Source organism: Glycomyces xiaoerkulensis (assembly GCF_002798405.1).
GTDB lineage: Bacteria > Actinomycetota > Actinomycetes > Mycobacteriales > Micromonosporaceae > Glycomyces > Glycomyces xiaoerkulensis.
In genome coordinates, this window is the sequence record NZ_PGGV01000027.1 from 1 (window position 1) to 56,661 (window position 56,661).

The 56,661-nt window shown below is 70.1% G+C and carries 50 protein-coding genes and 1 pseudogene (1 of these 51 only partly in view); 20 read left to right on the top strand and 31 right to left on the bottom strand.

What is annotated here, in order from left to right:
- Positions 1-987: pseudogene (locus CUT39_RS08710) on the top strand (carbohydrate-binding domain-containing protein); the annotation flags it as partial.
- Positions 988-1,043: 56 nt separating this feature from the next.
- On the opposite strand, the gene CUT39_RS08715 reads toward CUT39_RS08710, so the two are convergent.
- Entirely contained in the window at positions 1,044-1,994 is a 951-nt protein-coding gene (locus CUT39_RS08715) for an ROK family glucokinase (RefSeq protein WP_100445621.1), read from the bottom strand.
- 278 nt (positions 1,995-2,272) lie between these two features.
- On the opposite strand from CUT39_RS08715, the gene CUT39_RS08720 reads away from it, so the two are divergent.
- From CUT39_RS08720 to CUT39_RS08730, 3 genes are read left to right on the top strand one after another with little or no spacing between them, the layout of a single operon-like run.
- On the top strand, positions 2,273-4,099 hold the full coding sequence (locus CUT39_RS08720) for an AMP-dependent synthetase/ligase (protein ID WP_100445623.1): 1,827 nt from the start codon (positions 2,273-2,275) through the stop codon (positions 4,097-4,099).
- Positions 4,100-4,108: 9 nt separating this feature from the next.
- Positions 4,109-5,887 (top strand): sensor histidine kinase, encoded by a 1,779-nt coding sequence (locus CUT39_RS08725; protein WP_100445625.1) that lies wholly within the window; start codon positions 4,109-4,111, stop codon positions 5,885-5,887.
- Complete coding sequence (locus CUT39_RS08730) at positions 5,884-6,558, top strand: response regulator transcription factor (RefSeq protein WP_100445627.1); 675 nt, start codon at positions 5,884-5,886, stop codon at positions 6,556-6,558. The genes CUT39_RS08725 and CUT39_RS08730 overlap by 4 nt, the downstream gene beginning before the upstream one ends.
- Here CUT39_RS08730 and CUT39_RS08735 read toward each other — a convergent pair.
- On the bottom strand, positions 6,555-7,691 hold the full coding sequence (locus tag CUT39_RS08735; RefSeq protein WP_100446101.1) for a glycosyltransferase family 4 protein: 1,137 nt from the start codon (positions 7,689-7,691) through the stop codon (positions 6,555-6,557). The genes CUT39_RS08730 and CUT39_RS08735 overlap by 4 nt on opposite strands.
- 148 nt (positions 7,692-7,839) lie before the next feature.
- Between CUT39_RS08735 and CUT39_RS08740 the strand changes: the two genes are divergently transcribed.
- Entirely contained in the window at positions 7,840-9,177 is a 1,338-nt protein-coding gene (locus CUT39_RS08740) for an NYN domain-containing protein (RefSeq protein WP_100445629.1), read from the top strand.
- On the opposite strand, the gene CUT39_RS08745 is transcribed toward CUT39_RS08740, so the two are convergent.
- On the bottom strand, positions 9,165-9,587 hold the full coding sequence (locus CUT39_RS08745) for an RDD family protein (RefSeq protein ID WP_100445631.1): 423 nt from the start codon (positions 9,585-9,587) through the stop codon (positions 9,165-9,167). The two genes, CUT39_RS08740 and CUT39_RS08745, sit on opposite strands and share 13 nt — an antisense overlap.
- Positions 9,588-9,835: 248 nt before the next feature.
- On the opposite strand from CUT39_RS08745, the gene glnA reads away from it, so the two are divergent.
- From glnA to CUT39_RS08760, 3 genes are all read left to right on the top strand, one after another.
- Positions 9,836-11,260 (top strand): type I glutamate--ammonia ligase, encoded by a 1,425-nt coding sequence (gene glnA / locus CUT39_RS08750; RefSeq protein WP_100445633.1) that lies wholly within the window; start codon positions 9,836-9,838, stop codon positions 11,258-11,260.
- A gap of 83 nt (positions 11,261-11,343) precedes the next feature.
- Positions 11,344-12,033: an AzlC family ABC transporter permease gene (locus CUT39_RS08755; protein ID WP_198586994.1), complete on the top strand. Its 690-nt coding sequence runs from the start codon at positions 11,344-11,346 to the stop codon at positions 12,031-12,033.
- Complete coding sequence (locus CUT39_RS08760; protein WP_100445635.1) at positions 12,030-12,341, top strand: AzlD domain-containing protein; 312 nt, start codon at positions 12,030-12,032, stop codon at positions 12,339-12,341. Before CUT39_RS08755 ends, CUT39_RS08760 begins: the two co-directional genes overlap by 4 nt.
- Before the next feature lie 90 nt (positions 12,342-12,431).
- Here the strand turns inward: CUT39_RS08760 and CUT39_RS08765 are convergent, their stop codons facing one another.
- The 4 genes from CUT39_RS08765 to CUT39_RS08780 all read right to left on the bottom strand — a co-directional run bounded on the left by CUT39_RS08765 (position 12,432) and on the right by CUT39_RS08780 (position 16,599).
- Positions 12,432-13,541, bottom strand: coding sequence for an LPXTG cell wall anchor domain-containing protein (locus tag CUT39_RS08765; protein ID WP_157930565.1), 1,110 nt, complete (start codon positions 13,539-13,541; stop codon positions 12,432-12,434).
- A 174-nt stretch (positions 13,542-13,715) separates the two neighbouring features.
- Complete coding sequence (locus CUT39_RS08770; RefSeq protein ID WP_100445639.1) at positions 13,716-14,990, bottom strand: RNA polymerase sigma factor; 1,275 nt, start codon at positions 14,988-14,990, stop codon at positions 13,716-13,718.
- 31 nt (positions 14,991-15,021) lie between these two features.
- A complete protein-coding gene (locus CUT39_RS08775; protein WP_100445641.1) occupies positions 15,022-15,384 on the bottom strand; it encodes a YciI family protein in 363 nt (120 codons plus the stop codon).
- Between the two features lie 105 nt (positions 15,385-15,489).
- A complete protein-coding gene (locus tag CUT39_RS08780) occupies positions 15,490-16,599 on the bottom strand; it encodes a substrate-binding domain-containing protein (RefSeq protein WP_100445643.1) in 1,110 nt (369 codons plus the stop codon).
- Between the two features lie 219 nt (positions 16,600-16,818).
- On the opposite strand from CUT39_RS08780, the gene CUT39_RS08785 reads away from it, so the two are divergent.
- The 3 genes from CUT39_RS08785 to CUT39_RS08795 all read left to right on the top strand — a co-directional run bounded on the left by CUT39_RS08785 (position 16,819) and on the right by CUT39_RS08795 (position 21,093).
- Positions 16,819-17,619: an MBL fold metallo-hydrolase gene (locus CUT39_RS08785; protein WP_100445645.1), complete on the top strand. Its 801-nt coding sequence runs from the start codon at positions 16,819-16,821 to the stop codon at positions 17,617-17,619.
- Positions 17,620-17,729: 110 nt separating this feature from the next.
- A complete protein-coding gene (locus CUT39_RS08790; protein ID WP_100445647.1) occupies positions 17,730-19,712 on the top strand; it encodes a vWA domain-containing protein in 1,983 nt (660 codons plus the stop codon).
- Complete coding sequence (locus CUT39_RS08795) at positions 19,705-21,093, top strand: extracellular solute-binding protein (protein WP_100445649.1); 1,389 nt, start codon at positions 19,705-19,707, stop codon at positions 21,091-21,093. Before CUT39_RS08790 ends, CUT39_RS08795 begins: the two co-directional genes overlap by 8 nt.
- Here the strand turns inward: CUT39_RS08795 and CUT39_RS08800 are convergent, their stop codons facing one another.
- Complete coding sequence (locus CUT39_RS08800) at positions 21,094-21,600, bottom strand: MarR family winged helix-turn-helix transcriptional regulator (RefSeq protein ID WP_100445651.1); 507 nt, start codon at positions 21,598-21,600, stop codon at positions 21,094-21,096. It abuts the gene before it with no gap.
- A gap of 105 nt (positions 21,601-21,705) precedes the next feature.
- Between CUT39_RS08800 and CUT39_RS08805 the strand changes: the two genes are divergently transcribed.
- Both CUT39_RS08805 and CUT39_RS08810 read left to right on the top strand, forming a co-directional pair.
- On the top strand, positions 21,706-22,629 hold the full coding sequence (locus CUT39_RS08805) for an EamA family transporter (RefSeq protein WP_232805674.1): 924 nt from the start codon (positions 21,706-21,708) through the stop codon (positions 22,627-22,629).
- Between the two features lie 14 nt (positions 22,630-22,643).
- Entirely contained in the window at positions 22,644-23,279 is a 636-nt protein-coding gene (locus CUT39_RS08810) for an NAD(P)-dependent oxidoreductase (RefSeq protein ID WP_100445655.1), read from the top strand.
- Between the two features lie 28 nt (positions 23,280-23,307).
- Here CUT39_RS08810 and CUT39_RS08815 read toward each other — a convergent pair whose 3' ends face one another.
- The 9 genes from CUT39_RS08815 to CUT39_RS08855 form a co-directional block, all read right to left on the bottom strand.
- Complete coding sequence (locus CUT39_RS08815) at positions 23,308-23,607, bottom strand: HigA family addiction module antitoxin (protein WP_100446105.1); 300 nt, start codon at positions 23,605-23,607, stop codon at positions 23,308-23,310.
- Positions 23,608-23,634: 27 nt separating this feature from the next.
- Entirely contained in the window at positions 23,635-24,447 is an 813-nt protein-coding gene (locus CUT39_RS08820) for an ABC transporter permease (RefSeq protein WP_100445657.1), read from the bottom strand.
- On the bottom strand, positions 24,444-25,427 hold the full coding sequence (locus tag CUT39_RS08825; protein ID WP_100445659.1) for an ATP-binding cassette domain-containing protein: 984 nt from the start codon (positions 25,425-25,427) through the stop codon (positions 24,444-24,446). The genes CUT39_RS08820 and CUT39_RS08825 overlap by 4 nt, the downstream gene beginning before the upstream one ends.
- Positions 25,428-25,547: 120 nt before the next feature.
- On the bottom strand, positions 25,548-29,438 hold the full coding sequence (gene hrpA, locus CUT39_RS08830; RefSeq protein ID WP_100446107.1) for an ATP-dependent RNA helicase HrpA: 3,891 nt from the start codon (positions 29,436-29,438) through the stop codon (positions 25,548-25,550).
- Positions 29,439-29,502: 64 nt separating this feature from the next.
- Positions 29,503-29,997 carry a hypothetical protein gene (locus tag CUT39_RS08835; protein ID WP_100445661.1) on the bottom strand — a complete coding sequence of 165 codons (495 nt, stop codon included), beginning with the start codon at positions 29,995-29,997 and terminating at the stop codon, positions 29,503-29,505.
- Between the two features lie 67 nt (positions 29,998-30,064).
- Positions 30,065-31,648 carry an ABC-F family ATP-binding cassette domain-containing protein gene (locus CUT39_RS08840; protein ID WP_100445663.1) on the bottom strand — a complete coding sequence of 528 codons (1,584 nt, stop codon included), beginning with the start codon at positions 31,646-31,648 and terminating at the stop codon, positions 30,065-30,067.
- Between the two features lie 261 nt (positions 31,649-31,909).
- Entirely contained in the window at positions 31,910-32,713 is an 804-nt protein-coding gene (locus CUT39_RS08845) for a lytic polysaccharide monooxygenase (RefSeq protein ID WP_100445665.1), read from the bottom strand.
- Between the two features lie 275 nt (positions 32,714-32,988).
- The gene (locus CUT39_RS08850) at positions 32,989-33,105 is read right to left on the bottom strand and encodes a methionine/alanine import family NSS transporter small subunit (RefSeq protein ID WP_100445667.1); all 117 of its coding nucleotides are present in this window, start codon (positions 33,103-33,105) and stop codon (positions 32,989-32,991) included.
- Positions 33,102-34,670: a sodium-dependent transporter gene (locus tag CUT39_RS08855; protein ID WP_100445669.1), complete on the bottom strand. Its 1,569-nt coding sequence runs from the start codon at positions 34,668-34,670 to the stop codon at positions 33,102-33,104. Before CUT39_RS08855 ends, CUT39_RS08850 begins: the two co-directional genes overlap by 4 nt.
- A gap of 335 nt (positions 34,671-35,005) precedes the next feature.
- Between CUT39_RS08855 and CUT39_RS08860 the strand changes: the two genes are divergently transcribed.
- Together CUT39_RS08860 and CUT39_RS21460 are read left to right on the top strand one after the other, a co-directional pair.
- The gene (locus tag CUT39_RS08860; protein ID WP_198586995.1) at positions 35,006-37,219 is read left to right on the top strand and encodes a HelD family protein; all 2,214 of its coding nucleotides are present in this window, start codon (positions 35,006-35,008) and stop codon (positions 37,217-37,219) included.
- A gap of 46 nt (positions 37,220-37,265) precedes the next feature.
- A complete protein-coding gene (locus CUT39_RS21460) occupies positions 37,266-39,065 on the top strand; it encodes a Stk1 family PASTA domain-containing Ser/Thr kinase (RefSeq protein ID WP_100445671.1) in 1,800 nt (599 codons plus the stop codon).
- A gap of 47 nt (positions 39,066-39,112) precedes the next feature.
- Here the strand turns inward: CUT39_RS21460 and pyrE are convergent, their stop codons facing one another.
- The 6 genes from pyrE to CUT39_RS08895 form a co-directional block, all read right to left on the bottom strand.
- On the bottom strand, positions 39,113-39,649 hold the full coding sequence (gene pyrE, locus CUT39_RS08870; RefSeq protein WP_100445673.1) for an orotate phosphoribosyltransferase: 537 nt from the start codon (positions 39,647-39,649) through the stop codon (positions 39,113-39,115).
- Positions 39,650-39,674: 25 nt separating this feature from the next.
- The gene (locus CUT39_RS08875) at positions 39,675-40,553 is read right to left on the bottom strand and encodes a phytanoyl-CoA dioxygenase family protein (protein WP_100445675.1); all 879 of its coding nucleotides are present in this window, start codon (positions 40,551-40,553) and stop codon (positions 39,675-39,677) included.
- Positions 40,554-40,717: 164 nt separating this feature from the next.
- Positions 40,718-42,367, bottom strand: a complete 1,650-nt coding sequence (locus CUT39_RS08880) for a serine/threonine protein kinase (protein WP_100445677.1) — start codon at positions 42,365-42,367, stop codon at positions 40,718-40,720.
- Positions 42,368-42,573: 206 nt separating this feature from the next.
- On the bottom strand, positions 42,574-43,050 hold the full coding sequence (locus tag CUT39_RS08885) for a hypothetical protein (RefSeq protein WP_157930566.1): 477 nt from the start codon (positions 43,048-43,050) through the stop codon (positions 42,574-42,576).
- A 74-nt stretch (positions 43,051-43,124) separates the two neighbouring features.
- Positions 43,125-43,592: a ribose-5-phosphate isomerase gene (locus CUT39_RS08890; protein WP_100446111.1), complete on the bottom strand. Its 468-nt coding sequence runs from the start codon at positions 43,590-43,592 to the stop codon at positions 43,125-43,127.
- Between the two features lie 10 nt (positions 43,593-43,602).
- Entirely contained in the window at positions 43,603-44,808 is a 1,206-nt protein-coding gene (locus CUT39_RS08895; RefSeq protein ID WP_100445681.1) for a DUF1015 family protein, read from the bottom strand.
- Between the two features lie 103 nt (positions 44,809-44,911).
- On the opposite strand from CUT39_RS08895, the gene pepN reads away from it, so the two are divergent.
- Positions 44,912-47,455, top strand: coding sequence for an aminopeptidase N (gene pepN, locus CUT39_RS08900; RefSeq protein WP_100445683.1), 2,544 nt, complete (start codon positions 44,912-44,914; stop codon positions 47,453-47,455).
- A gap of 143 nt (positions 47,456-47,598) precedes the next feature.
- Positions 47,599-48,525, top strand: a complete 927-nt coding sequence (locus tag CUT39_RS08905) for a hypothetical protein (RefSeq protein ID WP_157930567.1) — start codon at positions 47,599-47,601, stop codon at positions 48,523-48,525.
- 57 nt (positions 48,526-48,582) lie between these two features.
- On the opposite strand, the gene CUT39_RS08910 is transcribed toward CUT39_RS08905, so the two are convergent.
- The 3 genes from CUT39_RS08910 to CUT39_RS08920 all read right to left on the bottom strand — a co-directional run bounded on the left by CUT39_RS08910 (position 48,583) and on the right by CUT39_RS08920 (position 50,005).
- Entirely contained in the window at positions 48,583-49,017 is a 435-nt protein-coding gene (locus tag CUT39_RS08910) for a DUF5130 family protein (protein WP_100445687.1), read from the bottom strand.
- On the bottom strand, positions 49,004-49,291 hold the full coding sequence (ctaJ, locus tag CUT39_RS08915; protein ID WP_100445689.1) for an aa3-type cytochrome oxidase subunit CtaJ: 288 nt from the start codon (positions 49,289-49,291) through the stop codon (positions 49,004-49,006). The genes CUT39_RS08910 and ctaJ overlap by 14 nt, the downstream gene beginning before the upstream one ends.
- Positions 49,292-49,483: 192 nt before the next feature.
- Entirely contained in the window at positions 49,484-50,005 is a 522-nt protein-coding gene (locus CUT39_RS08920; RefSeq protein WP_100445691.1) for an HNH endonuclease, read from the bottom strand.
- Positions 50,006-50,296: 291 nt separating this feature from the next.
- On the opposite strand from CUT39_RS08920, the gene CUT39_RS08925 reads away from it, so the two are divergent.
- On the top strand, positions 50,297-51,307 hold the full coding sequence (locus CUT39_RS08925) for a mechanosensitive ion channel family protein (RefSeq protein WP_100445693.1): 1,011 nt from the start codon (positions 50,297-50,299) through the stop codon (positions 51,305-51,307).
- Between the two features lie 98 nt (positions 51,308-51,405).
- Entirely contained in the window at positions 51,406-51,837 is a 432-nt protein-coding gene (locus CUT39_RS08930; protein ID WP_100445695.1) for a globin, read from the top strand.
- Between the two features lie 129 nt (positions 51,838-51,966).
- Here the strand turns inward: CUT39_RS08930 and CUT39_RS08935 are convergent, their stop codons facing one another.
- From CUT39_RS08935 to ettA, 5 genes are all read right to left on the bottom strand, one after another.
- A complete protein-coding gene (locus CUT39_RS08935; RefSeq protein WP_157930568.1) occupies positions 51,967-52,623 on the bottom strand; it encodes a hypothetical protein in 657 nt (218 codons plus the stop codon).
- A gap of 142 nt (positions 52,624-52,765) precedes the next feature.
- Positions 52,766-53,521: a type III secretion system chaperone family protein gene (locus CUT39_RS08940; RefSeq protein WP_198586996.1), complete on the bottom strand. Its 756-nt coding sequence runs from the start codon at positions 53,519-53,521 to the stop codon at positions 52,766-52,768.
- A 316-nt stretch (positions 53,522-53,837) separates the two neighbouring features.
- Entirely contained in the window at positions 53,838-54,392 is a 555-nt protein-coding gene (locus CUT39_RS08945) for a hypothetical protein (RefSeq protein WP_100445699.1), read from the bottom strand.
- Positions 54,380-54,781, bottom strand: coding sequence for an acyl-CoA thioesterase (locus CUT39_RS08950; protein ID WP_100445701.1), 402 nt, complete (start codon positions 54,779-54,781; stop codon positions 54,380-54,382). Before CUT39_RS08950 ends, CUT39_RS08945 begins: the two co-directional genes overlap by 13 nt.
- 1 nt (position 54,782) lies before the next feature.
- Complete coding sequence (ettA, locus tag CUT39_RS08955; protein WP_100445703.1) at positions 54,783-56,459, bottom strand: energy-dependent translational throttle protein EttA; 1,677 nt, start codon at positions 56,457-56,459, stop codon at positions 54,783-54,785.
- A 37-nt stretch (positions 56,460-56,496) separates the two neighbouring features.
- Between ettA and CUT39_RS08960 the strand changes: the two genes are divergently transcribed.
- Positions 56,497-56,661 carry the 5' portion of an alpha,alpha-trehalose-phosphate synthase (UDP-forming) gene (locus tag CUT39_RS08960; RefSeq protein ID WP_408611127.1) on the top strand. Its footprint extends 1,485 nt past the window's final position, so 165 of the gene's 1,650 nt are visible here — the first part of the coding sequence; its start codon is at positions 56,497-56,499; the stop codon falls past the right edge of the window.

Consider the following 56,661-nt stretch of genomic DNA (forward strand, 5'->3'; position numbering starts at 1 on the left):
GATGCGACCGTGACCGGCTCGAGTGGGAACTACACCGCCCAGCACGGGGGCAGCACCGTCTACACCGGCGGGGACTACCGGGCCGCGATCCAGACCGCCGTCGACGCCCTCGGCAACGGCCAACGCGTCTCAGTCATGGCCTCCGGCTCCATCGGCGGCAGCACCATCTGGATCCCCAGCAACCGCACCTTCGAAGGCTGCGGCACCATCAACGCCGGCAACAACGGCGGCCGCGGCGCCATCGAGTCGACCAACACCTCGAACGTGTCCATCCCCCACCTCGACCTCACCGGCGACCCGTACTTCGGGATGCGGTTCTTCGGCAACAACGGCCTCCACCTCGGCCAGATCAACCTCAACCTCGACGGCGGCATCGGCATCCGCTTCGAACGCGACGAACCGGCCAGCTCCAACGTGACCATGGACTACGTCTACGTCAACGGCGCCGGCAACCACGGGGTCGAGACCTGGAACGTCGACGGGTTGGAGATCGGCACCGTCGTCGCCCGCAACACCGCCTACGCCGGCCTGCTGCTCAACAACACCCGCAACGCCAACATCGGGCTGGTCGACGGCGACAACGTCGCCTCCGGCACCGGCTACGCCACCTTCCGCACCGCCAACCGCGCCGGCAGGCTCGCCGACGGCTCCTACGCCACCAACATCTACGTCGACCGGGTCGTCTCCCGCGGCGGCGGCCGCGGCATCTTCTGCGTCTCCGAATCCGGCGGCGTCCGCATCGGCCAGGTCGACCTGGCCGGCAACGGCAACAACGCCATCCTGATCGAGAACTGCTACAACTACACCATCGCCGGCGGCACCGTCGACGGCGGCGGCGAAGTCCGCATCGCCGCCCGCAGCGAATTCGCCAACACCCGCGACACCGACATCACCCTGACGGTCAACAACACCTCGGTCCGCGAATCACCCTGCGCCGACAACTCCACCTGGAACCTCTCCGGCAACGCCAGCATCGACATCTGCTAACCACCGGACGACAACGGGGCCGCGGACACAACCCGCGGCCCCGTTTCGCGTTCGCCTCAGCCGCGGCTGCGGGCCAGGTCGGCCGCACCGATGACCCCGGCCTTGGAACCGAGCACGGCGGCCTTGATCTCGGCCACCGGCAGCGTCGCGCGCTTGGACAGGGCCGCGGTGAAGTGCCGCCGGACCGGTTCGAGCAGCAGATCGCCGGCGTCGACCACGCCGCCGCCGATGATGATCACCCCGGGGTCGATCAACTGCACCATGTCCGCGGCGGAATTGCCGAGGTAGTACCCGACGGAGTCGAAGGCGGCCAGCGCGACCTCGTCGCCGTCGCGGGCGGCCTCGGAGATCTGGCGCCCGGTGATGGAGTCGGCCTCGCCGCCGGCGAGCTTGAGCATCAGCGCGGCCTTGTCGGGCTCCCGGTCGGCGCCTTCGCGGGCGGCCTGGGTCAGGGCCCGCCCGGAGGCGTACTGCTCCAGGCAGCCCAGGCGGCCGCAGCCGCACTCGCGGCCGTCGGGGACCATGAGGGTGTGGCCGATCTCGGCGGCGACGCCGTGGGTGCCGCGCAGCAGGTAGTCCTTTACGACGATGCCGCCGCCGACGCCGGTGCCGATGGTGTAGAGGACCGAGGAGCGGAAGCCCGCGGCGGCGCCGAACCGGTGCTCGCCCCAGATGGCGACGTTGGCGTCGTTCTCGACGATGACCGGCAGGCCGGTCGCCTCGGCGACCTTCTCGCGCAGGGGCTCGTCCTGCCAGGAGAGGTTGGGGGCGAGCATGACCGTGGACCGGTCGGCGGAGATCCAGCCGGCGGCGCCGATGCCGACCGCTTCGATGCCGTCGCGGTCGGCGCGCAGCTCGTCGACGACGTCCTTGACCGCGCTGATGACGCCGGGGGTGTCGTCCGCCGGGGTGGGGCGGCGGGCCGTGGCGAGGACGTTGCCGGCTTCGTCGACGAGGCCGCCGCCGACTTTGGTCCCCCCGATGTCGACCCCGATAGTCAGACTCACTGCTGTCCCTCCAGCGGACTAGCGAACAGGATGCTTAAGATTCTCCGCGACGCTGCGGGCCAACGCCAGACTTTACGGCATGGTTACCGGTGGTGGCTATCGGCCGGTCTATCAGCGTTCCCTCCGGGTCGGGCGTCCGACGTCGCATTTCCCACCGGGTCGGACTATCATCATGGTTCAGCTCACAGTCCGGCCGCAAGGACGGAGTGACTCACCGGTAACATACTGGTAAGCCGAATTTCAGTGCCGAGAACCGGCAAGTCGAACGGAGCCTGCCCATGCGCGAGTTCGCCGTCCCCCCCGTGGTGACTGTGCCCGATGAAGACAACACCGTGACCTCCCTGTGGGACTCCGCCGAGAACCACCCCGGCAGCGTCCTGTACCTGCGCACATACGACGACGGGGCGACCTGGGAGGAGGTCACCGCCGCCGAGTTCCGCGACCAGGTGGTCGGCGTCGCCCGCGGCCTGAGCGCGGCCGGCATCCAGCCGGGCGACCGGGTCGCGCTGATGTCCCGCACCAGATACGAGTGGACGCTGTTCGACTACGCGATCTGGACGGCCGGGGCGGTGACGGTGCCGATCTACGAGACCTCCTCGGCCGACCAGGCCGCATGGGTCATCTCCGATTCCGGAGCCGTGGCCGCCGTCGTCGAGACCGGCGAGAACCGCGAGCTCGTCGAGGGCTGCGGCGCCGAGGTCGAGAACCTCTGGACGATCGACCAGGGCGCGGTGGAGACGCTGACCGAGTCCGGGGCCGAGGCCGAGGTCGACATCGAGGGCCGCCGCACCTCCCGGAAGGCCGACGACCTGGCGACGATCATCTACACCTCGGGCACCACCGGCCGCTCCAAGGGCTGCATGCTCACCCACCGGAACCTGCTGGCCGACATCCGCAACGTCCTGCCCGAGGTCCCCAACATCCTGCACGAGAACGCACGGATGCTCATGTTCCTGCCGCTGGCGCACGTCCTGGCCCGCATCCTGCAGGTCGGCGCCATCGAGTCCCGCATCGCCCTGGCGCATTTCTCGGACCGGTCGAAGCTGGCCCAGATCATGCCGGTGGTCAGGCCGACCACGCTGCTGGCGATCCCGCGGGTGTTCGAGAAGGTGTACAACAACGCCTACCAGAAGGCCGTCGACGGCGGGAAGGGCCACCTGTTCGAAAAGGCCGCCGTCTGCGCGAAGGAGTACAGCCGCGCCCTCGACACGCCCGCCGGTCCCGGACTGCGGCTGAAACTGCGGCACAAGCTGTGGGACGTACTGGTGTACTCCAAGCTGCGCGCCGCGCTCGGCGGCGAGTGCTTCGGCGCGGTCTCGGGCGGCGCGGCCCTGGGCCAGGAGCTGGGGCACTTCTTCCGCGGCGTCGGGGTGACGATCTACGAGGGATACGGCCTGACCGAGACCGCGCCGGTGCTCACGCTCAACCTCGAGAACGCCATCAAGATCGGCTCGGTGGGGCGGCCGACCCCGGGAACGGCGCTTCGCGTCGCCGACGACGGCGAGCTACAGTCCAAGGGGCCGCAGGTCTTCCAGGGCTACTGGAACAACGACGCCGAGACTGCGGAGGTGCTCGACGCCGACGGCTGGTTCTCCACCGGCGACCTGGCCGAGATCGACGACGACGGCTACTGCACCATCACCGGCCGCAAGAAGGACATCATCGTCACCTCCGGGGGCAAGAACGTCGCCCCCGCACCACTGGAGAAGGTGATGGACTCGCATCCGCTCATCGCCTATGCGATGGTCGTCGGCGAGGGGCGGCCCTACATCGGCACGCTCCTCGCGCTGGACGGGGAGATGCTGCCGGACTGGCTCGAACGCCACGGCAAGGACCCCCGGACGCCGATCGCAGACGCGCGAGAGGACGATGACCTGCTAGAAGAGCTGCAAAAGGCCGTCGACCGGGCCAACGAGACGGTCTCACGGGCCGAGCAAATCAAGCGTTTCCGAGTGATTCCCGCCGAACTCAGCGAAGATACCGGAGAAATCACTCCCTCGACCAAGGTCAAACGCCACGTGGTCATGAAAAAATACTCAGACGAGATCAATGCGCTCTACGAAGAGGCGCGGCGAAGCGAGAAGAGTTCTTCCGAGAAGAGTTAGCGAGGCTCCATGAGCGAGGAGGCGGTGCTGGAACGGCAGTGGCGTCTACCCGCCGTGGCACTGCGGGCGGTGCTGTTCGTCCTCGTCGCCGTCTTCGGATGGGCGTCGGTCGGCATCGTTCCGGCCGCCACCTGGTGCGGCGTCCTCGCGCTCGCGGCGCTGCCCGGCGTCGCCCTCCCCCGGCACCGCATCCTGGCCCCGGCCGGCAGGCTCGCCGAGGTCGTCGTGGTCGTCCTCGGCACCCTCGCCACCGGCGGCCTTCCGGCGTGGATGCTGCCGTACCTGATCGCGCCGTTCGCCACCGCCGCCTTCGAGGCCTCCGCGCCCGGGGAGCCGGCCGGGTACGCCAGGTTCCGGATCTGGGGGCCGCCGGCGCTGGTGGCGGTCGCGGCGGTGGGGCTGCTCATCCAGACCCCGCGCGTGTCGGCCTTCGACCGCGGCACCTACGTCACCACGGTGGCCGTCGCGCTCGCCTTCGGGCTGGCGGCGGCGGTGGGCGCCTGGTGGCTGCGGCGGTTCCGCCGCTCGGACCAGACGCACTCGAAACTGCCGTATGCCGAGGCCGCGGCGCTGCTGACGCAGTTGCGCGTGGTCGCCAGGCAGCTTCCCGGATCGACGCTCGACCCGGGCGGGATCGCCACCGAGATCGTCGACACCGTCGGGCGCATCCCGGGGGCCGACCGGGTCGCGGTGCTGGCCGCCTCCTCCGGCAGGCGCCTGGTGGTGCTGTCCCAGCACGCCGACGAGCGGGTCGACTGGGAGACCTCCCCGCAGTTGAACACGCTCCTGGCCGACGCCTGGGCCGGGCAGAAGCCGCAGGCCGGCCAACTGCCGCTGTCGCGCTCCACGCAGGGTCCGGTGGCGTCGCTGGTGATCCCGCTGATCGCCGAGGGCCGCACGGTGGGCCTGGTCGCGATCGAGTCGGACGACCCGGCCGCGTTCGGCGCCGAGGCGATCACGCTCGCCGCCGACCAGACCAAGGGCGCGGCACTCCGCCTGGAGACGGCGCTGCTGTTCGAGGACGTGCGGTCGATGGCGACCACCGAGGAGCGGCAGCGGCTGGCCCGCGAAATCCACGACGGCATCGCCCAGGAGCTGGCGATGCTCGGCTACGGCATCGACAACGCGATGGCGGTCCTCCCGCCCGACGCCGGCGAGGCCACCGTCGAGCTGGAGGACCTGCGCAGCGAGGTGACCCGGCTCGTCACCGAGCTGCGGTTCTCGCTGTTCGAGCTGCGGTCGAACGTCGACCGCCAAGGGGGGCTGGCATCGGCGATCGCGGACTATGCTCGGACGGTGGGGGCTTCGGCCGGGCTGCGGGTGCACCTGTCGCTCGACGAGGGCGGCGCGCGGCTGCCGGCGAGCACCGAGGCCGAGCTGCTGCGGATCGCTCAGGAGGCGATCACGAACGCGCGCAAGCACGCTCGCGCCGAGAACCTCTGGGTCACCTGCGAGGTCGACCCTCCGTACACCCGGATCGAGGTCACCGACGACGGTCAGGGACTGGCCGGCGAGGCCGCCGAGGGCCGCTACGGCCTGGCGATCATGAGCGAGCGCGCCGAGCGCATCCGCGGTTCGCTGGAGATCCGGCCCCGCCAGCCCCACGGCACCACCGTGGCGGTCGTGCTCAACGCCTCCGCCCGGCCGACCCCGCAGACGACGCCGGCCCACCCGGGAACGGAGACGTGGGCCGCCACCGACCGCATGGCCGCAACCGAACAGACCACTACCGCGCCCGTCGGGTCCGCCGCGCGGCCCGAGGTAGCCGATGAGGAGAGAGACGAATGACTGCTGCTGCGCCTGAACCGACCGGTCAGACCACGACGGTCCTGATCGTCGACGACCACGACCTGATCCGCAAGGGCCTCCGGCACGCCTTCGACCGCGACCCGCAGTTCGAGGTCGTCGGCGAGGCCGACACCGCCGCCGAGGCGCTGCGGCAGGCCACCTCGCTGATGCCCAGCGTGGTCATCATGGATCTGCGCCTCCCCGACGGCTCGGGCCTGGAAGCGACCCGGAAGCTGCGCAAGACCCACCCGAGCATGGGCATCGTGGTGCTGACGATGTACGCCGGCGACGACCAGTTGTTCGGGGCCCTGGACGCGGGCGCGAGCGCCTTCGTCCCCAAGAGCGCCCCCTCCAGCGACGTGGTCTCGGCCGCCCGGCACGCCTCGTCGAATCCGACCGCGTTCAGCGCCGCGGACCTGGCCGAGGCGATGCAGCGGCGGCTGACCCCGTCCGGCCCGCAACTGTCGCCGCGCGAATCGCAGGTGCTCAAGCTCCTCGCCGACGGCCTGTCGGTGGCCGGCATCGCCAAGCAGCTCTACGTCTCGGAGTCGACCGCCAAGACCCACATCTCGAAGCTCTACGAGAAGCTCGGTGCCGGCAACCGCGCCCAGGCGCTGATGACGGCGCTGAAGCTGGGACTGCTGGAGGCCCCGGACCAGCCGAAGTTCTAGACTGTTTCGCCGTTGAGCATGGCTTCGAGCCGCCCGGCCTGGCGGGCCCAGGTCCATTCGCGGCAGGCCCACTCGCGGCTGGCGGCGGCGAACTTCCGCGCCAGGGCGTCGTCGGTGAGCACCTGCGTCAGCCGGTAGGCGATCTCGCCGACGTCGCGGCCGTCGACGACCCAGCCGGACTGGTCGTGCAGGACCGTGTCGGGCGCGCCGCCGGAGTCCCCGGCGATGACCGGCAGGCCGCTCGCGGCGGCCTCCAGGAAGACCGCGCCCAGGCCCTCGACGTCGAGGCCGCGGCGGCGGGTGCGGCACGGCATCGCGAACACGTCCCCGGCGGCGAAGTGCCTGGCGAGCTCCCCTTCGGGGACCGCGCCGGTGAAGGTCACCGCGTCTTCGACGCCGTGGGCCCGGGTCAGGCGACGCAGCCGCTTCTCGTAGGGGCCGCGGCCGATGACGAGCAGCCGCACGTCCTCGCCGGCCCGCTCGCGCACGTGCGGCAGGGCGGCGATGAGCTTGTCCTGGCCCTTGCGGGGCACCAGCCGGGAGACGCAGACGATCACCGGCCGCCGGCCGAGGTCGTACCGGCGGCGGATCTCGGCGCCGTCGACGTCGGGGTTGAACATCTCGGTGTCGATCCCGAACGTGAGCTGCTCCAGCCTCGTCAGATGCCCGGCGACCGGGGCGAGGCGCCGGTAGGTGTAGCCGCCGAGGTAGGTCATGACGTCCAGGGAACCGGCGATGCGCTGGAGCGCGGCCCGGGTGCCGGGCATCATCGCCCAGCCGACCTCGTGGCCGTGGGTCAGGGCGATGGCCCGCTCGATGCCGGTGTCGCGCCGCAGGCGCGCGGCGAGCAGGCCGAGCGGGGCGGCCGCGCCGAACCAGACCCGGTCGCAGCGGTGCTCGCGGGCGACGGCGGTGACCGCGCGCGCCACGCGCGGGGTCGGCAGCAGCATCGAGGCGCGGTCTCTGACCACATCGAACGGCTGGGCGGCGTCGAACTCCCTCCAGCCGGGGGCCGATGAGGTGTAGACGACCAGATCCTCGGACGGCAGGCGGAGGGCCATGCCGTGCACGAAGGTCTGGATGCCGCCCTTGCGAGGCGGAAAGTCGTTCGTGACCAGCAGTGTTCGACTCATCATGACCCCCTCCATGATCGTCCCAGTTTGACACGGCACGGTGGATTCGGAGGGAATCGGAGGTGACCTGTCGGCGGCCGGTCCCGCATGGCGGTGAATCGCCCCTGCGACCGGCGTCGCGAGCGGCTCCGGTGGCACACTGGGGTCCATGACGAGCGGCGACGACGGGTCCGAGTCCGGCGACGAATCCGAACCGGCGGTGGTCTTCCTCACCGAACCGGTGCGCCGCCGAACCGTCGAGATCGCCGCAGCCGCGATGCCGGGCCTGCCGCAGGGACGGGTGCCGGCCAAACTGCGGCGCTATCTCAAGTTCAATCCGGCCAAGCGGGCCAAGCTCGCCCGCACCGCCATCGCCAACGAACTGGCCGACGACGACCGGTTCCGCGCCGGGCTCGCCGAGGTGCTCGCCTCCACCGACGCACCGCTGGTCAAGGCACTCCGTGAAGGCGAGGAGATCTCGGCGATGAGCGACCCGGCCGAGGTCGCCGCGCTGGCCTACCTGCTGCGGACCGACGGCTGGGAGCGGGTGGTGGCCGCCTCGGCCGAGGCGATCCAGGAGGAGGCCGGGGCCGCGCCCGGCGCCGAGCGCGCCGACCCGCGGCTGGAGCAGCGGCTGGCCGCCGCCGAGAAGGAGAACCGGAAGCTGCGCGGGGCGCTGAACGAACAGCGTTCGGCCGCGTCCCGGCTGCAGGAGGACCTGCGCCGGGCCCGGCGGGAGCTGCGGGAGGCCGAGGAGCGGGCCGAGAAGGCGGCGGGCGACCTGGCCGCCGAGCGGGGCCGACTGCGGAAGTCCGACTCCGAGCGCCGCGCCGAGCGCCGGCGGCTGGAGGCCGAGGCGGGGGCGCTGCGGGACCAGTTGGAGGGCCTGCGGCGGGCCGACCGGGAATCGGACCGGCTGGCGTCCTCGCGGCTGTGGCTGCTGATGGAGACGCTCACCGGCACCGCCTCCGGTCTGCGGCGCGAACTGGGCCTGGACCCGGTGGACGAGCGCCCCGCGGAGTACGTGGCCGAGGAGCGCTGCGCCGAACCCGACACGCGGGAGGACGAGGGCTCCCGCGGCCTGGAACCGACAGACCCGCAGCGGCTCGACCACCTGCTGTCGCTGCCGAATCCGCACCTGATCGTCGACGGCTACAACGTCACCATGAGCGCCTGGGGCGACACGCTCACGCTGGAGCAGCAGCGCAACCGGCTGGTGCAAGCCCTGGGCGCGATCGCGGCGCAGACGAACGCGGAGATCACGGTGGTCTTCGACGGGTCCGACCCGATCTTCGGGGCCAAGCCGAGCGCCCGCGGGGTGCGGGTGCTGTTCAGCGCCAAGGGCGAGATCGCCGACGACGTGGTGGTGGACCTGGCGCGGGTGGAGCCGAAGGGCCGACCGGTGGTGGTGGTCTCCTCCGACCGGGAGGTCGCCGAGCGGGCCCGCCGACACGACGCGTACGCGGCGCCCTCGGAGATGCTCGTCAAGCGGATTCAGCGACTCTGAGCTCGGGGCGCCTTCAGCATCACCGACCGGGCGGCGCGGTCGTGGAGGCCGCGGTGGAAGGGGTCGACAAGCGCCGTGAGCGCGGGCAGGACCACCGACAGCAGCATGGCGCGGAGCAGGGCCCGGAGGAACCCGAGCCGGTCGCCGCCCTCGGCCGGCACGCAGGCGATCCGCATGATCGCCATGCCGAGGGTCTGGGATCCGACACCGAGGCTGAAGCCGTAGTAGGCGACGAACAGCAGCGGCGTGGTGAGGTTGACGCCCCAGAAGCGGATCTCGGCCAGGCCGAGCCAGGCCGCCAGATAGGTGATCACCAGGCACGCGATCCAGTCGATGAACAGCGCCGTCAGTCGCTCGCCGAGGCCGGCCAGGTCGTGCCCGGCGGGTTCGCCGCCGCGTCCGCTCGTCATGGGGCGAGTCTACGGCCAGGCCTCGCGCAGGCCCCGGCCGGTGCGCTGAGCTGTGCCTACATCGGAATTTTTACACCGGCGGGCGCGTCAAGTAACACACGCGAAACAATCGATTTACGCTGAGGCAACTGATCGCGGATAGCGTCTTGCCCAATACTCGCGATGTCGACAGCGGCGTCGGTGCGCGCAGTCATGGCGAAGCATGCGAGCCATGAGTTAGCTCAATACCTACCGAGAGGAACACCTCCGTGTTTTCAAGCCCTGATGAGCTCCTCGGATATGTCCGTGACCACGACGTGAAGTTCATCGACGTCCGCTTCTGCGACCTGCCGGGCGTCATGCAGCACTTCAACGTTCCGGCCTCGTCGTTCGACGCCGACACCCTGGAAGAGGGCCTGGCGTTCGACGGCTCCTCGATCCGCGGTTTCCAGGAGATCCACGAATCGGACATGCTCCTGCTGCCCGACGTCGCCACCGCCTTCGTCGACCCGTTCCGGGAGCAGAAGACGCTGGCCCTGAACTTCTTCATCCACGACCCCTTCACCCGCGAGGCCTACAGCCGCGACCCGCGCAACATCGCCAAGAAGGCCGAGCAGTACCTCACCGGCTCCGGCATCGCCGACATCGCCTACTTCGGGCCCGAGGCCGAGTTCTACATCTTCGACTCGATCCGCTTCGAAACCGCCGCCCAGCACGGCTTCTACCACATCGACTCGATCGAGGGCGCCTGGAACACCGGCCGCGACGAAGAGGGCGGCAACCTCGGCTACAAGCCGCGCCACAAGGGCGGGTACTTCCCGGTCGGCCCCGTCGACCACTTCGCGGACCTCCGCGACCGCATGGTCACCAACCTCGAGGACGCCGCCATCACCGTCGAGCGCGCCCACCACGAGGTCGGCACCGCCGGCCAGGCCGAGATCAACTACCGCTTCTCGACCCTGCTGCACGCCGGCGACCAGCTCCAGAAGTTCAAGTACATCATCAAGAACACCGCCCACAGCGCGGGCAAGACGGTGACGTTCATGCCCAAGCCGCTGTTCGGCGACAACGGCTCCGGCATGCACACCCACCAGAGCCTCTGGTCGGGCCGCGACCCGCTGTTCTACGACGAGACCGGCTACGCCGGCCTGTCGGACACCGCGCGCTACTACATCGGCGGCCTGCTCAAGCACGCCCCGAGCCTGCTGGCGTTCACCAACCCGTCGGTGAACTCCTACCGGCGCCTGGTGCCGGGCTTCGAGGCCCCGGTCAACCTGGTCTACTCGCAGCGGAACCGGTCAGCGTGCACCCGCATTCCGGTCACCGGCTCCAACGCCAAGGCCAAGCGCGTCGAGTTCCGCGTGCCCGACCCGTCGAGCAACCCGTACCTGGCGTTCTCGGCCATGCTCATGGCCGGCATCGACGGCATCAAGAACAAGATCGAGCCGCCGACGCCGGTCGACAAGGACCTCTACGAGCTCGGCCCCGAAGAGTACGGCGACATCGAGCAGGTCCCCGGTTCGCTGGACGAGGTGCTGAACAGCCTCGAGTCCGACCACGACTTCCTCACCGAGGGCGGCGTGTTCACCGAGGACCTGGTCGAGACCTGGATCGAGTACAAGCGCGAGAACGAGATCGACCCGATCCGCCTCCGCCCGACTCCGCACGAGTTCGACCTGTACTACGAGGTGTAGGAACCGACCTGTGTGAGGGCGCGGCCGCCAGGCCGCGCCCTTTTCCGTTTGTGCGGCCACCGCCCGCGAGGCATACTCGGTCGGTGCTCACCAGTCTTCTCCGCGGCGCCGACCGCGCCCTGCTGCGGGACGTCGCCGCTCTGGCCGCGGGGATCTTCGTGGCCGCGATCTCGTTCGGCGCGATCGCCTCCGCCCAAGGGGTCCCCTGGTGGCAGTCGAGCGCCATGTCGGCCCTGGTCTTCGCCGGGGCCTCCCAGTTCGCGACGATGGGGATCATGACCACCGGGGGCGGCCTGCTCGCCGGGGTCGCCGCGGGCCTGATCCTCAACCTGCGCCACGTGCCCTATGGGATGGCCGTCGGCGGAATCTACTGGACCAGTCTCCGGTCCAAGCTCGTGGGCACACACCTGCTGCTCGACCAGACCACCGCGTTCGCGCTGGCCGCCGGCGACGACCGGAGGCGGGCACGCACCGCGTTCTGGACGGTGGGGCTGACCCTGTTCGTCACCTGGAACATCGGGACGGTCGTCGGGGCGCTGGCCGGGCAGTTCATCGCCGACCCCGAGACGCTCGGGCTCGACGCGGCGCTCCCGGCGATCCTGCTGGCGCTCGTCATCCCCGGACTGCGCGACAAGCGCACACTCGCCGCCGGAATCGTCGGCTCGGGCGTCGCCCTGGGCACGAGCCTCTTCCTCCCCGCGGGTCTGCCGGTGCTGCTGGCGCTGCTGGGACTGGTCGTGATGTGGCGCGGCGGGACGAAGGAGGCGCGATGACGATGCTCGCCGCGATCTTCGCGCTGGCGGTCGGAACCTACCTCATCCGGCTCTCCGGGCCTCTGCTGCGCAAGCGGATGACGCTCTCGGCGTATACCGAGAAGGTGGTGAAGGCGGGCGCGACCGTGGTGCTCCTGGCGCTGACGGTGACCTCCACGTTCCTGGTGGAGGGCTCGTGGGCCGGCTGGGCGCTCCCGGCGGGCGTGCTCGTCGGCGGCGCACTGGCCTGGAAGCGCGCGCCGCTGGCGGTGGTGGTCGTGGCCGCCGCAGCGACCACGGCGCTGCTGCGGCTGGTGGGCGTGGCCTGAACACCGATGTGAAGGGGGCTCGCAGCCGTTCGGCTGCGAGCCCCCTTGTGTCAGATCAACCGGTGGTCGATTCCCACGGACGGGATCGGCTTACCAGTCGGTTGCGGCCGCCCGGCGGCGGCGCGCGATGAAGAACAGCACGGCGGCGGCGGCCACGAGGGCGGCCGCGGCGCTGACCATGATGGTCAGGTTCGACCCGGTGGACGGGAGCTGCTCATCGGCGACCGGGGTGGTCTCCTCCCCGGGGACTTCCTCGCAGTCCTCGGGCTTGGTCCAGGTAGCCTCGCCCTCGTAGGCGTCCTCGCCGTCGTCGATGACGTACGCAACGGTCAGCTCATCGCCGGAGGCCTCGAAGAGCTCGGTCACGGATTCGCCCGGAGCCAGCTCGACGACGCGCTCCTCACCGTTGCTCGGAGCGAAGGTGAAGGTCGTCGAGGGAGCGTCCTCGGGGATGGCCAGCTCGAACTCAAGACCGTCGCAAGTCTCCCAGATGGTGCCCCACTCACAGTTGGTGCCGGTGACGTCCCACTGGTACGTCTCGAACTCCTCGCCATCGACCGAAACAATCACGGACTGGCCCGCCTCAGGGTCTTCGACTGCGAAGTACTCCGTGAACTCCTCCCCGACCTTGGGAGTACCGACAACGGGGTCGCCGACGCTTGGTGTGAAGGTGAACTCGGCCAGCGCCTCAGAGTTGTTGTTGTCAGCGGTCACCGCGATGCCGAAGCAGTCGCTCTGCGCGCTGAGCCCGATCTCAGGGGTGGGTTCCTGGTCGGGGTCACAGTCAGAGGGCGCCGTGACGCGGCCTCTTTGGCTCCACTCGTTGACATCGCCCCAATGGTGATCATCCGGGTAGTCCCAGAAGGCTCTCACCTTCAGGCTGGCTTCCGTGACCGACGAGTCGAAGGTCTGAACACCGGTCACGGTGTCTCCGTGATAGCCAGCCTGGTCGACTAGATCGGCATCGAGATCGGAATCTTCGGGGTCGATCTCTTCAATCGTGCCGATCGGCACTTCCCCGCCGGTCGGTGCAACGAACTCGACCGTCCATGTGACCTTCCAGCCATCATCGGTGCAGGCGGCTTCGCCGGTGACGACGGGGTGGTGGGCTTGCGCGCCCGAAGCGAAGGCGACCGCGCCGCCAAGTCCTACGACCACGCTGCCGGCCAGTCCCAGTACCCGCCTAAGGGTCCGGTTCATGTTTCTCCTAAGTTGTGGCTTCTCGGTTGAGGGTTGGAGTAATGCCATCGTGACCGGGGAGAAGAGGCCCGATCGGCTTCAGCACTCTACCAAACAGGACACGCGCCGAAGCGAGGAAAGGTCGCATAACGATCTGACAACGTATACAGTTTCGACCTGCTGCGCCACAAAGAGTCAACTCGCCTGTCTGAGAGCTGCAGAACGCCGGAGCATCTGGGCCTTCTCGCGCGCATTCTCGGTCAGCTCCGCGGCCTCTTCGAACGCTCCTGCCGCCTCGGTGTTGCGCCCCATGCGTTCGAGCATCTCGCCGCGCACCGCGCGGACCAGGTGGTAATCCTTCAGCGCCGGAAGGTCGGCGATCTCGTCGACCATCCGCAACCCGCGCTCGGGACCGAAGGCCATCCCGAACGCCACGGCCCGGTTCAGCGCCACCACCGGCGAAGGCTGCACCGTCAGCAGCCGCGAGTAGAGCCCGGCGATGCGCACCCAGTCGGTCTCCTCGGCCCTGGCCGCGCGCGCGTGGCAGGCGGCGATAGCAGCCTGCAGCCGGTACGGTCCGGCGTCATCGCCCCCGTCGCGGGCCCGGTGGAGCGCAGACAGGCCGCGCCGGACCAGCAGTCCATCCCATTTGGAGCGGTCCTGGTCCGGCAGCGGCACCGGCTCGCCCTCGGCGTCCACGCGGGCGCGGGAGCGTGAGGCCTGGAAGTCCAGGAGCGCAGCCAGTCCCAGGACCTCGGGCTGGCCGGGCAGCAGGGCCGCCAGGCGCTGCGCCAGCCGCATCGCGTCCTCGCAGAGTTCGGGGCGCATGAGGTCCCGGCCGCCGGTGGCGGTGTAGCCCTCGTTGAAGATCAGGTAGACGACTTCCAGGACCGCGTCGAGGCGCTCGCCGAACTCGTCGGGGCCGGGGGCCTCGAAGGCCACGCCCGCCTTCGCGAGTTTGCGCTTGGCTCGCACGATGCGCTGGGCGACGGTGGATTCGCTCGTCAGGTAGGCGCGGGCGATCTCGGCGGTGGTCAGACCCGCGGCGGCCTTGAGGGTGAGCGCGGCGCGGGCCTCGACCGAGAGCACCGGGTGGCAGGCGCAGAAGATCACCCGGAGCAGCTCGTCGCCGATGTCGTCGTCGAGTTCGCGTTCGGCCTCGCCGATCGGGTCCTCGGTCTCCCCGGCGGCCTCGAGTCGGCGCGCGAGGCGCTCGTATTTGCTCTTGAGGTTCCGGTCGCGCCGGATGCGGTCGACCGCGCGGCGCTTGGCGGTCACCATGAGCCAGGCGGCGGGCCGGTCGGGGACGCCCTCGTCCGGCCACTGTTCGAGCGCGGCCACGACCGCGTCGGCGGCGAGGTCCTCGGCGAGGCCGACGTCGTTGACCGTGCGGGCGAGGACGGCGATGATCTTGGCGGACTCCATCCGCCATACCGTCTCCACCGCTGTGGTCACTCCGTCGGCCCGCATACCGCCTAGCTAAGCACACCGGCCGGGCCGGTCACTCCTCGTCCACGATCCGGCGGACCTCGTGAACGAGTTCCACACCGGGGGCGTGCCTGCGGTGCAGCTCCACCGACTTCCTGGCGATCTCCACCGCCTCGTCCTGGCTGCGGCACTGGACGATGAAGTAGCCGCCGACCCATTCCTTCGCCTCGGCGAACGGGCCGTCGACGACCTTGACCTCGCCGCCGTGCAGGTCGACGCGGGTGGCGCGGTCGGTCGGCTCCAGGCCCGCGGCGTCGACGAGGATGCCGTCGGCGGCGAGCCCCGAGACGAACTCGCCCATAGCCTCGTACATCTCGGCGGGAACCTGCTTCGGGTCGAGCGGGCCTTCGTGGACTACGTTGATGAGGTATCGCATGGTCTTGCTCCTTCGGGTTCGTTTACGCCCTTGATACCCCTGGGTCGATCGGAGCGCCGCCGAATCGACACCTCCGGCGAGGGAATCCGCGGAATTCTTCGCCGCTTAGATCTCCAGCCACTCCTCGGCTTCGTCGATCTCGTCCTCGCTGAGGTAGTCGCTCTCGACCAGGACTTCCTCCCAGTTCGACGCGTCGACGTTCACCGGCTCCAGCAGGTAGGACGGGACGAACTTGAAGCCGTTGTCGTAGGTGCCGAGGTCGTTGACCTCGGGACTGCCGCCGTCGACGATGCGCTTGACCATGTCGAAGGCGACCTCGGCCAGGTCGCGCGTGTCCTTGAAGACCGTCTGGGTCTGGCCGGTCTCGTCCCTGATGGCCTTGACCGAGATCGCCTCGGCGTCCTGCCCGGTGACGATGGGGAAGTCGGCCGTGCCGGGAATGTACCCGGCCTCCTCGAGCGCGGCGACGACGCCGCGGCTGATGCCGTCGTACGGCGAGAGCACGGCGTGGAGCTCGCCGTCCTCGTAGTGGTCCTCGAGCAGCCCGGTCATGCGGTCCTTGGCGCGGACGCCGTCCCAGCGGAGCGTGGAGGTCGGTTCCTGCTCGGTCTCCCCGGAGCGGATGTTGATGGTGCCTTCGTACATGTAGCGCTCGAAGGTGTCCATGCCGCCCTGGAAGAAGTACTGGGAGTTGCTGTCGTCGGGCGAGCCGGAGAAGACCTCGACGTTGAACGGCCCCGAGTTCTCCTCGACGCTGAGCCGGTCGAGGATGTGCGTGGCTTGGAGGACTCCGACCCGGTAGTTGTCGAACGAGGCGTAGTAGTCCACGTCCGGGGTCTGGAGGATGAGGCGGTCGTAGGAGATGATGGTCACGCCGCGGTCCTTGGCGGTGGCGAGGACCTCGCCCAGGGACTGGTTGTCGATCGCGGCGATGATGAGGAACTCCACGCCGTCGTCGATCATGCCCTGGATCTGCTCGATCTGGGCCTCGATCTCGTCCTCGCCGTACTCGAGGATCGTGTCGTAGCCGGCGTCGATGAGCATGTTCTCGAGTGCCTCACCTTCGATCACCCAGCGTTCGGAGGTGGTGGTGGGCATCGAGATGCCGGTAAAGCCGGTGAGCTCGGCGGACTCCTCGTCCGACGAGCATCCGGCCACCGCTGTGACTGCTAGGCCCGTGGATCCGTAAAGCAGGCGGCGGCGACTGAGGTACATGGGGGATGTACTCCTTCGTACAAAGATGGGGCGACAATTCACCTGGAATGTACACGAGCAAGGTTTACATCAAGCGGAATATTCCGTAACCGAATCGTTGTCTGACGAGAAGGATAAACCATCCTATTTCCGACACCGCCATCGGTAGGGCGCCCACACTGACGGTAGAGCCTCGACTCCGCGCTCCGAGCGGCGGCCCCTCCGAATACGATCACGGTCATGGAAGACCGCTGGGTGGGGGTCGCCGACCGGGTGTGGGTGCGGCGCTGCCGGGAGCTGGACCTGTCACTCGGACTGGTCGTCGGCGACGACCGCTGCCTGGTGATCGACACCGGCGTCGACACCGACCACGGCCGCGCCTTCGCGGCCGCCGTCCGCGAGCTGACCCCGCTGCCCTGGCAGATCGCCTACACCCACGACCACTACGACCACTGGTTCGGGACCGCCGCGTTCGGCGAATGCGCCGTCTGGGCGGTCGGCGACGCCTCGGCCTACGTCGGCTCCGGGGAGGTCCAGCGGGAGCGCATGGCCGTCCAGTACCGGCGCGAGGGCCGCGAGCGGGCCGCCGAGCGCCTCGGCCGCTCCCGGTTGGTGCCGCCGAACCGGACCGTCGCCGAGGCGGTCGAGCTGGATCTCGGCGGCCGAACCGCCCTCCTGCGTCCAGCAGGGCCCGCGCACACCGACAACGACCTGGCCGTCGAGGTCCCCGATGCGGGCGTCCTGTTCGCAGGCGACCTGTTCGAACACGGCGCACCGCCGCAGTACGACGACGCCTTCCCCCAGCACTGGGCGCGATCCGCCGCGCACCTCCTGCGCCGGAGCCCCGCGACGGTGGTGCCCGGCCACGGCGAGCCCGGCGACCACCGGTGGGCCCTCGGCCAGGCGCGCGACCTGGCCGAGGTGGCGCGGTTGTGCGGCGAGGTCGCGGCGGGCCGGCTCAGGCCCGAGGAGGCCGCCGCGAACGGACCGTTCGACGCCGCGACCATGCGCACCGCCCTGGAGCGCACCGCCACTCAGTAAATCCAACTTGGACGGTAAACGGAACCGAGGGATTGCGGCATCCGGACGATGTGCACATTGGGCGTACACTTGATCCCCTGAGCCCATATCGCTGATATCCGGAGCCGTTTGTGTCCAAGGAAGCACACAAGCAACCCACCCCCACCGAAACCGAATCGAAGAAAGCCAAGTTCATCTCCTCCTCGGCCGGAGGGGTATTCGCCGCCCTCGGCCTGAGCCTCGCCCTGATCGGCATCCTGTCGGAGGGGCTGACCGGGAGCGAACTGGAGGCGATGAAGGTCGTCGCCTGGATCCTGGCCTCCCTGGCCCTGGTCTCGCTCGCGCTCCGGGGCGGCCTCTGGTTCATGCTGGAACGATCCGGGCGGCCCCCGCCCGAATTCCCCCCGCCGCACGGCAACTGGGTGAAGCGCCACCGCAGGTCCGTCTCCGTCTCATCCATCGCACTGGTACTCGCGGCCGCGGTCCTGACGATCCTCCAGGATCAGCTCGGCGAGGCCATCAACCCCGACTGCCCCGACCCCATCGAACTGACCGTGCAGGTGCCCTCCGAAGGGTCGGCGGGATTCGCGCAGGTGGTCGAGGCCTACGCGAGCCGGCAGCGCGACGACCGCGGATGCCGCACGGTGAGCGCCACCGCTCTCCCCGTCTCCTGGCCCGAGACGCAGGCGGCCTACGCCGCCGGCTGGGACGCCGACACCGTACGGCTCCTGGGACCGCGGCCCGGAGTCTGGATCGCCGAATCGGCCGCGCAGATCGACTTCGTCGGCGGCACCGCGGAGGAAGCCGCGCCGCTCGAGTCGGATCCGATCGAGATCGGCTCCACGCCACTGGTCCTCGCGGTGCCCGAGGGCCTCGACACCGGGTCCGCTCCGGCCGAGGCGGTCTTCGAGGCGCTGAGCGGCTCGGACACCGGCGTCGTCCGCCCCGACCCGGAGCTGTCGTTCACCGGGCTCTACCACCTCAACTGGCTCTACCAACTGGACCCGCCCGACTCCGCGATCGAGGACCGCATCGACGCCGCCTTCCAGCGGCTCGGACTCGGCCAACTCGACGAGAACGATCTGCTCTGCAGCATGCACCAGCTCGGGGAGTCGGACGAGACCGGCGCCGTGCTCACCACCGAGCGGGCCATGCTGCTCTACAACGCCGCCCAGATGCGTTCGGACTGTCCGCAGCCGAGCTCCCCGCCCGCACTGACCGCGCTCTATCCGTCCGACGCCGGCAGCCTGGACTACAGCGCCGTGCGACTCGGCTGGGACCAACCCGCCACCGCCGACCCGGCGGTCGAGGCCGAGCGTGCCGACGCGGCCGAGGGCTTCGTCCGGTGGCTCGGCGAACCCGAAGGGCGGGAGGCGCTGGCGGAAGTCTGCATCCGGGTCGAGGGAGTCCAGCCGGTGGCGCCCTGCTCCAGCTCCCAAGCCGATACCGACGCCGAACTGAGCACGTACGGCCCCGAGGCGCGACGCATCGAGGAGCTGCTGCGGAACTACGGCAACGCCAGGAAGCCCACGCGGGTCCTGCTGGCGATCGACACCTCGGGATCGATGGCGGAGCAGACCGGTCCGAACGGCACGCCCCTCGACGAGGCCGCCAAGGTCGGCGCCGAGGCGGCACTGCTCGAGTTCGGCCCGAACGACGAATTCGGCGTGTGGGCGTTCCCCGACGACGAGCGGATGCGACCGAACGAGCTGGTGGACATCGGACCGGCCGACGGCGACCACTCCGAACGGGCGAGGCGGGAGATCGCGAACCTGGTGCCCGCCGGGGGCACCCCCCTGTACTTCACCATCGCCGAAGGCGTGGCCGAACTCGACTCGCGCGACGGCGACGACGTGCAGTCGATCATGGTGGTCCTCACCGACGGCGAGAACGACGACCAGGTCAACGAGGTCACCCTCGACGGCCTGGCGGAGCACCTGTCGGGAACCGACGTGCAGTTGTCGGCGATCACCGTCGGCGAGGCCGACTGCGAGAAAACCGGGCTCGGGGATCTGGCGCAGGCCTCCCGCGGCAGGTGCCTGAACGTACAGGCCCGAACGCTGGAGGACACCTTCCAGGAGCTCCTCGACCAGATCTGGGGCGGCGATGTCTGAACGGCCACGCGAACCGGCCCGCCGACGGGGAATCGGCCGCCGGAGCCTCCTCGCCGCCCTCGCGGCCGGAACCGCACTCGGCGCGGGCGGCGCGATCGGCTGGAACCGGTACGCGCACCGGGAAGCCGACTGGGAGACGGTCCCCGACGGCGACGCCTTGACCGTCCTCACCGGACGCGACGAGAGCATCGGAGGCCAGCGGGCCGCACTGGTTGACCTCTGGAACCGCCTCTACGGCGAAGACCACCGGGCCGAACTGCGCGAACTGCCGGACAACGCCGATCTGCAGTACAGCGGCATCCACGCCGCCCTCCAAGCCCGCGACCGCGACATCGACCTGGTGAACCTCGACCTCCCGTGGATCACCGAGTTCGTCGAGCGGGGGCACCTGCGTGAGCTCACCGATCTGGGCGACGACCGTTTCCTGGAGGCGCCGTTCCAGGCCGGCGTCATCGGCGGGGCCGTCTACGCACTGCCGTTCAACACCGACGTCGGTCTGCTCTACTACAACAAGGACCTCGTCGGCAGCCCCGATGCCGACTGGGAGGACCGCACGCGTTTCAAGGGCGTGCTCGAGGCGAGCCTGGCCGACCACGACCGGCTCGAGGGCGGCATCGCCATGCAATTGGCGCCGTACGAGGGATTCACCGTCAACGTGTGGGAGTACCTGATCTCCCACGGGGCCGAACCGGTCCGCGAGGACCTGCTCCAGTTCGACGAGGACGACGACACGTCCGACGCGCTCGACGAGATGCAGCAGGAGATCGACGAACGCTTGATCTGGCGCGATTCGCTCCAGTCCAACGAGGCCGAGTCCCTGGACGCGTTCAAAGAGGAGAAGACCGCCTTCCTGCGGCACTGGCCGAGCGCCTATCCCCAGTTGCTCGCCTGCGACGAGGTCGAGTTCGATGTGGGCATCGCCCCGCTGCCCGGGGTCGGCGTCCTGGGCGGGCAGAGCCTCGCGGTGACCTCGCACGGCCGCTACCCCGTGGTCGCCCAGGCGCTGGCCGAGTTCCTGACCAGCGCCCGGAGCCAGCAGATCCTGTTCGAACGGGGCGGTTTCGCGCCGACCCGGCCCGAGCCGTACGAGGACGCGAACGCGCGGGGGTCCGCCTCGGACGGCTCCGGGGCGGCGTCCGATGAGTGCACCGACCTGGGGACGTTTCCTCCGGAGGGCGTCGGCGCCGTCGAAACCGCACTGGAGCGGGCCGGTGAGGCCGAGGACGGGCCGCATCCGCCCGGGCTGCGCCCGGCCGTCGACCGCTACATCCGCTTCAGCGAGGCGTTCCACGGCTATCTGCACCCGAGGTTCTCAAGCGGGGACGACATCGATCCCGCCACGCTGCAACGGGTGCTGAAGGCGGCCGTCGAGGGGAGGTGACTAGCCCAGCGGCTCGTCCTCGAAGGCGGCGTGGAGTTTGCGCAGCAGCTCGCCGAGCTGCCGGCGCTCGTCGGACTCCAGCGCCGACAGGGCGGATTCGGTGACTCCGAGGCCGGCGCGGACGGCCCCTTCGACGGCCTCCATGCCCGGCTCGGTGAGGCGGACCCGGAGGCCGCGGCGGTCGTCCGGATCGGGGAGGCGCTCGACCAGGCCGGCGCGTTCGAGCTTGTCGAGCCGGCCGGTCAGACCACCGGAGCTGAGCATGAGGCTGGCGCCGATCTGCTTGGGCGAGAGGATGAACGGCTCGCCGGAGCGCCGGATGCTCGCGAGGACGTCGAACTCGTTGCGGCCGATGCCGTACTCGGCGTAGACGCGGGCCAGCCGCATCCGGAGCTTCTCCGAGACCCGGTGGATGCGGCCGAAGGTCGCCATGGATTCCAGGCGGAGCTCGGGGATCTCCCGGCTCCACTGCTCGACGATGCGATCGACCGCGTCCGGTTCAGCCATGGGGACATTGTGCCCCGGCCGCCCCGAGCACGCGCGGATACCTTCCGGTGATGTAGATCAATCTAAAGTATCTTGCGTCTCATTATCTTGATAGTAAGCTACTTTATGGCAAGCTATCTGGAGGCATCCATGCGGACCCGCGACATCTTCCTGACCGCCCTCGCACCCGTCATGTGGGGCACCACCTACATCGTGACCACCGAACTCCTCCCGCCCGACCGCCCCCTGCTGACCGCCCTGATCCGCGCGCTCCCGGCGGGAATCCTGCTGACATTGATCGCGCGACGGCTTCCGCAGGGCCGGTGGTGGTGGAAGGCGAGCGTGATCGGCGCGCTCAACATCGCGGTCTTCTTCGCCCTGCTGTTCCTGGCGGCCTACCGGCTGCCCGGCGGCGTGGCCGCCGTGGCCGCGGCGGCCGGTCCCCTGGCCACGGCCGGGGCGACGATCCTCATCCTGCACCAGAAGGTCAGGCTGCGGACCTGGCTGCTGGGCCTGGCCGGAGTCACCGGGGTGGCGATGGTGGTCCTGACCGCCGAGGCCAGACTCGATGCGATCGGCGCGGTCGCCGGCGTCGGCGGAGCGGTCTCGATGGCGTTCGCGGTGGTGCTGACCAAGCGCTGGGGCCTGCCGACGAGCGCCGGTCCGGCGGCGCTGGCCGGCTGGCAACTGATCGCGGGCGGGCTGCTCCTGCTGCCGGTCGCGTTCCTGGTCGAGGGCGCGCCGCCGGAGTTCACCGGCACGAACGCGGTCGGCTACCTCTACCTGGGCCTGGTGAACACGGCACTGGGGTACTGGCTGTGGTTCCGGGGCATCGGCAGGCTCTCGGTGGTCCCGCTGAGCTTCCTGACCCTGATGGCCCCGCTGACCGCCGCGGCCCTCGGCTGGGCCGCGCTGGGAGAGACGTTCACCCCCTGGCAGACGGCGGGCTTCGCCGTGGCCCTGACCGCCACGGTCCTGAGCCAGCTCCAGGCGAAGCCGAGCCCGACGCCGCCGAAGGAGATCCAGAGCCCCGAACCGGCTCGAGTCTGAGAAGGGAATCCCTGATGCGAATCATCGTTTTCGGAGCCGCCGGGAACGTCGGCTCGGTCACCGTCCGCGAGGCCGTGGCGCGCGGGCACGAGGTGACCGCCGTGGTCCGCGGCCCGGATCGCGAAGTCCCCGCCGGAGCCGCGGTCGCGACCGGCGACGCGGGCGACGCCGACCGCGTCGCGTCCCTGTGCGCGGGGCAGGATGCGGCCGTGAGCGCGGTCCGCCCGCCGACCGGCCGGGAGCCTCTGCAAGCGGACCTGACCGATGCGGTCCTCGCCGGTGCCGCCGCCAGCGGCGTGCGGATGCTGATCGTCGGAGGTGCGGCCACCCTGACCGTGCCCGACAGCGGCAAGGCCGTGCTGGACGATCCGCGCTACATCGGTGAGGCGTGGCTGGCCATCGCCGAGGCCGGCGCCGCCCAGCACCGGCGCTGCCTGGAGGAGGGCCGCGCGGACTGGACGTATCTGAGTCCGCCCGCGGCGCTCGCACCGGGCGAGCGGAGTGGACGCTACCGGCTCGGCCGCGACGAGCTCCTGGTGGACGCCGAAGGCGTCTCCGGGATCTCCACCGAGGACATGGCGGTGGCGATCGTGGACGAGCTCGAGGAGCCGCGGCACCGCCGGATGCGCTTCACCGTCGCGGCCGCGTGAGTTCCCGACCCCGTCGCATGGCCTGCGCTCAGGCGCAGGCCAGCGGCGTGATCCGGCGAAGTTCGCTGCCGAGGCGATCTCGCTCGACCTCCAGATCGTAGCGATTCTGAAGGTTCATCCAGAAACGGTCGGAAGTGCCGAAGGACCTTGCCAAGCGAAGGGCGGTGTCGGCGCTGACACGACGGTTGCGGTGGACGATCTCGTTTATCCGGCGAGGTGGAACTCCTAGGGCGCGCGCCAGCTTGTACTGGGTCACACCGAGCGGTTCCAGGAACTCCTCGGCCAGGATCTCCCCGGGGTGGGTCGGCGGCGTCGGCGTCTCGGTCATCGGGCTGCTCCCCTCCTCGACTTCCACCTAAATCATCTTCCTCTTGTACGCACGCATGGCCAGCGGGGCGGTGACCAGGAAGATCGCGGCGGCCCAGACGGTGGTCCACATCAGCGGCTCGGCGACCGGCCCCTCCGAAAGCAGGCCCCGCATGGACCTGGCCAGGTGGCTCACCGGGTTGACCTCGGCCCAGGCCTCCAGCGGGCCCGGGAGGGTCTCGATCCGCACGAACGCGTCGGAGGTGAACGTCAGCGGCATGATGAGCACGAACGCGTAGATCTGGACCTTCTCCTCGGAATCGGCGAGGACCCCGGCCAGGACCGAGAACCACGACATCGCCAGCGCGAACACCACCAGTACGACCGCGGCCGCGAGCGCTCCGACGACGCTGCGGAGTTCGAAGCCCATGAGGACGCCCAGGCCGAGCATGATCGCGATCGACCACACCTGCTTGAACATGTCGGCGAAGATCTTCCCGGCCAGCGGCGCCGAGCGGGCGATCGGGAGCGACCGGAAGCGGTCGTAGACGCCCTTTCGGAGGTCGGCGTTGATGCCGGTGCCGGTGTACATGGTCAGGAAGATCGCGTTCTGGGCGATCAGGCCGCCGAGCACGTACTGGAGGTAGACGTCGGTGGAGCCGGCCATCTGCCCGCCGAAGACGTAGACGAACAGCAGCAGGAACATCACCGGCGACAGCGAGAGGTCGACCAGTTCGAACGGGTTGTGCTTGATGCGGACCATCTGGCGCCAGGCCATGGACAGGATCTGGCGGGCGGTCGCGGCCGGGCCCGGTCTTCCGGCGACGTCGGTGGGTTCGACGGCGATGGTCGCGGTGGTCATCGCTCCTCCTCGGTGGCGTCGGCGGCTTCGGGTTCTTCGGGCTCGGCGCGGCGCCCGGTCAGGGTCAGGAAGACCTCGTCCAGGCTGGACAGGCCCAGGTGGAATTCGGACAGCGGGATGCCGCGGGTCCGGAGCATGGAGGCGAGCGCGGGCATGACGGTGTCGTCGTTGACGCCGACGGTCACCGTGCCGTTCTCGACGACCGGGTCGAGTTCGGGGAAGCCCTCGGCCACCAGCGAGCGGACCTGGCCGACTGCGTCGGGGTCGTCGGGCTGCATCCGGAGGGTCTGCCCGCCGATCTTGGCTTTGAGCTGCCTCGGGGTGCCGGTGGCGATGACCTTGCCGTGGTCGATGACGACGATGTCGTCGGCGAGCTGGTCGGCCTCCTCGAGGTACTGGGTGGTGAGCAGGACGGTGGTGCCGTCGTTGACCAGGCCCCGGACCATGTCCCACAGCTCGCCGCGGGCCCGCGGGTCGAGGCCGGTGGTGGGTTCGTCGAGGAAGAGTATGCGGGGCCGCCCGACCAGGCTCGCGGCGAGGTCGAGGCGGCGTCTCATGCCGCCGGAGTAGGCCTTGACGGCTTTGTCGGCGGCGTCGGAGAGGTTGAACTGGGCGAGCAGTTCGCGTGCGCGCTCGCGCGATTGTCGGCGGCTCACGCCGAGGAGCCTGCCGATGAACAGGAGGTTCTCCTCGCCGGTGAGCAGTTCGTCGACGCCCGCGAACTGGCCGGTGAGGCCGATGAGGGAGCGGACGCGGGCGGCGTCGCGGACGATGTCGAAGCCGCCGACGCGCCCGGTTCCGGCGGTGGGTTCGGAGAGGGTGGCGAGCATGCGGACCATGGTCGTCTTTCCTGCCCCGTTGGGTCCGAGGACGCCGAGCACCGTTCCCTCGCGGGCGGTCAGGTCGATGTCGTCGACCGCGACCAGGTCGCCGAAGCGCTTGGTGAGTCCTTCGGTTTCGATGGCGTTGAGCTGCGACACGTGGCCCCCTTGATCGGATGCGTCCGCAATGCCGGATCCGCGGTCATGATCATCCTCCGTCAGTCTGACACTCGAGCGGGTTCGGCGGGGGCCACGTGTGTTCGACGTCGCGGGTGCCTTCTAGAGAGAGTTGAGGAGCCTGCGGACGCGTTTCTCGCTCACCTGGTAGCGGGTGCCGAGCTGCTGGGCGAAGAGGCTGACGCGGAGCTCTTCGAGCATCCAGCGCAGTTCCTGTCCTTCGGCGGTGCGCATGGCGGCGGGCCGGGCCCTGGCGAGGGCGTCGCGCTCGGCTTCGAGGGACCGGACGAGGTCCATCTTGGCGAGGTCGCCGGTCGCGTCGTCGCGCACCCGGCGGGCGCGGTGGACGATGCCCTTGACGTACCGGGTCAGGTCGTCCAGGCGCCACCAGCCGGCCGCGCCGAGGAATCCCTCCTGGCCGACCAGGCGGTCGAGCTGGGCGCGCATGTCGCTCATCGCGGCCAGCATCGCGAAGTCGAACTTGCCTTCGAGGAGCTTGGAGGCGGTGCGGGCCTCGGTGAGTGCGGCGACGGCCTTCCGCGCGACCGCGGGCGTCTCGCCGGCGACCTCTGGGCGGGCGCGTTTGAGCAGGGTCTCGAAGCCCTCCCGGTTCCAGGCCGGTCCCCCGCCTTCGATCAGGACCTTGTCGAGCACCACGCGGACGCAGTCGTCGAGCAGCGCGTCGACGCTCCGGTACGGGCCGGTCGCGAGGGCGAGCAGCTCGCTCTGCGTCAGCGCCTCCTTGAGGTGGGGGTCGGGCAGGGCGAGTTCGAGCAGGCGCCTGGTGCCGGCCCACATGTTCGCCGATTGGGCGCCGGGGTCGGCGAAGGCCTTGAGGCCGGCGGTGCGGCCCTCGTCGAACAGCGCGGGGTAGGCCTTGGCGACGTAACCCTTGCGCGGGGTCTCCTGGACCTTGGGGATCTCGTCGAAGTCCCAGGTGGTCAGTCCGGTGCGGTCGAGTTCGGGGGCGGTCTCGGCGGCGGCCTCCTGGGTCTTGGGGGCGAGCTGCCGCTGGAGGGCGCTCAGTTCCTTGCCTTCGGCGACGACCGAGCCGTCCTCGTCCTTGACCTGGAAGGTCATCAGGAGGTGGCCGGGGATCTTGGTGAGGTCGAAGGCGTCTTCGGAGACGTCGATGCCGGTCATGGCCCGCAGCATGTCGGCCAGTACGGCGGTCATGGGGCGGCCGTCGGAGGGGTCCATGCGGGCGACGGCGGCCTTCGCGAAGTCGGGGGCGGGTACGAAGTTGCGGCGCAGGGTCTTGGGCAGGCTCTTGATGAGCGCTTCGGCGAAGTCGGCGCGGAGGCCGGGGACCTGCCAGGTGAAGGCGTCCTCGTCGATCTGCTGGAGGGCCGGGAGCGGTATCCCGACGGTGACGCCGTCGCCGGAGGCGCCGGGTTCGAATTCGTAGTCGAGTTCGAGGTCGATGCCTTCGGAGGTCCACACCTCGGGGTACTGCTCGGGTTCGACGCCTTCGGCGCGGTCGCCGAGCAGGAGGGATTCGTCGAAGTCGAGCCGGTGCTTGTCGGACTGCCGTTTCCACCAGGAGTCGAAGTGGCGGGCCGAGACGATGTCGGCCGGGAGGCGCTGGTCGTAGAAATCGAAGAGGGTCTGCTCGTCGGCCAGCAGGCCGCGGCGGCGGACCCGGTTCTCCAGTTGCTCGACCTCGTCGATCTTGTCGCGGTTGCGCTGGAAGAAGGCGTGGTGGGTCTCCCACTCGCCTTGGACCAGGGCGTGGCGGATGAACAGCTCGCGGCTGGCGGCCGGGTCGAGGCGTCCGAAGTTGACCTTGCGGCGGGCGACGATCGGGACCCCGTAGAGCGTGACGCGTTCGAACGCGAGCACGGCGCCGGCCTTTTTCGACCAGTGCGGTTCGGAGTAGGTCCGTTTGACCAGGTGCTCGGCGAGCGGCTCCACCCATTCGGGTTCGATCTTGGCGCAGATGCGGCCCCACAGCCGGCTGGTCTCGACCAGCTCCCCCGCCACGACCCAGCGCGGCTGCTTCTTGAACAGCCCCGACCCGGGGAAGATCGCGAACCTGGCGCCGCGGCCGCCGAGGTATTCGCGCTTCTCGCCCTCCTTGACGCCGACGTGGGACAGGAGTCCGGCGAGCAGGGCGGTGTGGATGCGGCGGTTGTCCGGGGGCGGGTCGGCGCTCCTGGCGGGGATCTTGAGCCCCTTGAGGACGGACGTGATCTGGCGGACGAGGTCCTGCCATTCGCGGATGCGCAGGTAGTGGAGGTACTCCTGGCGGCACATCCGCCGGAAGGCGCTCGAGGACCGGGAGCGGCGCTCGTCTTCGAGGTACTTCCAGAGGTTGAGGTAGGCGGTGAAGTCGCTCTCGGGGTCGTTGAAGCGGGCGTGGGCCTGATCGGCTTGGGCCCTGCGGTCGGCCGGGCGCTCGCGTGGATCCTGGATGGACAGAGCGGCGGCGATGACGGCGACCTCGTGGACGCAGCCCTCCTCGCGGGCCTGGATGATCATCCGGGCCAGGCGCGGGTCGATCGGGAGGCGGGCGAGGTCCCGGCCGATCTTGGTCAGGCGCGCGCCCTTGCCCTTGCCGCGTTCGAGCGCGCCGAGCTCGACCAGCAGGTCCATGCCGTCCTTGATGTTGCGCGCGTCGGGGGCGTCGACGAACGGGAACCGCTCGACCTCGCCGAGCCGTGCGGCGGTCATCTGGAGGATGACGCTGGCGAGGTTGGTGCGCAGGATCTCGGCGTCGGTGAATTCGGGCCTGGCGTTGAAGTCGTCCTCGGAGTACAGGCGGATGCAGACGCCCTCGGCGACCCGTCCGCAGCGGCCCGCGCGCTGGTTTGCACTGGCCTGGCTGATCGGTTCGATCGGCAGCCGCTGGACCTTGGTGCGGGCCGAGTACCGGGAGATGCGGGCGTGGCCGGTGTCGATGACGTAGCGGATGCCGGGGACGGTCAGCGATGTCTCGGCGACGTTGGTGGACAGGACGATCCGCCGCCCGGTATGGGAGGAGAACACCCGGTGCTGCTCGGCGGCCGAGAGCCGGGCGTACAGCGGCAGGACCTCGGTGCGGGGGAGCCGGGCCTTCTCCAGCGCGTCGGCGGTGTCGCGGATCTCCTGCTCCCCCGACAGGAAGACGAGGATGTCGCCGTCGCCTTCGCGGCCGAGCTCGTCCACGGCCTCGAGGATGCCGTCGGTCTGGTCGCGCTGCTCGTCCTCCTCGACCAGCGGCCGGTAGCGGACCTCGACCGGATAGGTGCGGCCGGAGACCTCGAGGACCGGTGCCGGGCCTTCCTTGCTCTTGAAATGCGCGGCGAACCGCTCGGGGTCGATGGTCGCGGAGGTGACGATGACCTTGAGGTCGGGGCGTTTGGGGAGGATCTGCTTGAGGCAGCCGAGGATGAAGTCGATGTTGAGGCTGCGCTCGTGGGCCTCGTCGATGATGATCGTGTCGTAGGCGCTCAGCAGCCGGTCGTGCTGGAGCTCGGTGAGCAGGATGCCGTCGGTCATGAGCTTGATGAAGCTCGAGTCCGAGACTCGGTCCGTGAACCGCACCTTCCAGCCGACGGCCTCGCCGAGCGGGGAGCCCAGCTCGTCGGCGATGCGTTCGGACACCGCGCGGGCGGCGATCCGCCGGGGCTGGGTGTGGCCGATCAGGCCCCGGACGCCGCGGCCGACCTCGAGGCAGATCTTCGGGATCTGCGTGGTCTTGCCCGAACCGGTCTCGCCGGCGATGACGACGACCTGGTGGTCGCGGATGGCCGCGGCGATGTCGTCGCGGCGCTGGGAGACCGGCAGCTCGTCGGGGTAGACGAGCTTCGGTACGGCCGCTGCGCGCGCGGCCAGCGCGGTCTCCTTCGCCTCGACGTCCGCCTCCAGGGCCTCGAACGCCGCCTTCCGCTCGGCGCCGCCGAGGTCGCGGGCCTCGCGCAGGCGCCGCCGCAGGGGGCGCTGGTCGGCCGTGCGCAGCGCGGAGACTCGTTCGCGCAGGCTGGGGCGGGATTTCGAGGTGCGGGCAGGCATGACGGTGGTCAAGGATACGCGAGCGCCCGGTCCGGGGGCCACGGGATTTCGGCTCGGCGGCCGGTCACTCCAGGTCGCCGCAGAGGACCCGGTCGGACGGCATCCGGGCGGCCTGGTCGGAGTCGGCGATGTCGATGTGCACGACGACGCTCCGGGCCCGGTCGTCGGCGACGTGGTCGAAGTCGGCGGTGCCGTTTCCGGCGCCTTCGACACTGGTCTCGATCATCAGGTGGATCCAGTTGGACTCGACGTCGCCCTGTTCGGGGTCGGCCAGCCAGTGGTCGCCGCCGGGCGGGGTGTCGTCGCAGGTGCCGTCGTGGACGTGTGCGGTGTACCCGGCGAGCTGTTCGAGGCCGCTGACGTTCAGTTCGAACGCGGTGGCGCCGTCTGCGGTGGCCACGGTCGCGGAGCCGACCGCGTCGGGGAGGGCCTCGGCCCAGCCCGGCAGTGCCTCCAGGGTGGCCTCGCGGGTGTCGTCGGCTTCGGGTTCGGAGTCGCCGCCGCAGGCGGCCGCCCCCACCAGGAGGGCGGCCGCCGCGGCGATGGTCGCGGATCGCATGGCTTGCAGTATCGGCGGTGACTCACGCGGATCGGCGGACCCGGCCCGTCGTGTCGGCATGTCTCGTTCATCGGTCGAGGGGCTCGTCGAGGGTGATGCCCTTGCCGCGTTCGAGCCCGATGCGGCGGGTGAGTCCGAGTCCGTCGAGGAAGGCCCGGTCGTGGCTGACGACGATCAGGGCGCCTCGGTAGGCGCCGAGCGCCTGCCGGAGCTGCCGGGTCGAGGTCATGTCCAGGTTGTTGGTCGGCTCGTCGAGCAGCAGCAGGCGCGGCGCGGGCCGGGCCGACAGGAGGGCGGCCAGCGCTACCCGGAGCCGCTCGCCGCCCGAGAGGGTCGACACGCGGTGGAAGACGGCCTCGCCGCGCAGCAGGAACCGGGCCAGGCGGGTCCGCAGCAGCGTCATCTCGGTTTCGGGGGCGCGGGCGCGGACGTTGTCGAGCACGGTCGCGGCGTCGTCGAGGAATTCGAGGCGTTGGGTCAGGAAGCCGTGCGGTACGCGGGCGGCTGCGGCGACCGCGTGCAGCAGCGTGGTTTTGCCCGAGCCGTTGTCGCCGGTCAGCCCTATCCGCTCGGGGCCGCGGACGTGGAGGTCGAGCCCGTCGCCGTAGAAGCCGGCGGTTTCGAGTCCGCGCAGGACGGCTATTTCCCGGTGGGCGCTGACGGCGGTCTCGGGCAGGTCGACGCTGATCGGGTCGGGGTCGCGGAGCGCGGACTCGGCGGTCTCGAGGTCCTCCCGGGCCTCGGCGACGTCCTCGGCCATCGCGGTCCGCAGTCGGCCCGCGGTGTTCTCGCCCTGGTTGCGTTTGGCGTTGCGGACGATCGCGGGCGCGTTGGCGTACTTCTTCCGTCCGGAGTGTTCGCGGCGCACCAGTTTGGTCTGCATCTCGGTGTACTCGCGTTTCTGCCGCTTCAGTTCGGCCTTGGCCTCGCGCACGGACCGCTGGGCGGCCTCCTGCTCGATCGCGGTCGCGCGCTCGTAGGCCGCGTAGTCGCCTTCGAAGAGGCGGAGGCGGCCTCGGTGGAGCTCGGCGACGGCGTCGACGCGGTCGAGCAGCGCCCGGTCGTGGCTGACGACGAGCAGGGTGCCCTGGAAGCGGCGGATCGCCTCGTAGAGGCGGGCGCGGGCGGAGCCGTCGAGGTTGTTCGACGGCTCGTCGAGCAGCAGCGCGTCCGGGCGGCGGAGGAGCCGGCCGGCCAGGCCGACGAGCATCGACTCCCCGCCGGAGAGGGTCGCGACGGTGCGGTCGAGGCCGATGTGGTCCAGGCCGAGTTCGCCGAGGGTGGCGCGGGCGCGTTCGAGGACGTCCCAGTCGTCGCCGATGGCGGCGAAGTGGGCTTCGTCGGCGTCGCCCGATTCGATCGCTTCGAGGGCTCGGCGCCGCTCGGCGATGCCGAGCAGATCGGCGACGGAGTCGTCCAGGCGCAGCGGAAGCTCCTGCGGCAGGTGGGCGATCGGGCCGGAGGCGGTGACGGTGCCGGTGTCGGGCCGGAGGTCGCCGACGATGAGTTTGAGCAGTGTGGATTTGCCGGTGCCGTTGTCGCCGATCAGGGCCGTGCGTCCGTCGGAGAAGGCGGCGTTCAGGTCGGTGAGGACGCGCTCGCCGTCGGGCCAGGAGAAGCCGAGGCCGTTGAGGGTGATGCAGGTGGACATGGCGCGGGTTTCCTCTCGGGTTCGATGCCTGCGGGTGTCGAATGAGAAGACACCGCGCCGGTTCGCTCCAGAGAGGAGGAGGCGCAGGGATGTCGGGAGGGAAGCTCCCTGAAATCGCAGACGCAACGCATGCGCGCAGAGGCATGCGGGCGCGGTGTCTGCGATTACAGCTTCATTGGAGTTCCTGACGTCGGCTGCTGCGGCCGGGACGATATTAGCGGCCCGGGCGGTCGGCGTCAACCGGTCCGCCCGGGCCTGGGATCAGCAGGTGCGGAGTCGTTCCCAGACGCCCCACTGTCCGGTGGTGCCGGGCTCCTCGCCCCGCGTCCACCACTGGGCGCGCCATTCGGCGCCGCCGTGGGTGACGACGTCGCCGCTGGTGTAGACGGAACCGGAGTTCCAGGCGCCGGCGTCGCAGTCGTCGCTCGGCGGCGGGTCCTGGTCCCCGTCGTCACCGCCGCCGTCGCCGCCGAGGTCGACGTCGATGCACGAGTAGAAGGCGTTGGCGGTGTCGGCGATCGTCCAGACCGCGAGGATCACGTGGTGGCCCGACTTGTTCGGCACCGTGACGTCGTGGGTCACCGTCCACGGCGGCTGGGCGCCGCCGTCGTACTCGGTGTAGAACGGCACCAGGTCGAGCTGGCCGCGGGTGATCGGCTCGCTCGGGTTCCAGTTGTTGTTGGTGATGAAGTACTCCCACTTGTCGGTGGCGTGGGCGGCCGTCAGGGTCCAGGTGAAGGTCCGGGAGCCGGGGGAGAGACCGGTCTTCGGCCAGTCGCCGCCGCGCGGGTCGTCGAGTTCGGAGAACCGCGAATTGCCGCCGGAGCAGATCTCGCCGTCGGCGGGGCCTGCACCGGGGAAGCCCTTCGGGCCTTCGACGCTGTGCGGCTCCCATTGGATGGCTCCGCAGCCGCTGGCCGTACCGTCCGCGCACATGGCTCCCCGGCTGGGCGGGTCGGAGGTGTAGCCGTGGCCCCAGGCGGTGCCGACGCTGAGGAAGCCCAGCGGCAGTGCCAGCGCCGCCATGGCGCTGAGCGCCAGCAGGAGGCGTTTCGTTCGGCGCATCTGTCACTCCTCTCGGGGTGCGGTGTCCAACGCGATATATTGAACACCTTCTTTACTAAAAACTAAGCTAACAGTTCTTGATTCACCTGCACAAGACCCAAGAGGCATCAATTCGTGTCAATGCGCGAATAAGCGACCGCGGACGCGGCGGGACGAGGAGGAGGGCGCAGAGGCTCGCCGGAAGGCACGCGGTGGCCGTCCGCCACCGGCCGGGAGGGAAGGGAGGAGGGCAAGGCCCGGGGGCCGGTCCGCGGACCGGCCCCCGGGTGGACTGTCTACTCTTCGCGGTCGGGCTGCTCGGGGTGGGTCATGAGCGTGATCGCCGAGACCAAGAGTCCTCCGAAGATGACCGCGATCGCGATGACCATCACCGTGACGGCGCTGGCACTCATCGGCTCTCCTCCTTTCCGCCGGTCGGGGTGGCTTCGCCTTCGGCCTCCTCCTCATCGACGAGATCGGGCACCGACTTGCGGCGCAGCAGGAGCGCCATGACGACGCCGAACGCCAGAGCGCCGCCGGCGACGGACCAGCCGTAGGTCTGGTTGTCGAGGTAGTCGGCCGCCACCTCCTCGGAGCCGGTGAAGACGTCGACGATGTTCTGCACCATCATGTAGCCGAGGATCAGCGGCGTGATCAGCCCCAGGCAGATCAGCCAGATCGGCCCGATCTTGTAGATCGAGGTGCGGTTGGCGTCCTGCCGCAGTTCCTTCCACTTCCATGCCAGCCAGACGACGGCGACGATGCTCACCGGGGCGGCGACGGCGATGCCGAACTGGTTGATGAAGAAGTCGGAGACGTCGAGCACGATCAGTCCGTTCGCGGACGAGAACAGGCCGATCGAGACGACGGCCAGGCCGCCGCCGATGAAGGCGGTGGCGACGCCGCGGCCGATGCCGAAGCGGTCCTCGACGGCCGCGACCGGGACCTGCACGATGCTGATCAGCGAGGACATGCCGGCGATGGTGAGGCTGGCGAAGAACAGCACGCCGAACAGCCCGGCCGCGTAGGGCAGGGTGTTGATGATCGCCGGGAAGGCGATGAACGCGAGTCCGACGCCGGTGCTGACCTGCTCGTCGATCGGGGTGCCGCTCTGCAGGGCCATGTAGCCGACCACCGAGAACACGCCGATGCCCGCCAGCAGCTCGAACGAGGAGTTGGACAGGCCGACGGTGACCGCCGAGGTGGTGATGTCGGACTTGCGCTTGAGGTAGGAGGCGTAGGTGACCATGATGCCGAAGCCGATGGACAGCGAGAAGAAGATCTGTCCGTAGGCGGCGACCCACACCTGGGCGTTGCCGATGGTGTCCCACTGCGGGGTGAAGAAGGCGCCGAGGCCGTCGATCGCGCCGTCGAGGGTCATCGCCTGGACGACGAGCACGCCGAACATCAGCACCAGCAGGGGGATGAAGATCTTGTTGGCGACCTCGATGCCTTTGCGGACACCGCCGGCGATGATGAGCAGCGCCAGCGCCCAGACGCCGATCATGACCGCCGTCAGGCCGAGCTGCCAGTCGCCGAATTCGCCGATGCCCGGCACCGAGCCGTCGCCCTGGACGTAGCCCAGGAAGTCGGACAGCAGGAACGATTCGGGGTCGCCGCCCCAGGTCTGGCCGATCGCATAGAAGGTGAACCAGGCCGCCCAGCCGATCACGGCCGCGTAGTAGACCGCGATGATCACGGAGATGGCGACCTGCCACCAGCCGATGAACTCGGCGTTCTTGTTCAGTCGGCGGAACGCCACCGGGGCGGAGCCCTTGTAGCGGCGGCCGAGGGTGAACTCCATGATGAGCAGCGGGATGCCCGCGGTCAGCAGGGCCACCAGGTAGGGCAGGAGGAAGGCACCGCCACCGTTCTCATAGGCGACGCCGGGGAACCGCCAGATGTTGCCGAGTCCGACCGCCGATCCGATGGCGGCCAGGATGAACCCGACTCTGGTCCCCCAGTTCTCTCTGATCATTTTGCATCTCTCCAGTCACGCATTGTGAGGGCACTCACACTCTGGTTCACGTTATCGACGGCGTTGAACGGCAGTCAAGGCAGTGTTACCGGCATGTTATTGACGTCCACAAACAAGGGTTCTCCGTCCGTGGGACGGCGCACGCCCAGAGCCGTCGGACCCGGTTCTGTCCTGCGGACCGGTCTTCGTCACACCAGCGTAGGCAATGTCCGTATCTTAGGAAGACGATCTCGGGATAGGGCGGTATTCTTTTCTGTTGCGCCGCCCGAGCGCGAAACGGCCCGCGCCTCGCGGCCGCATCCGAATCCCAGCCGGCGAACCACTCGAGGAGTCCCGTGTCCGCTGCCATCAACGCTGCCGTCGAAGCCGAGCAGGCGCACCTCGACCGCCTGTACGCCCGGCTCGACCGGCTTCGGGACGAAACCGAGGCCCGGCTCGACCGCTCGCGACGCGGGCACGTCGAGAACGACCAGGAACTGTCGCAGCGGGACGCCGAGACCCACTTCCACCGGCGCCGCATCGCCCAGTTGGACGCGGTCGAGGACGGCCTGTGCTTCGGGCGGCTCGACTACGTCGACGAGGCGACCCCGATGTACCTGGGCCGCATCGGGATGCACGACGAACGCGGCGAGCAGCTACTGGTCGACTGGCGCAGCGAGGCCGGGCGGCGCTTCTACCTGGCCACCGCCGCCTCCCCTGCGGGCGTGCGGCGACGACGCCACCTGCACACCCGCGGACGGCGCCTCGCCTCGCTCAACGACGAGGTCCTCGACCTCGACGCCGCCGACGGCACCGCCTCCACCATCGGCTCCGAGGGCGCGCTCATGGCCGCGCTCGACGCGGCCCGCACCGACCGCATGCGGGACATCGTCGCCACCATCCAGGCCGAGCAGGACCGCATCATCCGGGCCCCGCTCGAAGGGATCATGATCGTCGACGGCGCGCCCGGCACCGGCAAGACCGCCGTGGCCCTCCACCGCGCCGCCTACCTGCTGTACGAGCACCGCGAGCAACTGCGGCGCCGCGGCGTCCTCATCGTCGGCCCCGGCCAGCAGTTCCTGCGCTACATCTCGGACGTGCTGCCGGGCCTGGCCGAGACCGACGTGCTGCTGCGCACCCCCGCGGAGCTGTTCCCCGGCATCACCGCCGACCGGCCCGAGTCCGAGACCGCCGCCGCCCTCAAGGGCCGCTCGGTCATGGCCGGCGTCATCGCCAGCGCCGTGGCCGACCGGCAGATCGTGCCCGCCGAACCCCGGCCGGTCGACTACGAGGACCACACCCTGTGGCTGCGCCCCGAGAAGATCACCTCCGCCCGCGACGCGGCCCGCGAGACCGGACTGCCGCACAACGAGGCCCGCGAGACCTTCCACAAGCGCGTCATCGCCGACCTGGCGAACCAGTACGCCGACATCATCGGCGAGGACCCCCTCGGGGGCGAGAACCTGCTGGGGCTCACCGACCGCGCCACCTTCGCCGCCGAGATCGCCGCCGACCCGGTCATCCGCGGCGAGGTGGAGCAACTGTGGCCGGAGCTGACGCCCACCCGGCTGCTGGAGGACCTGTTCGCCTCCCCCGCCCGGCTCGCCTCGGCCGCCGCCGCCCTCGGCAAGGAGGACCGGCGGCGGCTGCACCGGGAGCCGGGCGGCTGGTCCGAGGCCGACGTGGCGCTGCTCGACGAGGCCGCCGAACACCTCGGCGAGGTCGAACCCGAACGGCACCCGAGCGGCCTGTCGGCCGAGCAACTGGCGTACGCCGAGGACGTGCTCTCGATCGCCACCGGCTCGGCCTCGTTCGACTTCGAGGACGAGGAGTCGGAGATCCTGCAGGCGACCGACGTGATCGACGCGGCCTGGCTCGGCGAGCGCCAGGTCGCGAAGCGGTTCGTGTCCGTGGCCGAGCGGGCCGCCGCCGACCGGCGCTGGATCTTCGGACACGTCATCGTCGACGAGGCCCAGGAGCTGTCGCCCATGCAGTGGCGGGCGCTGCTGCGCCGGTGCGTGACCAGGTCGTTCACCGTGGCCGGGGACCTGGCGCAGGCCGGGAGCGCGGCCGCGCCGCGCAGTTGGTCGGAGTTCTTCGGCGACTCGGAGCCGGACTGGCGGGCCGAGCGGCTGACCGTGTCGTACCGGACCCCGTCGGAGATCCTCGCCGTCGCCGGTCGCGTGCTCGACACGATCGACGCCGACTCCCCGCGCCCGAAGTCGGTGCGGTCGGCCGGCCACGAGCCGTGGCTGGAGATCGTCCAGGAGGACCTGCCGGTCCGCGTAGCCGCACTGGCCGCCGAGGAGTCCCGGCGGGTGGCCGGCGGCACCGTCGCGGTCGTGACCACCCCGGAGGCCGCCGCCGAGCTGGCGGGGCTCGAGGCGGCCCCGGTGCTGACGGTCAAGCAGGCCAAGGGGCTGGAGTTCGACAGCGTCATCGTGGTCGACCCCGACGCGATCGCCCAGGACAATCCGCGGAGCCTGTACGTGGCGCTCACCCGTGCCACCAAGCGGCTGGGGATCGTCGCCCCGGACAAACCGCACTTCCCCGGCGCAGAGGTCCTGTGATCGTCGCTCCGACCTCTTAGACTGATCGTGCGGAAGGGGGTGCGGGTTGACCACGACCACCGGGGACCTGACGGGAACGCTCATCGACGGGCGCTACCGGCTGCGGCGGCTGATCGCCCAGGGCGGCATGGCGTCGGTCTACGAGGCCCACGACGCGCGGCTCGACCGCACGGTCGCGGTCAAGATGATCACCGCCGCCGGCACCGCCGGGTTCGACCTGACCGCCTTCCTCCAGGAGGCCCGCACCATCGCGCGGCTCTCGCACCCGAACATCGTGGCCGTGTTCGACCAGGGCGTCCACGAACGTCTCCCCTATGTGGTCATGGAGTACGTGCCGGGGACCACCCTGCGGGACCTGCTCAACCGGCGGCGGCGCCTGCGCGTCGAAGAGGCCGTCGAACTGTGCGGCCAGGTCCTCGACGGGCTCCAGGCCGCCCACGACGCCGGGCTGGTGCACCGCGACATCAAGCCCGAGAACATCCTCCTCAAGCACGGCGGCCGGGGCGACCGGGTCAAGGTCGTCGACTTCGGTCTCGCCGAGGCCGTCCACGGCGACCGCCGGCGGCGGGGACCGCTGCTGGCCACGGCCGCGTACGTGGCACCCGAACTGGTGCGCGGTTCGCCCGCGAGCCCGGCCGGCGACGTGTACTCCACCGCTATCCTGCTGTACGAGCTGCTGACCGGGGAGGTCCCGTTCGACGGGCCTGACCCCGGCGAGGTCGCGCGCCGGCATCTGGACGAGGAGGTGCCCTCGCCGCGGCGCGCCGCACCCGACGTGCCCGAAGGACTGGCTCAGTTGGTGATGGCGGCGGCGAGCCGGGAGGCGAGCGCGCGCCCGGTCGACGCCGGGGCGTTCGCGCGTCGGCTCCAGGCGGTCGAGACCCGGTCGGTGCAGGCGGCCGGGCAGGTGCCGCGGCCGACTCGGCCGTTCCGGACCACGATGGTGGTCCCCTCCGAGGGCGGCCGCCGGTCGTGGAAGGCCCTGATCACGCTGGTGGCGATCGTGGCGACACTGGCGGCGGTGGCGCTGGCCGGCTGGTGGGTCGGCGTGGGCCGGTTCACCTCGACGCCGTCGCTGCTGGACCAGGACCGGGAGTCGGTGGAGGCGTACGCCGAGGAGCTGGGTTTCCAGATCGAGTTCGGCGACGGCGGCTTCAGCGAGACGGTCCCGAAGGGCGAGGTGCTCGGCCAGGAACCGGGGGTGGGCGAGCGGATCAGGTCCGGCGGCACCATCGTCGTGACGCTGTCGCTCGGCCCGGAGCGCTACGAGATCCCGGACCTGGAGGGCCGGGGCGAGGACGACGCGGTCGCGGCGCTGGACGAGTTCGAGGCCGACGTGCTGATCGAGCGGGAGTACAGCACCGAGTACGGGGAGGGCGAGGTCATCTCCACCTCCCCGGAGGCGGGCGAGGAGGTCACGGCCGGGGCGGCGGTGACGCTGGTGGTCTCGGAGGGTCTGCCGCCGCTGGAAGTGCCGGACCTGGTCGGGAAAGACGAGGATCGGGCCGAGGATGAGCTCGAGGCCGCGGGGCTGGAGGCCGGCGACGCGTCCGAGCGCTTCAGCGGCACCATCCCCGAGGGCTCGGTCATCGAGCACGTGCCCGGCCCCGGCGAGCCGGCCGACTACGGGGACGAGGTGGACCTGGTCGTCAGCGCCGGGCCGGAGCCGGTGGAGGTGCCCGACGTGATCGGCATGGACGTCGACGACGCCCGCGAGGAGCTGGAGGAGCTGGGCTTCACGGTGAAGGTCGCGCAACTCTGGTTCTCCGGCACGGTCTTCGACCAGTCGGCCGATCCCGGCGAGGAGCAGCCGAAGGGCTCGGAGATCTGGCTCTGGGCCCGTTAGCACGGGTGCGGGGAGGGAGCTACGCTCCCTCCCCGCACCCGTGCGCGCTACCGCTGCGCGGCGGCCTTCAGGTCGCTCATGGTGAACAGAGACTGCAGGTCGATGTCGCCGTCGGCCAGGCTCTTCGGTCCGCCGGCCTCGCGGTCGATCACGCAGAGCGCCCGCTCGATGAGCGCGCCGCGGTTCCGCAGCTCCAGCACGGCCTCGAGCACCGCACCGCCCGAGGTCACCACGTCCTCGATGACGAGGAGTCTGCGGGCTTCGACGTCGCCGCCCTCGGCGAGCCGACAGGTGCCGTAGGTCTTGGCCTCCTTGCGCACGAACAGCGCCGGGATGCCGGTCACCTGCGACAGCATCACCGCCAGCGGGATGCCGCCCGTCTCCAGGCCCGCCAGCGCGTCGACACCGTGGGCCGGCACATGGGGCACCATCGCTTCGGCGACGCGCCGCAGCATGACCGGATCTGACTCGAACAGGTACTTGTCGAAGTACTCGTGCGCGACCACGCCCGATCGGAGCGTGAACTCACCGGTCAGATGGGAGCGGCGGTAGATGTCGCGAGCGAGCTCGGTGTCGGTGGTCATGGCCACAGCCTGCCATGACCCCCGGTCACGGCTTCAACGGCGGGTAGTCCGGGTCGAGGAGGTCACGGTCGGCCAGCCACCGGTAGACGGGGGTCTGGTCCGGGTAGTGGCCCCAGCCGTGGTCGCCGGTGGGGGCGAAGCCGCCGAGCAACTGCTGCTGCACCGGGTCGAGGTCGTTCCACCAGGGCCGGTTCGGCAGGTCTTCGACCTCGTCGCGGGCGCGGATCCAGCGCGGCGTGAAGCCGAAGAAGGCGACCCTGCGGGTGATCTCGGAGTGGTTGTCCGAGCGGGCGTGCCAGATGCGCCGGTCGAAGAACAGCACGTCGCCGGCCTCGCCGGTGACCTCGATGGCGCCGGGCGGGTCGGGCCACTCGATGTCGCGCCGCGGCGGTCCGTCGATGCGGTTCCATTTGTGGGAGCCGGGGACGATCTTGGTGTTCCCGCGGCCGGGCTCGGACAGGTCCGAGAAGAAGTAGGCGAGTTTGACAGACAGCCTGGGGCGCGGGTCGGTCTCGATCTCGCGGTTCTGGCGGCCGCCGTCCTGGTGCCATTCGAAGCGGAACGGCCGCTTCTCTCGAACGGTCGGGTGCACGTCCACATGCGAGTGGTACACGTGGAAGTTCCAGCCGATCATCGACCAGACGTAGTGGAAGGTGTTCGGATGGTTGAGCAGATCGGCCGTTTCGGGCACGGAGGTGACGGCGCTCAGCTTGTGCATCGGGTCTCGGGGACCGAGCCGACCAGCGTCCTGCTCCTCGGCGTAGACGCGGTCCAGGGCGGCCGAATAGCGTGCGACCTCGTCGGAGTCGAGCGCTCCGCGGATCATCAGGTATCCGTCGCGCTCGAATGCCTCCCGCTGCTGAGGGCTCAGAGCGGTGGCACCGACGGTTGCCGTTGCGGTCATGGCGGGCCTTTCCGGTGTTCGGGGACTTCCTGTGGTCTCTGTGTAAGACGCACCCGGATGGTACTCAGGTTGCCCGCTGAATCCGGAGATTTGAAACCGTTCTGAGCGGCTCACTCGTCACCGGCGAACCCGATCCGGACCGCTCCGGAGTCGCCGAACGCCGCCTAGTCGAAGAGGTCGGTGAACCAGTCGACCGGGTCGAAGTCGAAGTCGAAGTCGAACCACCCGAAGAAGTCGAAGTCGAGCCAGGACCACGAGAGCTGGTCGAGGTAGCCCATGCCGACCACGAACAGGAACACGCCGGTGAGCAGATGCGCGAGCCGGGCGGTGCGGCGCCTGGCACCGAGCATGCGTCCCCAGAACACGCCGCCCAGCAGCCGGATCAGCAGGAACAGGCCGATCGCCACCCCGAGCACCAGCACATAGCCGATCACCTGGCGCTGGAGGCTCTCCATGCCCTGCTGGACGGTCCACAGCAGCCACATGATCAGCGAGAAGAGCCCGCCGATGATAGACAGCTCCAGGCCCTTGGACAGGCTTCCGGGCGGGCCGAGCAGCGGGTGCTGCGACTCGTCTCGGTCCCGGCGGTCGGCGTGGCGCCGGTCGTCGGGCGGGTCGCTGGCCGGGCGCATCTGCGGGCGGTCGCCGCCGGGAGGGCTCGGCTCCTCCCGATGCCGCCGGGCGAACTCGTCCCGGTCGGGAACGCGGACGCGGCCCGCGATGGGCGCCTCGGGGCCGCCGGCGCCCGCGGCCTGGTCCATGACCCTGGTGCCGCCGGGCTCGGAACCGGACGGTGTCATCGGCGCCGCGAGCGGCGCGCCCGGGGATCCACCCACGACGCGGGTGGCGGCGCCGGGGTCGCCCCGGCCGTTGCCGCCGGCCCAGTCGACGCCCAGGTCGGGCACGTTCGACTGCACGACGACCGAGGCCAGATCGGTGATCCAGCGCGAGAGCTCGTCGGTGCGGGGCCGGTTGTCGGGGTTGTCGTCGAGCGGGGCGGTCAGGAGCTCGCGCAAGCGCGGGTTGGCCTCCAGGACCGGGTGGCGGCGCAGGCGGGCCCACGGCACCGAGTTCGTGTGTCCGGGCGAATCGGTCCGGGCGCTGGCGCCGGTGACCATGAAGAAGGCGATCGAACCGAAGCCGTGCACGTCGTAGGCGGGTCCGACCCGGCCCTCGTGCGCCTCGGGGCCGGCGGTCTCGCGCGTGTAGGCGATGGTCGTCAGGTGCGCCGGGGTGTGGTAGCGGGCGCCGGTGAAGTCGATGACCTTGGCCGAGCCGTCGGGGCCGATGATGACGTTGGCGGGTTTGAGGTCCATGTGCAGGACCGGGTGGGCCCCCTGCGGCGGGTGGTGCATGGCGAGCATGACGTTGACCACGGCCTGGAGGGTGCGGGCGGCGTCGACGCGGCCGAGACGCTGAGTCAGCAGTTGCCGCAGGTCGTGGCCGGGCAGGAACTCGAGGACCTGGAACGGTACCGGCTCGCCGGCGGGCGCCTGGTCGGGCCGGTGCGGCGCGCGGCCGTAGAAGGCGTCGATGCGGCGGCAGATGGAGCCGACGTTGCGGCTGTGGAGGTCCATCAGGACCGCGTCGCCCTTGTCCCAGGAGCGGTACTGGTGTTCGCGGGCCTCGTCGGGATTGAGGCGGAAGACCTTCACGGTCAGGGGCGTCGAAGAGATCCCGGCCGACAGGCGCACGGCCTGATAGACGTCGGCCTGTCCGCCTGAGCCGAGCATGCCGGTGAGCCGGTAGCTCTGCTCCGCTCCCGGGAGCGGGTCGGCGGGGCCGCAGACGAGGTCAACGGTGGCGTTCGTCATGGGGCGCGGGTTTCCTTCGTGAATCGGTTCCTATCGATCCAGCCTAGCGCCTGGCGCCAACGGGCCGCCGCCCTCGTGGGGTTCGGCTGTTCCGCCGGTCTCAGCACGCAACGGCACGCCGGGCCACGTTGCACGCCAACGAGGCCCGTGAGCTGGGCCGGCGCGGGCGGTCGCGGCTCCGGAACCGTGTCGCGGCGAAAGCGCGGTCAGCGGTTGCCGCCCCAGGGACTCTCGCCCTGCGGCGGCGGCGAGGCCGGCGGGGCCGGAGGAGGGGCGCCCGCGCTCGGCGGCTGGGCGCCGAATCCGGGGCCCGGGGGCTGGCCGTAGGAGCTGGCCGGCGGGGCCGGAGCGGGCTGCTCGGAGTTCATCGGCTCGAAGCCGACGCCTCCGGGGCGCGGCGGCGGTGCCGCGGGCGGCGGCTGCTCGCCGACGCGGTCGTAACTGCCCATCGCCGGCCCGGCCGCGCCGGACGGGGCGCCGCGGCCCAGCGACCACAGCGCCGGGGAGAAGGCGATGCTCAGGATGCCGGCCATCACCGCCCACTGCTCGCGGGGCACCTCCGACCCGAACAGGAAGGTGGTGTCGGCGCGATGGTGCGTGATGGACTCGACCAGGAGCGACACCGCGAACAAGAGCGTGATCACCTGGAGTGCGTGAAGGAGAACGCGAAGACCTTTAGACATGTGTTGACGCTACCAACCGGTGTCCACAAACTCCAGGTTCGCGACCTTCGACTCCGGCCGTCGCCGGAGGCCGATCAGGACGTCTCGGGCAGCTCGCGGGTCCGCTCGTACTCGGTGAGCTGGTCGATACGGCGCTGGTGGCGTTCGGAGCCCGAGAACGACTCCTCGATGAACGCCTCGGCGAAGGCGGTCGCCTCCTCCAGGCCGTGCATCCGCCCGCCGATGGCCAGCACGTTGGCGTCGTTGTGCTGCCTGCCCAGCTTGGCGGTCTCGACGCTCCAGGCCAGGGCCGACCGGCAGCCGGCTACCTTGTTGGCCGCGATCTGCTCGCCGTTGCCCGAACCGCCGACGACGATCCCGAGACTGCCGGGGTCGGCCACGACCTTCGCGGCGGCGTTCAAGCAGTACGGCGGGTAGTCGTCCTCGGGGTCGAACTCGAACGGTCCGACGTCCACCACCTCGTGGCCCAGGCCGCCGAAGTGCTTGACCAGATGGTCCTTGAGCTCCAGGCCGGCGTGGTCGGAACCGAGATAGATGCGCACGGTCGTCACCCTAACCCTTCGGCAGCTCGGCGATGGTCAGACCGGCGCGCGCCTTCGGCACGAACCAGGTCGACTTGCGCGGCATCTTCAGCCGCTGCAGGTTCACGTCGATGAAGTCGTCCACTGTGACCGGGGCGATGAGGATCGCCAGGTCGGCCTCGCCCGAGTCGACCTGCTCGACCAGCCATGAGGCCGGGTAGTCGCCGCCGACGTAGGTGATGCGCTTGTCGCCGGCGTCGCGACCGAGCAGCCCGTTGAAGACCTCCTGCTCGATGCGGGTGTGGTCGAGCCGGTCCACCACCGACCCTTCAGCATCCGGGAAGGAGACCTCCCAGGTCCGGCCGGAACCGTAGAACACGACCGTGCCGCCGGACTCCGGGGTCCGCGGCGGGCCGTCGACCTCGGCGACGGTCGCACCGATCTGGGCGACCTGCTGGACCAACTGCGCGGCCGAACCGGGCAGCCCGGACACGAGCCGGTGGTAGGGGCGGATCGTGACCGACTGCGGGGTGGTCACGACCGCCAGGAAGCGGTCGAGCCCGCCGACCTGCGCGGCCAGCGAGCGGTGGTTGCCGTCGGCCACGATCAGGTCGCCGTCGCCTGCCAGAGCGGCCAGCTCGGCGCCGGCGGCGCCGCCGATAGGCCAGATCTCGTGGGTGCGACCGGCCTCGTCGACGTCGGCGACGACCGGAGCGCCGGCCTCGCCGATGGCGGCCTCGATCGCGGCGTGGAGGCGCTCGCCGCCGGTGGACTGGAGCAGCAGGACCGGGCTGAGCAGGTGGCGCAGCCGCTGGTTGAGCTCGTTGCGCTGTTCGACCTTCTCGATGAACACCTCTTCGTTGCGGATGACCTTGCCCGGCTCGTCGGCCGCCGAGGAGATCTCGGAGGTGTCGACCATGCAGAACAGGCCGTAGGCCACCGGCTCCGCTCCCCCGCTGATGCGGTAGGCGACCGCGACGTCGCCGAAGGACGCGAAGCGGCCTGCCTCCTGGAGGGCGCCGAGCCGCTCGGCCGCGCCCTGGAGGGCCTGCTCGAAGGTCAGTCCCGCGGCCACCGCCTCGGGCGTGTGGGCGGGCATCTCGACCCCCAGCACGCTCGCCGGATTGGCCTCGATGATCCGCGTTATCTCGGTTTCGTCGGGGAACTCGTCGTAATTCCTGGCACCGGTCTGACCAGTGGAAAGCCAGGCCTGCTCAATCGGATGTGCTGCACTCACGCCGCCAGGGTAATGGAGCTTCCCGCTCTCGCCGCGCCCACCGAGACGGCTCCCGGGATATGACACACTTCTGACTATCCGATCCAAAGAGACTGGAGGCAAAGTGGCGGCAACGCACATTCTCACGCGGGACGAGGCTCAGCGGCGCGCCGAGCTGCTCACCGTCGACTCCTACACCGTGGAGCTCGACCTCACCGGCCACAATGAAGGCGACACCTTCACCTCCCGCACTTCGGTGGAGTTCGACTGCGCCGAACCCGGCGCCGAGACCTTCATCGAGATCGCGGCCGAACGCATCGAGAAAGCCTCACTCAACGGCGAACCGCTCGACCTCTCGCAGTTCGACCCCAAGACCGGGCTCCGGATCGGGAACCTGGCCGCCCGGAACACCCTCCTGGTCGACGCCGTCTGCGCCTACTCGACCGACGGACAGGGCCTGCACCGCATGACCGACCCGGTCGACGACGAGACCTACCTGTACTCCCAGTTCGAGGTGGCCGACGCCCAGCGCGTCTACGCCTGCTTCGACCAGCCCGACCTCAAGGCCTCGTTCACCTTCCGGGTGCGGACCCCCGACCACTGGCAGATCATCTCGAACATGCCGGTCGCCGGAGAGCAGGCCGTCGAGGAGCCCGGCGCCAAGGTGACGATGTTCGAGACCTCGCCGCCGATGAGCCCGTACGTGACGGCGATCTGCGCCGGGCCCTACTTCGGGGTCCACGACACCCACGACGGCATCCACCTGGGCCTGTACTGCCGCCAGTCCATGAAGCGGTACCTCGACTCCGAGGGCGTCTTCGAGATCACCCGCCAGGGCTTCGACCACTTCCACTCCAAGTTCGGGGTGCGCTACCCGCTGCCGAAGTACGACCAGGTCTTCGCGCCCGAATACAACTTCGGCGCGATGGAGAACTTCGGCTGCATCACCATCGCCGAGGCCTCCTTCCTGTTCCGCAGCCAGGTCACCGACTTCGAGCTGGAGCAGCGCGCCAACGTGATCCTCCACGAGATGGCGCACATGTGGTTCGGCGACCTGGTGACCATGCGCTGGTGGGACGACCTGTGGCTGAACGAGTCGTTCGCCGAATGGGCCAGCCACTGGGCCAACGTCGAAGCCACCCGCTTCTCGGGGGCCTGGACGACATTCCTGTCGGCCCGCAAGAACTGGGGCTACGGCCAGGACCAGCAGCCCACCACGCACCCGGTGTACGCCGAGATGCCCGACACCGAGTCGGTGCAGGCCAACTTCGACGGCATCACCTACGCCAAGGGCGCCTCGATCCTCAAGCAACTGGTCGCCTACGTCGGCATCGACCCGTTCCTGAAGGGGCTGCAGGCCTACTTCGAGAAGCACAAGTGGGGCAACGCGATCTTCTCCGACCTCCTCAGCGAACTGGAGGCCGCCTGCGGCAAGCCGCTTACCGAATTCGCCGACACCTGGCTGCGCACCGCCGGGGTCTCGACCCTGCGGCCGGAGCTCGAGGTCGACGCCGACGGCAACTACTCCCGGGTCGCGGTGCTCCAAGAGGTCCCGACCGAGCACCCGACGACCCGCACGCACCGCATCGCGATCGGCCTGTACGACCTGGAGGGCGAGCGACTGGCGCGGCGCGACCGGATCGAGGTCGACGTGAGCGGCTCCTCGACCGAGGTGGAGGCGCTGACCGGAACCGAGCAGGCGGACCTGCTGCTGCTCAACGACGACGACCTGACGTACGCGAAGCTCCGGCTCGACGAGCGGTCGCTGGCGACCACGGTCGAGCGCACCGCGTCGCTGGCCGACTCGCTGCCGCGGGCCCTGATCTGGGCCGCGGCCTGGGACATGCTCCGCGACGCCGAACTGCCGGCCCGCCGGTTCGTGGCACAGGGAGCCTCCAACCTCACCGCCGAGACCGACATCAACATCGTGACCGTCGAGCAGCGCCACGTGGCCGGATCGCTGGCCTACGCCGACCCGGCGGCCCGCGCCGAGCTGCGCGAGCAGTGGGCGCGGGCGGCGCGGGCGGCGATGGAGGCGGCCGCGCCCGGCGGCGACGCCCAGCGGTCCTGGGCCAAGGCGTACGCCTCGGCTTCGCGTTCGGAGGCCGACCTGGAGCGAGTGCGCGGCTGGCTGGAGGGCCGCGACGTGCCCGAAGGGCTGGCCGTGGACGCCGACCTGCGGTGGGCGCTGCTGACCGGCCTGGTCGCCGTGGGCGCGGCCGGTGAGGAGGCGATCGACCTCGAGCTCGACCGAGACGACACCGCCGACGGCAAGCGGCTGTCGTACATCGCCCGCGCGGCGGTGCCGACCGAGGCCGCCAAGGAGCGGGCCTGGGAACGGATCGTCGACCCCGACACCGAGAACTACGTGCGCCGGTCGTCGATGATCGGCTTCGCCCCGCTCGACCACGTCGACCTGGTGCGGCCGTACCTGGAGCGCTACCTGGAGGCGCTCCCGCAACTGTGGGAGAAGCTCGGCGCCCAGCAGGCCGTGGAGTTCTCGAAGCTGGCGTTCCCGTCGAACCTGATCGAACCCGAAACGCTCGACGTGCTCGACCGCTGGCTGGAGGAGGACCGGCCCGCTCAGGTCAAGCGCGGCGTGGCCGAGGGGCGGGCCGACATCGCCCGCGCGCTCAAGGGCCGCGAACGCGACCGAGCCGCCGGTTAGCCGACCGTGTCCGTGGCTCCGGGACGTTCGTCCCGGAGCCACGAGCGCTGTCCAGGCCATTGGTAGGCTCAACTCCCGTCCGGCCCCTCTCGGCGGCGCCCACGAGCCGCCGACCGGCTCACAGTCAGAAGGAGAGAGCGGTCTTGTCTGCGCTTTTGCCGGTGTTCGTCATCAGCGCCACGCTCGTGGCGCTGTTCGGGATCGTCCTGCCGCTGCTGCTGCTCGGTCCCGTGATGGCCTCCCGCGCCCGGCCCCAGCCCCAGCAGTTGCTGTTCGCGGTCATGCTGCTCATCCCCAGCGTCGCAATCGGGTCGGTGTTCCTGTCCTGGTGGGCGATATCGTGGCTGGAGTCGACCGAGGCCCCCGCACCCGTACTGGTCGGGATCGCGCTGGTCGTGGCCGCCACCGTCGGACTCCTGGCACCGCTGCGCCTCCCCGGGCGGAACGGGCCGTTCTGGCTCAAGCCGCTGCTCGGCCTCGGCGCCGGCGTGCTGGTACCGGTCGCGGTCATGGAGAGCATCGTGGTCGGGCTCCACGAGGCCGCCGCCACCGCGGTCGGCGTGGTCGTGCTCGCCGTGCTCATCGGGGTCTTCCGGGTGCTCGGCCGGCCGCTGGCCGAGCACCGCCGGGCCAAGCAGGCGCGCGACTCGATCGAGCGCTTCCAGGGGCAATTGGTGGACGTGGACGATCAAGAGTGGCGGCTGACCGGCGCCCGCGGCGACGCGGACCGGATCGTGCTGCACTACGACGGCGAGCAGGACGGCAAGAAGCTCGGCGCGCGGCTGCTGCTCGAACGCGACATGGACTGGGTGCCGACGCCCAAGGAGAACGAGGCGGCGGTGTTCGAGCTCGCCCGGGGCCTGGGCGGACAGCCGACAGAAGCGGTGCTGGCGCAGAAGGAGCTGGGAACCCCGGCGACGCTGACGCTGCGCATCCCCGGCACGACGGTGCTGTCGATCCGGGAGACCGTGGCCGATTCGCTGTCGTGGGTCGAGTTCGTCGGGAAACTGGAACTGATCGACGCCGACGCCATGCTGCAACGCCGGATGCCGACCGCCGAGGAACGATAGGGCCCGCAACCGGAAGCGCCGACCGGGACCGATCCCGGTCGGCGCCGTCGTTTCGGTTCAGGCCTCGCGGGCGGTCTCGGCCAGCATCCGCAGGCCGGTGATGACGCCCTCGCACAGCCGCCCGGCACCGAACGCCGCCTCCATGGAGAACACGACCAGGGCCGCCGAACGGTCCGGGATCCGGTCCTGGGCGAGCTTGCCGGTCACGATCTCCAGCCTGCGCTGCTCGGGCGAGACCGCGATGAGGACCGACCGGTCGGGCTCGGCGAGCCGGTCGTGCAGAGCCTCGGCGGCCCCGCGGACCGGATCCTGCAGCGGGCCGACGTAGACGCTGTAGTGCAGGCCGCCCCCGTCGCGCTCGGCGGTGCCGAGTGCCTCGTCGAGGTGCAGCAGCTCCTTGGTGTCGAATGGGCCGTCGAGGACGGCCGGCTGGATCCCCTCCGGGCCGGTGGCGGTCAGCGTCCGGCGGGCGATGTCGTTACCACTGGCCATGCGCGCCTCCCTTGGGTCCGCTGACGAAGTTCTCGTCGCCGCGCTCCTCGGCCCCGCCGGAGCCGGACTCGATCTCGGCGACCGTCTCGGTCCGGCCGTTGGCGCTCACCGCGCCTTCGCGGGCCACGAACCAGACCGGCTTGAAGTCGTAGGGCTGGTCGGGGCGGTACCGCGATTGCGGGCGCGGGTGCCTCAGGTAGATCACGGCGAATACCGCGACCACAACCAGGATCGGGGCGCCGAAGAGAATCAGCAGCTCCTGGAAGACCGTCATGTTGCTCCCCAAAATCAAGTACAGGGTGACCTCGGATCTCAGCCTAATCCAATTACGGCACTCACACCCCGGAGGTGGGGACGGGATGCGACCGGCCGCACTCTCACGGCGACGATCGGCGGTGATGAGCGGAGCCCGCCGGCGGACTGGCGTCCTTCCGGCGGGCTCCTCCGATGTCTTGCAGGGGGTGGGTCAGTTCACCCGCGCTCGCTCGTGGCGGCGGCGGGGCAGCCAGGCCTCCCAGGCGGGGTCCGGGCGGCGCTGGCCGCGGAATCCGCGCAGTTGCCAGCCCGAAGGCGGTCGCGGGGCGCGCGGCAGCCGCCAACCGAGCTCGGTGAGGGTGCGATCGCTCTTGCGGTGGTTGCACGGGGCGCAGGCCGCGACGACGTTGTCCCACGTGTGGGTGCCGCCCCGCGACCTGGGAAGGACGTGATCGATCGTCTCGGCCGACGAACCGCAGTACACGCAGCGCCATTCGTCGCGGACGAACACGCCGCGCCTGGAGGGGCTGGTGCCGACCTGCCGGGGGATCGCGACGTAGCGGTTGAGGCGGACGACAGCCGGAACGGGGATGTGCATGGTCTCACTGCGAAGAAAACCGTTACCCTCGGTAACGGTTTCGGCCTTCCGGGTCAGCAGTAGGACGGCCGCCCGCTTGACCGGTACTACGCACAGCGGTTCGTAGCTCTGGTTCAGGACGAGGGCGGAACCCATCGTGGTGGCGTTATGCGTGAACAGATTCGCATGGGCACTTGGGGAAGGATCGTCGCTGTCGAGCGTGCTCCTATGTCGAGGACCTATCACGGTGTCAAACCTCCAAGCCATCGGTCCCGTCAAGTTTGACCTAAATCTCAAGAAAATGCACCCCGGTTCGGTGGGATGTTCGGGAACGCGCGAATATCGTCTGGTCGAACGCCTGTTGACGAGGGGTTAGGGCAACCGTAACGTCGACGTCGGCCCGCTGCGGGCGGGCGCACCGATCCATTGACCCGCGGAAGGAAGATCGTGGAACTGCTTGCCGCAACCGGAGACTCCCCGTGCGAAACGGGCATCAACTCCTGTTCGCTCTTGTGGGGGCTTACCGAGAGCCAGGACTTCGCGCTCGACGGCGGGGCGTTCCTGGATCGCCTCTTCCACGTCCTGCTGATCCTGGTGGTCGCCCTCATCGTGCGATGGGTCGGCAATCGCTTCATCTCACGTCTGGTGAAACAGGTCACCAGCACCAAGCGGCCGCAGGCGATCGGCGAGATGAGCGGACTGAACGGACTGCTCGGCCCGGGCAACAACCGCCGGGAAGAACTGGTGGGCGACCGCAGCCGGGCCCGGTCCGAAACCCTCACCGGCGTGCTCCAGCACGTCAACGGCGTGGTCGTCATGACCGTGGCGTTCATGCTCATCCTGGGCGCCTTCGGCGTCAACCTGGCGCCGATCCTGGCCAGTGCGGGCATCGTGGGCGTCGCCCTCGGTTTCGGCGCGCAGGCGCTGGTGCAGGACTACCTGGCGGGTATCTTCATCCTCGCCGAGGACCAGTACGGCGTGGGCGACGTGGTCGACGTCGGCGAAGTCATCGGGACCATTGTGGATATGGGCCTGCGGGTCACCACCGTCAGGGCGCTCGACGGTTCCCTGTGGTACGTGCGCAACGGCCAGATCCTTCGCGTGGGCAACTCCAGCCAGAGCTGGGCCAACGTGATCCTTGACACGCCGCTGCCGCCGACGGCCGACGTGGACCGGTCGGCCGAGGTCATCATGGCCGCGATCCGCGAGTTCGCCCAGGACGAGGAGTGGAGCCAGGTCGTGCTCGATGAGCCCGAGTACCAGGGCGTCGCCAAGATGACGATCGACGAGATGACGCTCAGGACCGCCATCCGGACCTCCGGCGACATGCAGTGGGCCGCCGGGCGCGAGCTGCGCCGACGGATCAGCGAGGCGCTGCGGGAGGCCGGGATCTCCGACGACATGCGCGCGAGCCGGGTCTACGTGCCGCGCAGCATGGCGGGGCAGGCCAAGCAGTAGGCCGCGGTCGCCGGGTGAAGCGGTGATCTGCCGCGCAGTGGGTGTGACTCGCATCTGATTGGGTTTCTTTGGGGTCCGGTGGTTGGCAGTATGGGTACATGTCGACCTCCAACAGCCGGCGCGGCGTCGTGTCGCTCACCCCGACCGGCCAGCCCGCGCCCACCCAGTCCTTCTTCGAGGCGGTGGGCGGTGCCGAGACGTTCAAGCGGCTGACCGAAGCCTTTTACGACGAAGTCGCCCACGATGAGATCCTGCGCCCGCTCTATCCGGAGGAGGATCTGGCTCCGGCGGCCCGCCGCCTCCAGATGTTCCTGGAGCAGTACTGGGGCGGCCCGCACACCTACTCCGAGGAGCGCGGGCACCCGCGCCTGCGGATGCGCCACGCCTCATTCGTCATCGGCGAGCGCGAGCGCGACGCCTGGCTCCGCTGCATGCGCCACGCCATGGACACCGTCGAACTCCCCGAGGAGTACGACAAGGTCATGTGGGAGTACATGGAGCGGGCGGCGGACTTCATGCGGAACGCATGAAGCGGAAGCGCAGCATGCGGAACGCATGAAGCTAGGGAGCGGCATGCGGAACGCATGAAGCGGAAGCGCAGGATGCGGAACGCGTGAAGCGGTCGGCGGGCTCCGGCCGGTCGGCCCCGGCGCCTCCCGTCAGTTGCTGCACTGCCGTTCGGCTTCGCGGAAGAGTTCCTGGTCCTCGAGCTGGAATTCGATGTACTCGTCGGTGAGCAGTTCCTCGATGTCCTCGGCGCCGTAGTCGATGTCGCCGTCGTACTCGTGCTCGGCCCATTCCTCGAAGGCGGCCTTGCACTCGTCGAACTCCTCGGAGAGGCTCTGGAGCTCCTCCAGGCTGTTGCTCAGGCCCGCGTTCTGATCCTCCAGCTCGGCTTCGGAGGCTTCGAGAGCCTCGATGTCGGCGGCCTGCTCGTCGGCCTCGCTCGACTTCTGCGCGAACAGCACCCCCAGCATCCCGGCGGTCACGGCGAGCACTCCGGCCAGGATCGACAGGGTGATGATCGCGCCGCGGCCGGGTCTGCGGGGCGGCGGGGGCGGTCCCACGGGGATCGGGCCGGTAGTGCCGGGGGGCGGCGGAGCCGCGGCGAACTGCTGCGTCGGCTGCACGGGCGGCGGCGGAGCGGCCGGCCCCTGGCCGGCCGGCGGCGGCGTCATGCCGGGTGCCGGCGGCCGCGGCGTTCCGGCCTCCGGGGACGGCCCCGCAGGGGCGGCGGGCGAATCGGAGGACTGCGACGGATTCGAGGGTTGGCCGGGTCGTTCGGGCTGCTGGTCTTCCGGGGGGAGGGAGGTCATTCCGGGCTCCGGGTCCGTCGGGGTCATACGGGCACCCAGATGATACCGGTGCCCCGATGGTCGCGCCGTCCCGTTGGGCGGCCGAGCGATGCCGATTCACCTCTCCGGCGCCCACGGGCGGCAGGCCACTGGGGACCGTGAGCTAGAGCAACTCCCCTTCGAGCCATTCCACGAAGGTGCCGGAGATCGCCGTTCCGCAGTCGATCAGCTCTTCGAGTAGCGCATCGGTGATGCCGGGCCGGACCGGGACCTGGATCTCGCCGAACACCGGCAGCGACCCGGATTCGGTCGGCTCGCCGAGGTAGGCCTTGAGGAACCGGCGCGTCCGGTTCCACTCGTTCATGGCGGCGAAGCCGCGCTCGGCCCAGTCGCGGGGCACGGTCTGGTAGGCGCGGGCGCGCAGCACCAGGATGTCGCCGTCGGACCCCTCGGCGCGCACCTGCACGATGTGGCGCTCCCAGAGCGCCACGATGCCGCCGTTCTCGTCGACGAGGTAGCGGATGTCGAGGTTCTTGAGCGCGGCGATGATCCTGGCGGCGCCCAGCGGCGCCGACCCGTCCTTGGAGCTCCGGGCGATCTGCTCGAGGTCGGAGACGAAATCGGGGTCGATCTCCTCCAGGTCGCGCTTGATCAGTTGCCAGCGCTCGGTCTCGGAGATCTGCTCGCGCTCGGGCCCCATGGCGAGCGGCTCGGCGGCGGCGTGGCCGAATTCACGGCTCTCGGCGCAGGGCACGGCGTACTCGGGAGCCTCGCGCGGCTCCGTGCGCGGGCTCGGCACCGCGCTCGGCTGTCCGCCGCGGGCCTGGGCTCGCTCGGAGGAGTCGCCGAGCCCGCCGTCGGCTCCGGCGATCGGCTCGTCCTTCGCGTCGCGCTTCCTGCTGCTGCGCCACCATGCCATGGTCGTCGTCCGCCTTCCCACCCAAAAATGCGAATCACTGGCAGTACATGGGTTTTCGGTACACGTTTCCGCTTGGCTGAGCTTAAGCGGATTTGCGTCCCTTCGAGCATTGCAAAATTACTTCCGCTCGCGCCGAGCAGCCTAGGGCTTCCCACCGACAATGCACAACCGTCAGTCATTCCTGACCAAAAGTATGAACCCTGGTGCACGTGCGCGGGTCCGCTAACGATCGACTGTCGCCTGTCTCATACGCCGAAGCAAGCAACGACCCGGAAGATCATCGGAGCGTCGGATATCCGTCACTGACCGGGTCGGTTCAGAGGAGGGGGAGGCCGCGTTCGCGTTCCCAGACGGCGCCGTAGGTCGCCGCGAGGCCGACGCGGCGGCCGGCGCGGAGCACCCGGACCGGGTCGTCGCCGACGAACCTCATGCGCATCACGGCGACCACGAGCCGGAACTCCACCGGGTACTCGCGCCCCTCGTGCTGGACGCGCAGTGCGACGTGGTCGAGCAGGACGTCGCGCAGGCGGCGGTCGCCGATGCCCTGGCCGCGCCGCTGCCGCAGCGCCTCGGCCGCCTGCCGGTCCATGGCGGTTATGTCGGCCGCGGGCACGGCCTCGATGGTCTCCCAGCGTCCGGCGGGGAGCCGCCCGCGCCAGTCGGCGTCGGGGCGGGGCTCGATCCTGCCTTCGCTGAGGTCGCCGGCCCGGTAGACGGCGTCGGGGAGCTCCCCGGCGCTCTCGCGGGCGGCCAGCGCCCCGATGGGGAGGGAGGCCCACAGCCGGCCCTCGCGCACGCGGACGAGCGCGTCCGGGTCGAGTCGGGCGACGCGGGCGGCGAACGCCGCGTCGTCGGGGTCTAGTCCTGCCATCGGCGCAGGAAGGCCCGCTCGGGCTCGGTGAGGCGGCGCGGCCGGCCCTCGGCGGTGTCGTAGGGGACCAGGACCGATCTGGCGCGCGCGCACAGCTTGCCGTCGGCGAACACCTCGTAGGCGAGGGCGAACGAGGCGTTCCCGGGCTCCTCGGTCCGGATCTCGACGCGCACGTCGGCCGGGACGGTCACCGGCAGGATGTAGTCGATCTCGTGGCGGGCCACGACCACGCCCTCCCGGAAGCCGGGGAGGCCCGCCTCCGCGGCGACGGTGAACATCATCGCGACGCGGGCCTCTTCGAGCAGCACCATGTACTGGTTGTTGTTGACGTGCCCGAAGGAGTCCATGTCCGACCAGCGCAGCGCCGGCTCGGTGACGAAGCGCGCCATGCTAGCCCCTCGTGAGCTTGCGGTGGGTGACCCGGTGGGGCTTGACCGCGTCGGCTCCGAGCCGGTCGATCTTGTTCTTCTCGTAGGCCTCGAAGTTGCCCTCGAACCAGAACCAGCGGGGTTCGCCCTTCTCGTCCTCGCCCTCCCAGGCCAGGATGTGGGTGGCGACGTGGTCGAGGAAGGCCCGGTCGTGGCTGATGACCACCGCGCAGCCGGGGAACTCCAGCAGCGCGTTCTCCAGGCTGGAGAGTGTCTCGACGTCGAGGTCGTTGGTGGGCTCGTCGAGCAGCAGCACGTTGCCGCCCTGCTTGAGGGTGAGCGCCAGGTTGAGGCGGTTCCGCTCGCCGCCGGAGAGCACCTTGACCGGCTTCTGCTGGTCGGGGCCCTTGAAGCCGAACGCGGCGATGTAGGCGCGCGAGGGCATCTCGACCTTGCCGACCATGAGGTAGTCGAGGCCGTCGGAGACGGTCTCCCAGACGGTCTTGTCGCCGAGGCCGGCGCGGGCCTGGTCGACGTACGACAGTTGCACGGTCGGGCCGATGTTGACGTCGCCGGAGTCGGGCTGCTCGAGGCCGACGATGGTCTTGAACAGCGTGGTCTTGCCGACGCCGTTGGGACCGATGATCCCGGTGATGCCGTTGCGCGGCAGGCTGAAGTTCAGGCCGTTGATGAGCGTCTCGCCGTCGAAGCCCTTGTGGAGGTCCTTGACCTCGATCACGGAGTTGCCCAGGCGCGGGCCCGGCGGGATCTGGATCTCCTCGAAGTCGAGCTTGCGGGTCTTCTCGGCCTCGGCGGCCATCTCCTCGTAGCGGCCCAGGCGCGCCTTGGACTTGGTCTGGCGGCCCTTGGCGTTGGAGCGGACCCATTCGAGCTCGTCCTGGAGGCGCTTGCGCATCTTGGCGTCCTTGCGGCCCTCCACGGCCATGCGCTCGGCCTTCTTCTCCAGGTAGGTGGAGTAGTTGCCCTCGTAGGGATAGGTGCGGCCGCGGTCGAGCTCCAGGATCCACTCGGCGACGTTGTCGAGGAAGTACCTGTCGTGGGTGATGGCGACCACGGCGCCGGAGTAGTCGGCGAGGTGGCGTTCGAGCCAGAGCACGCTCTCGGCGTCCAGGTGGTTGGTGGGCTCGTCGAGCAGCAGCAGGTCGGGCTCCTCGAGCAGCAGCTTGCAGAGGGCCACGCGGCGCCGCTCGCCGCCGGAGAGGTGGGTGACCGCCCAGTCCCCGGGCGGGCAGCGCAGGGCGTCCATGGCCTGCTCCAGGCGCGAGTCGAGCTCCCAGGCATTGGCGGCGTCGAGCTCCTCCTGGAGGCGCCCCATCTCCGCCATCAGTTCGTCGGAGTAGTCGGTGGCCATCTGGGCGGCGACCTCGTTGAAGCGGTCGAGCTTGGCCTGGGTGGGCGCGACGGCCTCCTGGACGTTCTCCATGACGGTCTTGGACTCGTTGAGGGGCGGCTCCTGGGCGAGCATGCCGACGGTGGCCCCGGGGGCGAGGCGGGCCTCTCCGTTGGTCACCTGGTCCTGCCCGGCCATGATCCTGAGCAGGCTCGACTTGCCGGCGCCGTTGGGGCCGACCACGCCGATCTTCGCCCCGGGCAGGAAGTACAAGGTCACGTCGTCGAGGACGACCTTGTCTCCGTGCGCTCGGCGCGCTTTCTCCATGGTGTAAATGAACTGGGCCACACTGATCCTTCGACGTCACAGGGAATCGATCCGCTCAATGATGACAAGCGCCGCCCGTTTCCCGCCATTCGCCCCGCCCGGCCGTTCAAATGGGTCACCTCGGCGGTCCGCACCGATCTCGGGCCGATCCGCCCGCCCGGTGGCCGGCGGGCGCGGATTCCCAGTTCGGCCGCCGGATGCGCAATCCCCGCCGGGAACCGGC

What these genes read in the sequence shown, in the direction of transcription:
- CUT39_RS08720 (WP_100445623.1), top strand. Translation starts at nt 2,273, where the DNA reads ATGCGCGAGTTCGCCGTCCCCCCCGTGGTGACTGTGCCCGATGAAGAC.
- CUT39_RS08725 (WP_100445625.1), top strand. Translation starts at nt 4,109, where the DNA reads ATGAGCGAGGAGGCGGTGCTGGAACGGCAGTGGCGTCTACCCGCCGTG.
- CUT39_RS08730 (WP_100445627.1), top strand. Translation starts at nt 5,884, where the DNA reads ATGACTGCTGCTGCGCCTGAACCGACCGGTCAGACCACGACGGTCCTG.
- CUT39_RS08735 (WP_100446101.1), bottom strand. Translation starts at nt 7,691, where the DNA reads ATGAGTCGAACACTGCTGGTCACGAACGACTTTCCGCCTCGCAAGGGC.
- CUT39_RS08740 (WP_100445629.1), top strand. Translation starts at nt 7,840, where the DNA reads ATGACGAGCGGCGACGACGGGTCCGAGTCCGGCGACGAATCCGAACCG.
- CUT39_RS08745 (WP_100445631.1), bottom strand. Translation starts at nt 9,587, where the DNA reads ATGACGAGCGGACGCGGCGGCGAACCCGCCGGGCACGACCTGGCCGGC.
- CUT39_RS08760 (WP_100445635.1), top strand. Translation starts at nt 12,030, where the DNA reads ATGACGATGCTCGCCGCGATCTTCGCGCTGGCGGTCGGAACCTACCTC.
- CUT39_RS08765 (WP_157930565.1), bottom strand. Translation starts at nt 13,541, where the DNA reads ATGAACCGGACCCTTAGGCGGGTACTGGGACTGGCCGGCAGCGTGGTC.
- CUT39_RS08770 (WP_100445639.1), bottom strand. Translation starts at nt 14,990, where the DNA reads ATGCGGGCCGACGGAGTGACCACAGCGGTGGAGACGGTATGGCGGATG.
- CUT39_RS08775 (WP_100445641.1), bottom strand. Translation starts at nt 15,384, where the DNA reads ATGCGATACCTCATCAACGTAGTCCACGAAGGCCCGCTCGACCCGAAG.
- CUT39_RS08780 (WP_100445643.1), bottom strand. Translation starts at nt 16,599, where the DNA reads ATGTACCTCAGTCGCCGCCGCCTGCTTTACGGATCCACGGGCCTAGCA.
- CUT39_RS08785 (WP_100445645.1), top strand. Translation starts at nt 16,819, where the DNA reads ATGGAAGACCGCTGGGTGGGGGTCGCCGACCGGGTGTGGGTGCGGCGC.
- CUT39_RS08795 (WP_100445649.1), top strand. Translation starts at nt 19,705, where the DNA reads ATGTCTGAACGGCCACGCGAACCGGCCCGCCGACGGGGAATCGGCCGC.
- CUT39_RS08800 (WP_100445651.1), bottom strand. Translation starts at nt 21,600, where the DNA reads ATGGCTGAACCGGACGCGGTCGATCGCATCGTCGAGCAGTGGAGCCGG.
- CUT39_RS08805 (WP_232805674.1), top strand. Translation starts at nt 21,706, where the DNA reads ATGGCAAGCTATCTGGAGGCATCCATGCGGACCCGCGACATCTTCCTG.
- CUT39_RS08810 (WP_100445655.1), top strand. Translation starts at nt 22,644, where the DNA reads ATGCGAATCATCGTTTTCGGAGCCGCCGGGAACGTCGGCTCGGTCACC.
- CUT39_RS08815 (WP_100446105.1), bottom strand. Translation starts at nt 23,607, where the DNA reads ATGACCGAGACGCCGACGCCGCCGACCCACCCCGGGGAGATCCTGGCC.
- CUT39_RS08820 (WP_100445657.1), bottom strand. Translation starts at nt 24,447, where the DNA reads ATGACCACCGCGACCATCGCCGTCGAACCCACCGACGTCGCCGGAAGA.
- hrpA (WP_100446107.1), bottom strand. Translation starts at nt 29,438, where the DNA reads ATGCCTGCCCGCACCTCGAAATCCCGCCCCAGCCTGCGCGAACGAGTC.
- CUT39_RS08835 (WP_100445661.1), bottom strand. Translation starts at nt 29,997, where the DNA reads ATGCGATCCGCGACCATCGCCGCGGCGGCCGCCCTCCTGGTGGGGGCG.
- CUT39_RS08840 (WP_100445663.1), bottom strand. Translation starts at nt 31,648, where the DNA reads ATGTCCACCTGCATCACCCTCAACGGCCTCGGCTTCTCCTGGCCCGAC.
- CUT39_RS08845 (WP_100445665.1), bottom strand. Translation starts at nt 32,713, where the DNA reads ATGCGCCGAACGAAACGCCTCCTGCTGGCGCTCAGCGCCATGGCGGCG.
- CUT39_RS08850 (WP_100445667.1), bottom strand. Translation starts at nt 33,105, where the DNA reads ATGAGTGCCAGCGCCGTCACGGTGATGGTCATCGCGATCGCGGTCATC.
- CUT39_RS08855 (WP_100445669.1), bottom strand. Translation starts at nt 34,670, where the DNA reads ATGATCAGAGAGAACTGGGGGACCAGAGTCGGGTTCATCCTGGCCGCC.
- pyrE (WP_100445673.1), bottom strand. Translation starts at nt 39,649, where the DNA reads ATGACCACCGACACCGAGCTCGCTCGCGACATCTACCGCCGCTCCCAT.
- CUT39_RS08875 (WP_100445675.1), bottom strand. Translation starts at nt 40,553, where the DNA reads ATGACCGCAACGGCAACCGTCGGTGCCACCGCTCTGAGCCCTCAGCAG.
- CUT39_RS08880 (WP_100445677.1), bottom strand. Translation starts at nt 42,367, where the DNA reads ATGACGAACGCCACCGTTGACCTCGTCTGCGGCCCCGCCGACCCGCTC.
- CUT39_RS08885 (WP_157930566.1), bottom strand. Translation starts at nt 43,050, where the DNA reads ATGTCTAAAGGTCTTCGCGTTCTCCTTCACGCACTCCAGGTGATCACG.
- CUT39_RS08910 (WP_100445687.1), bottom strand. Translation starts at nt 49,017, where the DNA reads ATGGCCAGTGGTAACGACATCGCCCGCCGGACGCTGACCGCCACCGGC.
- ctaJ (WP_100445689.1), bottom strand. Translation starts at nt 49,291, where the DNA reads ATGACGGTCTTCCAGGAGCTGCTGATTCTCTTCGGCGCCCCGATCCTG.
- CUT39_RS08920 (WP_100445691.1), bottom strand. Translation starts at nt 50,005, where the DNA reads ATGGGTTCCGCCCTCGTCCTGAACCAGAGCTACGAACCGCTGTGCGTA.
- CUT39_RS08930 (WP_100445695.1), top strand. Translation starts at nt 51,406, where the DNA reads ATGTCGACCTCCAACAGCCGGCGCGGCGTCGTGTCGCTCACCCCGACC.
- CUT39_RS08935 (WP_157930568.1), bottom strand. Translation starts at nt 52,623, where the DNA reads ATGACCTCCCTCCCCCCGGAAGACCAGCAGCCCGAACGACCCGGCCAA.
- CUT39_RS08940 (WP_198586996.1), bottom strand. Translation starts at nt 53,521, where the DNA reads ATGGCATGGTGGCGCAGCAGCAGGAAGCGCGACGCGAAGGACGAGCCG.
- CUT39_RS08945 (WP_100445699.1), bottom strand. Translation starts at nt 54,392, where the DNA reads ATGGCAGGACTAGACCCCGACGACGCGGCGTTCGCCGCCCGCGTCGCC.
- CUT39_RS08950 (WP_100445701.1), bottom strand. Translation starts at nt 54,781, where the DNA reads ATGGCGCGCTTCGTCACCGAGCCGGCGCTGCGCTGGTCGGACATGGAC.